The sequence below is a fragment of the Streptomyces sp. JN8 genome (assembly GCF_055808075.1).
Genome location: NZ_CM147852.1, coordinates 6,188,428 through 6,245,569, shown reverse-complemented (window position 1 = coordinate 6,245,569; position 57,142 = coordinate 6,188,428). Strand labels below are relative to the sequence as shown.

Sequence of the window (57,142 nt, the reverse complement as noted above, 5' to 3'; positions counted from 1 at the left end):
CGAGGAAGACGCCGGCGCGGGCGCGCTCGTCGACCGACATCTCCAGGACGTCCTCACCGTCGAGGGTGACGGTGCCGCCGGTGACCGTGTACTTCGGGTGGCCGGCGAGGGAGTAGGCCAGGGTCGACTTGCCGGAGCCGTTGGGGCCCATGACGGCGTGGGTCTCGCCCTGCTTGATGGTCAGGTCGACACCCTTGAGGATCTCGCGGGGGCCGTTCTCCGCGTCGACGGAGACGTGCAGGTCGTGGATTTCAAGCGTTGCCATGGGTGACTCAGGACTCCTGGGTGACGGAGACGAGCACATCGTCCCCTTCGATCTTTACGGGGTATACGGGGACGGGGCGCGTCGCGGGAAGGCCGGAGGGCTTGCCGGTGCGGAGGTCGAAGCTGGAGCCGTGCAGCCAGCACTCGATGGCACAGTCCTCGACCTCGCCCTCCGAGAGGGAGACGTTCGCGTGCGAGCAGATGTCGTTGATCGCGAACACCTCGCCCTCGGTGTGCACGACCGACACCGGCGTGCCGTCGACCTCGACCCGCTTGGGGGTGTCGGTCTCCAGCTCGCTCAGCGCGCAGACTCGGACGAAGGCCATCAGACGGAGGCCTCCAGCTCGGCCTCGATCTTGGCCAGGAGGCGCTCCTCGACGTCCGGCAGACCGATCTGCTGGACGAGCTCCGCGAAGAAGCCGCGGACGACGAGGCGACGGGCCTCGGCCTGCGGGATGCCGCGGGACATCAGGTAGAAGAGCTGCTCGTCGTCGAAGCGACCGGTGGCCGAGGCGTGACCGGCGCCGGCGATCTCGCCGGTCTCGATCTCCAGGTTCGGCACGGAGTCGACCCGGGCGCCGTCCGTGAGGACCAGGTTCCGGTTGAGCTCGTAGGTGTCCGTGCCCTCGGCGGCGGCCTGGATGAGGACGTCGCCGATCCAGACGGCGTGCGCGTCCTGGCCCTGCAGCGCGCCCTTGTAGGCCACGTTGGACTTGCAGTGCGGGGTGTTGTGGTCGACCAGGAGGCGGTGCTCCTGGTGCTGGCCGGCGTCGGTGAAGTACAGGCCGAACAGCTCCGCCTCGCCGCCGGGCGCCGCGTACCGGACGCGCGGGTGGATGCGGACGACGTCTCCGCCGAAGGTGACGACGACGGACTTGAAGGAGGCGTCGCGGCCGACCAGGGCGTTGTGCTGGGCGACGTGGACGGCCTTGTCGTCCCAGTCCTGGACGGAGACCACGGTCAGCTTGGCGCCGTCGCCGAGGACGTAGTCGACGTTGGCGGCGAGCACCGCGTCGCCGGAGTGGTCGAGGACCACGACGGCCTCGGCGAAGGCGCCGAGCTCGATGACCTGGTGGCCGAAGGCGACGCCGCCCTCACCGTGCACGGTGATGCGGATCGGCTCGGTGAGGACCTGCTCCTTGGCGACGGTGACGACCGAGGCCTTCTCGAAGGAGGAGTAGGCCTGGGCCGCGACGCGGTCGACGGGGGTGCCGGCCTTGCCGAGGCGCTGGTCCTCGCGTCCGACGGTCTCCACGGTGACGCCCTCGGGGGCCTCGATCTCGACCTTGACGCCCTCGCCGGAGGCGACGGCGGTGCCGTCGTGCAGGCCGCGGAGGCGGGCGAGCGGGGTGAACCGCCACTCCTCCTCGCGTCCGTGCGGGACGGGGAAGTCCGCGACGTCGAAGGACGGGGGCGCGCTCATGCGCGTGGCGACGGTGGACTCGGCGGCCACCGCGATCGAGCCCGCGGTGGTGGAGCCCGCGGGGATGTTCTGAGCCTCAGCCATGGCTGTTGGGGTGCTCTCTTCCTGCGTACGTAAAGAAAATCGGTCGCTGCGGGGCGGGTGGGCGTCAGCCCACCGAGCCCTCCATCTGCAGCTCGATCAGCCGGTTGAGCTCCAGGGCGTACTCCATCGGGAGTTCCTTGGCGATGGGCTCGACGAAGCCGCGGACGATCATCGCCATGGCCTCGAACTCGGTGAGGCCGCGGCTCATCAGGTAGAAGAGCTGGTCCTCGGAGACCTTGGAGACGGTGGCCTCGTGGCCCATGGAGACGTCGTCCTCGCGGACGTCCACGTAGGGGTACGTGTCCGAGCGGGAGATCGTGTCGACGAGCAGCGCGTCGCAGAGCACGTTGGACTTGGCGCCCGGGGCACCCTCGCCGATCTCGATGAGACCGCGGTAGGAGGTGCGGCCGCCGCCTCGCGCCACCGACTTGGAGACGATGTTGGAGGAGGTGTTCGGGGCCATGTGGACCATCTTGGCGCCGGCGTCCTGGTGCTGGCCCTCGCCCGCGAAGGCGATGGAGAGGGTCTCGCCCTTGGCGTGCTCGCCCATCAGGTAGACGGCCGGGTACTTCATGGTGACCTTGGAGCCGATGTTGCCGTCGACCCACTCCATGGTGGCGCCCTCGTAGGCGACGGCGCGCTTGGTCACCAGGTTGTAGACGTTGTTCGACCAGTTCTGGATGGTCGTGTAGCGGCAGCGGCCGCCCTTCTTCACGATGATCTCGACGACGGCGCTGTGCAGCGAGTCCGAGGAGTAGATCGGGGCGGTGCAGCCCTCGACGTAGTGGACGTAGGCGTCCTCGTCGACGATGATCAGCGTCCGCTCGAACTGGCCCATGTTCTCCGTGTTGATGCGGAAGTAGGCCTGGAGCGGGATCTCGACGTGCACGCCCTTCGGCACGTAGATGAACGATCCGCCGGACCAGACGGCGGTGTTCAGGGAGGCGAACTTGTTGTCGCCGACCGGGATGACGGTGCCGAAGTACTCGCGGAAGAGCTCCTCGTGCTCCTTCAGCGCCGTGTCGGTGTCGACGAAGATGACGCCCTGCTCCTCCAGGTCCTCGCGGATCTGGTGGTAGACGACCTCGGACTCGTACTGGGCGGCGACGCCGGCGACGAGGCGCTGCTTCTCCGCCTCGGGGATGCCGAGCTTGTCGTACGTGTTCTTGATGTCCTCCGGCAGGTCCTCCCAGGACTCGGCCTGCTTCTCGGTGGACCGCACGAAGTACTTGATGTTGTCGAAGTCGATGCCGGAGAGGTCCGAGCCCCAGGTCGGCATGGGCTTCTTGCCGAAGAGGCGCAGACCCTTGAGACGCAGCTTCAGCATCCACTCGGGCTCGTTCTTCTTCGAGGAGATGTCGCGGACGACGGCCTCGTTCAGACCGCGCGTGGCGGCGGCACCGGCGACGTCGGAGTCGGCCCAGCCGTACTCGTACCGACCCAGGCCCTCGAGCTCGGGGTGGCTGATCTCGGTGGTCATGCGGGGTTCCTCCCGGCCGTGCTTGCGGATGCTGATTCGGTGGTCTGTGGGGCGCTGTGCGGGATGAACGTGGTGCAGACGCCGTCACCATGCGCGATGGTGGCCAGACGCTGGACGTGCGTTCCCAGGAGGCGGGAGAAGAACTCCGTCTCCGCCTCGCACAGCTGTGGGTACTGCTCGGCGACGTGGGCTACCGGGCAGTGGTGCTGGCAGAGCTGCTCGCCGACCGGCGCGTTCCGCGCAGTGGCAGCGTACCCGTCCGCGGTCAGGGCCTTGGCAAGCGCCTCGGTGCGCTGGTCGGGATCGGCCGCCTCGACGGCCTCCCGGTAGGCACCGGCCTGGGCCTCGATCCGGTCGCGGGCGAAGGCGGCCACGGCCGCCTCGCCGCCGGCGTTGCGCTCGATCCACTGGAGCGCCTCGACCGCGAGCGAGTCGTACGACTGGTCGAAGGCGTCCCGGCCGCAGTCGGTGAGCGCGAAGACCTTCGCGGGGCGGCCGCGGGCGCGGGCGCCGTAGACGCGCTGCTCGCGGGCCTCCACGACGTTGTCGGCGACGAGCGAGTCGAGGTGGCGGCGGACGGCGGCCTGCGTGAGGCGGAGCCGCCCGGCCAGATCGGCGACGGTCGACGGTCCGTGGTCCAGGATCGACCGCGCGACCCGGTTGCGCGTCGAGCGCTCTCGGGTCGCGAGTTCCTCCACGGGAGCCGCGCCAACGTTTTTCACAACGCCATTGTTGCGTAATTAATCTCGGACTGACAAGCGGCGCCGGACCCGGCGACGGTGCGGTGCGTCACTCAGGTAAGGCTTACCTGACCTGCGGAAACGATCATTCGTAGGATGAATGAACGGCCTGGTCCGACCGCCCTCCGGCCGCGTCCGCGCAGGCCACGAGGGGGTCGCGGGCACCGGCACCCGGCCGCGGGCCGCCCGCCCGGGGACCGGGACCCGCGCCGGGAGGACCTCCGGACCCTCTCTAGACTTCCCGTCATGCGAAACGAGTCCGTCGGGTCCGTCGTCCAGGTCCGTGGCCTGGTCAAGCGGTACGGCAACAAGACCGCCGTCGACGGCCTCGACCTCGACGTGCGGTCCGGCACCGTGACCGCCGTCCTCGGGCCCAACGGGGCGGGGAAGACCACCACCATCGAGACCTGCGAGGGCTACCGCAGGGCCGACGCCGGCACCGTACGCGTCCTCGGCCTCGACCCGGTCGCCGACGCCGCCGCCCTGCGTCCCCGGATCGGCGTCATGCTCCAGTCCGGCGGCGTCTACTCCGGCGCCCGCGCCGACGAGATGCTCCGCCACATGGCGAAGCTGCACGCCCACCCCCTGGACGTGGACGCGCTCATCGAGCGGCTCGGCCTCGGCTCCTGCGGCCGGACCGCCTACCGGCGCCTCTCCGGCGGCCAGCAGCAGCGCCTCGCGCTCGCCATGGCCGTCGTCGGCCGCCCCGAGCTCGTCTTCCTGGACGAGCCGACCGCCGGACTCGACCCGCAGGCCCGCCGCGCCACCTGGGACCTGGTGCGCGAGCTGCGCGCCGACGGGGTGACCGTCGTCCTCACCACGCACTTCATGCAGGAGGCCGAGGAGCTCGCCGACGACGTCGCCATCGTCGACGCCGGCCGGGTCGCCGCCCAGGGCAGCCCCGAGCAGCTCTGCCGCGGCGGGGCCGAGAACACCCTGCGCTTCACCGGGCGCCCCGGGCTCGACCTGGGCTCCCTGCTCAAGGCGCTGCCCGACGGCACGTCCGCGGCGGAGCCGCTCCCGGGCACGTACCGGATCACCGGCGACGTGGACCCGCAGCTGCTGGCCACGGTCACCAGCTGGTGCGCCCAGCACGGCGTCATGCCCGACGGCATCTCCGTCGAGCGCCACACCCTCGAGGACGTCTTCCTCGAACTGACGGGCAAGGAACTACGGTCGTGAGCACTGGTTCGGTCGTGAACAGCGGTACGTACGCCCCCCGGCCGGGCGCCGCCCCCGTCGGCCGGATGATCGCGGCGCAGACGGCCCTGGAGACCCGGATGCTGCTGCGCAACGGCGAGCAGCTGCTGCTCACCGTGATCATCCCGTCGCTGCTCCTGGTCCTCTTCTCCACCGTCGACATCGTGGACACCGGCGCGGACAAGGCGGTCGACTTCCTCGCCCCGGGCGTGCTCGCCCTCGCCGTCCTGTCGACCGCCTTCACCGGCCAGGCCATCGCGACCGGGTTCGAGCGGCGCTACGGGGTGCTCAAGCGCCTCGGCGCCTCGCCGCTCCCCCGCTGGGCGCTGATGACCGCCAAGACGCTGGCCGTGCTGGTCACCGAGGTCCTCCAGGTCGTCCTCCTGACGGCGATCGCCCTGGGGCTCGGCTGGTCCCCGCACGGCGACCCGTTCTCCGTGCTGCTCCTGCTGGTGCTCGGCACGGCCGCGTTCTCCGGCCTCGGCCTGCTGATGGCGGGCACCCTGCGGGCGGAGGCCACCCTGGCCGCCGCCAACCTGGTCTTCCTGCTGCTCCTGGTGGGCGGCGGCGTCGTCGTCCCGCTGGCGAAGTTCCCGGAGGCCGCCCGCTCGGTCCTGGAGCTGCTGCCGATCTCCGCCCTCTCCGACGGCCTGCGCGCCGTCCTCCAGGACGGCGCGTCCCTGCCCTGGGGCGACGCGCTGACCCTCGCCGTCTGGGCCGTCCTCGGCCTCGGCGCGGCGGCCAGGTTCTTCCGCTGGGAGTAGCGGAGAGGTCCCAGAGGGTGACGTTTCCCGACAAGGCACCCCTCGTGAAAGCGTGCACAAGCCCCCGCCTACGATAGGGCCCGTGTTGACCCCCCTCGCCCTCATCGCCAGGCGCTGGACCCCGTCCCCCCGGACCCTCCGGCGCGCCGCGCTCTCCGCCGTCGTGATGAGCGTGCTCATCGTCGTCACCGGCGGCGCGGTCCGGCTGACCGGTTCCGGTCTCGGCTGCGACACCTGGCCGAAGTGCACCGACGACAGCCTGATCGTGACGCCCGAGCAGGGCTACCGCGGCGTGATCGAGTTCGGCAACCGGATGCTGACCTACGTCCTGTCGGCCGCGGTCGGCTGGGCGATCATCGCCGCCCGGTCCACCAAGCCGTGGCGCCGCGGACTCACCCGCCTCGGCTGGGCCCAGTTCTGGATCGTGATGAGCAACGCCGTCATCGGCGGCATCACGGTGTGGCTGGGCCTCAACCCGTGGTCGGTCGCCGGCCACTTCCTCGCCGCCAACGCGCTGCTCACCGTCGCGGTCGTCACCTGGCACCGCACCGGCGAGGGCGACACCGCCCCCCGCCCGCGCGTGCCGCGTCCGGTGCGCAGGCTCTCCTGGGCGATCACCCTCACCTCGGGCCTGCTGATCGCGCTCGGCACGACGGTGACCGGCGCCGGGAAGCACGCCGGCGACAGCAGCGACGTGCCGCGGATGCCCTGGGACTGGACGGACGCGGCGCACCTGCACGCCATCGCCGCCTGGGTGGTCTGCGCGCTGGCCCTCGCGATGTGGCTGGTCCTGCGCGTGGTGGACGCCCCCCTGGACACCCGGGCCCGCGCCCGCGACCTGCTGATCGTGCTGCTCGCCCAGGGCGCCATCGGCTACGTGCAGTACTTCACCGGGGTCCCCGAGCTCCTGGTGGCCGTCCACATGCTCGGCTCGTCCCTGATGTGGATCGCGGTCCTGCGGCTGGCCCTGAGCATGCGCGAGCGCCCGGTCCCCGCCCCGGAGATCCCGGCCCAGGCCGACCCCGAGCTCGCGACCGCCTGAGCGTTCGCGGACCGCGTCCCGACCGGCCCGGACCCCCGCCGCACCGGCGGGGGTCCGGGCCGGTCCGCTTCTCCGGGCCGGGCGCGGCGCCGTCCGGCCCGGCCCCGACGGACGGCTCCGTCGGGGCGGGGGCGTCCCGGGGCGCCCGCCCGGTCCTCGCCGCGCCGGCCCCGGGCTCACGCCAGCCGGTAGACGCGTCGCGCGTTCCCCGCCGCGATCATCGTGGCGACGCGCTGGGCGTCCGTACGGGACCAGGCGCCGTCCATCACCCATTCGCCGAGCACCCGGCCGAGGGCGGCGCGGAACACGCTGGCGGCGACCACGTGGAGTTCGGGCAGGCCGTGGGCACCGCTGGAGAACAGCAGTTTGCCGAACGGGGCCCGCTCCAGGACCTCGGCGAGGACGGCCGCGGCCCGGGCGCCGGTGTGCGCGAGGACGGGTCCCAGGTCGGCGTGGACGTGCGGGTGCACGGCGGTCAGGTGCGCGGCGGCGCGGTGGTACGGGTAGGAGTGGAGCAGCACCAGGTCGGTGCCGAGCCCCGCGGTGGCGGCGGCGAACCCGGCGACGCCGGCCGGGTCCCGGTCCCCGGTGTGCAGCTGGAGGGGGCGGCCGGAGGTCACCGCGATCCAGAGCAGGTGGCGCAGGAGGACGGGGTCGGCGAGCCGGCCGCCGGCCGGGCGTCCCGCGAGCCAGCGCCCGGCGGCTCCGCGCACCTCTCCGGGCCCCGGCGGCTCGGGCGCGTGCGCGAGTCCCCGGCGGACCCCCGCCGCGGAGGCGAAGGCCACCGCGTGCACGGCGGCCCCGTGGACGGCCTCGGCGAGGTTGGCGAGGAAGGCCTCGACCGTCCCCGAGGTGTCGGCGACCTGTTCGGCGAGGGGTTCGAGGCGGACGATCTCGTGGGCCTCGGCGGCCCCGGCGGCGCCGAGTTCGGCCGGTCCCGTGAGGTCCTCCGGGACCCCGGTGTCGACGAGGTAGGTGGCGATCCCGGAGGCGCGCAGCAGCCGTCGGCCCGCCTCGGCCGCTCCCAGCTCGCGGCGGCGCGCCAGGTAGCGGGCGGGCGGGCAGTGCGCGTCGAGGCCGAGCAGCGGCGGGCACCAGCGGCGCACGGCGAAGCCGGTCTGGGTGTCGAAGAAGGTGGTGCCCGCGGCGGGCAGCGCACCGCTCCCGCCGAGCTGGGCGCCGAGGTGGGCCTCGAAGGTGCCGAGGCCGAGCTCCGTCCGGATCACCCCGTGGCAGTACTGGTCCACCAGGCTCGGCGTGTCGATCATCTCGGGGGGCTCCCTGCGTGGCCGTGTCGCTTCTCCACACGTCCTAACGGGTGAGCCCCGCGCGAGGTTGTTGCCTCAGCCGTTGGAGGGGCCGCCGATCTGGATACCGGCCATCCGGGTCCACTCGTAGGGGCCGGTGACGACCTTGGCGGCGAAGTCGCCGTCGAACTCCTCGTGGAGGGTGAGGTCGGCCTTCTCGGCGGCCTGCCGGGCGATCTCGTACGTAGGTGCGACGAGGTCGCCCCAGCCGCCGTCGGCGCCGACGAGGACGATCCGGGTGCCGGCCTGGCCGATGTGCGCGAGGTGGCCCTCGGAGCCGCCGTGCTCCTCGGCGAAGGCCCTGATCTCCTTGGCGAGCTTGGCCGCCTTGCGCTCTGCCTGCTTCGTTTCTGCCATGGAGGCGATGCTACCGAGGGGTAGATCCACGGGCGACGGCCGGGCCACGTGGCCTATCCCACGTGATCCGGCCGCCGGCCGAGCAGATCATCTGAGCGGGGGACTTCGGGGCAGACGTCGCGAAAGTCCCCCTGCGGGGTTTCCCCTAGCGGAGGAAGGGGTCCACCGCGACCGCCACGAAGAGCAGCGACACGTAGGTGATGGACCAGTGGAAGAGGCGCATCTCCTTGAGCTTCGCGCCCGTGGCGCCCGCCTTGGCGCGGGCGAGGAGGCCGTGCGCCTCCCAGAGCCACCAGCCGCCGGTGACCAGCGCGACCGCCAGGTAGAACCAGCCGGTGTAGCCGAGCGGCGTGAGCAGCAGCGAGACGGCGACCATCACCCAGCTGTAGGCGACGATCTGCTTGGCGACGACCTTGTTGGAGGCGAGGACCGGGAGCATCGGCACGCCGGCGCGCGCGTAGTCGTCCTTCACCTTCATCGACAGCGGCCAGTAGTGCGGCGGCGTCCAGAAGAAGATGACGGCGAAGAGGATGACGGCCGCCCAGGACATCGAGTTCGTGACGGCCGACCAGCCGATCAGCACCGGAAGGCAGCCGGCGATGCCGCCCCAGACGATGTTCTGCGTCGTGCGGCGCTTCAGGATCATCGTGTAGACCACGACGTAGAAGAGGAGCGCGCCGAGCGAGAGGGCGGCGGACAGCCAGTTGACGAGCAGCCCGAACCAGAGCGTGGAGACCACGGCGAGGGTGAGGCCGAAGACCAGGCCCTCGCGCGGCGTCAGGACGCCGGTGACCAGCGGGCGCTGGGAGGTCCGGTCCATCAGCGCGTCGATGTCGCGGTCGATGTACATGTTCAGCGCGTTGGCGCCGCCCGCGGACAGGTAGCCGCCGAAGCAGGTGGCGAGCACCAGCCACAGGTCCGGCACGCCCTGCTCGGCGAGGAACATCACCGGAACCGTGGTGATGAGGAGCAGTTCGATGATCCGCGGCTTGGTCAGCGCCACGTATGCCTTGACGCGGGCCCCGAACGGCCGATGGCCCCCCGGGCTGGGAGTCAAGACGACCCCTGCGGGTCGGGACTCGACGGCCGTCACGCACACCCCTGACAGAGAAATTCCCAGCAAGCCCCCCGGATGAAGGCGGGGTGAAGCTTGCGCGTACCACGCCACTGTAGACGTTGCCCAGACGCCGATCTTCGCGGGGGTGGGGTCGTGTTGGGGCGGTGTGTCCCAAGGCGTGGACGCGCTTCGGGAGGCGAAGTCACACGGGCGGCGGCAGTCTTGCTCTGTCCGCTCATTTGAGGGGCATGCACACGAAAAGAGGGACGTTCCGGCGGGGGTAGGCTCGACAACGCCGGTACACCCTCAGTCACCGGCTTCAGACATGTGGAGAGGAGCCCTGACCCAGGGTGAGCACTAAGCCGACCACCACAGACCTCGAGTGGACCGAGTTGGACCAGCGGGCCGTCGACACCGCCCGCCTCCTGGCGGCGGACGCCGTACAGAAGGTCGGCAACGGCCATCCCGGTACGGCGATGAGCCTGGCGCCCGCCGCGTACACCCTCTTCCAGAAGGTGATGCGGCACGACCCGGCCGACCCCGAGTGGGTCGGGCGCGACCGGTTCGTCCTCTCCGCCGGCCACTCGTCCCTGACCCTCTACACCCAGCTGTACCTGGGTGGCTTCGGTCTCGAGCTGGACGACCTGAAGGCCTTCCGCACCTGGGGTTCGAAGACCCCCGGCCACCCGGAGTACGGCCACACCGCCGCGGTCGAGACCACCACCGGCCCGCTGGGCCAGGGCGTGGCCAACGCCGTGGGCATGGCGATGGCCGCCCGCTACGAGCGCGGCCTGTTCGACCCGGAGGCCGCCCCCGGCACCTCCCCGTTCGACCACCGCGTCTACGCGATCGCGGGTGACGGCTGCCTCCAGGAGGGCATCTCCGCGGAGGCGTCCTCGCTGGCCGGCCACCAGAAGCTCGGCAACCTGATCCTGCTGTGGGACGACAACCACATCTCGATCGAGGGCGACACCGAGACGGCCGTGTCCGAGGACACGATGAAGCGGTACGAGGCCTACGGCTGGCACGTCCAGCGCGTCGAGCCGAAGGCCGACGGCGACCTGGACCCGGCCGCGCTGTACGCGGCGATCCGTGCCGCCGAGGCCGAGACCGAGCGTCCGTCGTTCATCGCGATGCGCTCGATCATCGCCTGGCCCGCCCCGAACGCGCAGAACACCGAGGCCGCGCACGGCTCGGCGCTCGGCGACGACGAGATCGCGGCCACCAAGCGCGTGCTGGGCTTCGACCCGGAGCAGACCTTCGAGGTCACCGACGAGGTCATCGCGCACACCCGCGCGCTGGGCGACCGGGGCCGCGAGGTCCGCGGCGAGTGGGAGAAGTCGCTCGCCGAATGGCGTACGGCCAACCCGGAGCGCGCCGCCGAGTTCGACCGCATCCAGGCCAACGAGCTGCCGGCCGGCTGGGCCGAGAAGCTCCCGGTCTTCGAGCCGGGCAAGGGTGTCGCCACCCGCGCCGCCTCGGGCCAGGTCCTCAAGGCGCTCGGCGCGGTCATCCCGGAGCTGTGGGGCGGCTCGGCCGACCTCGCCGGCTCCAACAACACGACGATCGACAAGGACTCGTCGTTCCTGCCCGAGGGCAACCCGCTGCCGGAGGCCGACCCGTACGGCCGCACGATCCACTTCGGCATCCGCGAGCACTCCATGGCCGCGGAGATGAACGGCATCGCCCTGCACGGCAACACGCGCGTCTACGGCGGCACCTTCCTGGTGTTCTCCGACTACATGCGCAACGCGGTGCGGCTGTCCGCGCTGATGCACCTCCCCGTCACGTACGTCTGGACCCATGACTCGATCGGTCTGGGCGAGGACGGCCCGACGCACCAGCCCGTGGAGCACCTGGCCTCGCTGCGCGCGATCCCGGGTCTCAACGTGGTCCGCCCGGCCGACGCCAACGAGACGGCGATCGCGTGGCGCGAGATCATGCAGCGCCACACCAAGGTCTTCGGGAAGGGCGCCCCGCACGGTCTGGCGCTGACCCGCCAGGGCGTGCCGACGTACGCGCCGAACGAGGACACCGTCAAGGGCGGCTACGTGCTGTTCGACGCGGAGGGCGGCGACGCCCAGGTCGTGCTGATCGCCACGGGCTCCGAGGTGCACCTGGCCGTCGAGGCCCGCGAGCAGCTCCAGGCCGCCGGCGTCCCGACCCGGGTGGTCTCGATGCCGTCCGTGGAGTGGTTCGAGGAGCAGGACCAGGCCTACAAGGACTCCGTCCTGCCGCCGTCGGTCCGGGCCCGGGTCGCGGTCGAGGCCGGCATCGGCCTCACCTGGCACCGCTACGTCGGGGACGCCGGCCGGATCGTCTCCCTGGAGCACTTCGGTGCCTCGGCGGACGCGAAGGTCCTGTTCCGCGAGTTCGGTTTCACGCCGGAGGCGATCGTCGCCGCCGCGCGGGAATCGATCGACGCCGCCGCGCGCTGACGCGCATACGTACGACTCAATGGAGATGGAACTCTCATGACAGACGCTCTCAAGCGCCTCTCCGACGAAGGCGTCGCGATCTGGCTGGACGACCTTTCGCGCAAGCGGATCACGTCCGGCAACCTGGCCGAGCTCATCGACCAGAGCCATGTGGTCGGTGTGACCACCAACCCGTCGATCTTCCAGAAGGCCATCTCCTCGGGAGACGGCTACGAGCAGCAGCTCGCGGACCTCGCCGCCCGCAAGGTGACCGTCGACGAGGCCATCCGCATGATCACGACGGCGGACGTCCGTGACGCCGCCGACATCCTGCGGCCGGTGTTCGACGCGACGGACGGCCAGGACGGCCGGGTCTCGATCGAGGTCGACCCCCGTCTCGCCCACGAGACGGCCCCCACCATCGCCGAGGCCAAGCAGCTGGCCTGGCTGGTGGACCGCCCCAACACCCTCATCAAGATCCCGGCCACCCGGGCGGGTCTTCCGGCGATTACCGAGGTCATCGGCCTCGGCATCAGCGTGAACGTGACGCTGATCTTCTCGCTGGAGCGCTACCGCGCGGTGATGGACGCCTACCTGGCGGGTCTGGAGAAGGCCCGCGAGCGCGGCCTCGACCTCTCCAAGATCCACTCGGTGGCCTCCTTCTTCGTGTCCCGCGTGGACACGGAGATCGACAAGCGCCTGGACGGCATCGGCACCGACGAGGCCGAGGCGCTCAAGGGCAAGGCCGCGCTGGCCAACGCCCGCCTGGCCTACGAGGCGTACGAGGAGGTCTTCTCCTCGGACCGCTGGGCCGCCCTCGACAAGGCGCAGGCCAACAAGCAGCGTCCGCTGTGGGCCTCGACCGGCGTCAAGGACCCGGCGTACAAGGACACCCTGTACGTCGTGGACCTGGTCGCCCCGGGCACGGTCAACACCATGCCCGAGGCCACCCTGGAGGCCACCGCCGACCACGGCGTCGTCTCCGGTGACACGGTGCGCGGCACCTACGACCAGGCGCGTGCGGAGCTCGCGGCCGTCGAGAAGCTGGGCATCGCCTACGACGACGTCGTCCAGCTCCTGGAGGACGAGGGCGTCGAGAAGTTCGAGGCGTCCTGGAACGACCTTCTCCAGTCCACCGAGGCGGAGCTCCGGCGCCTCGCACCTTCGGAGGCGTAAGCACCTTGAGCGCAGTCCACGGAGCCAACCCGCTCCGTGACGCCGCAGACCGACGGCTCCCGCGCATCGCGGGGCCGTCGGGTCTGGTGATCTTCGGCGTCACGGGCGATTTGTCCCGTAAGAAGCTGATGCCTGCCGTCTACGACCTGGCCAACCGCGGCCTGCTGCCGCCGGGCTTCTCGCTCATCGGCTTCGCCCGCCGCGAGTGGCAGGACGAGGACTTCGCGCAGGAGGTCCACGACGCCGTCGAGCAGCACGCGCGCACCCCGTTCCGCGAGGAGGTGTGGCAGCAGCTGATCCAGGGGATGCGTTTCGTCCAGGGCGACTTCGACGACGACGACGCCTTCGAGCAGCTGAAGGACACCATCGAGGAGCTGGACAAGGCGCAGGGCACGGGCGGCAACTTCGCCTTCTACCTGTCGGTCCCGCCGAAGTTCTTCCCCAAGGTCGTCCAGCAGCTCAAGAAGCACGGGCTCGCCGACCAGAAGGACGGCTCCTGGCGCCGCGCGGTCATCGAGAAGCCCTTCGGCCACGACCTGGTCTCCGCCAAGGAGCTCAACGAGGTCGTGCACGAGGTCTTCCCGCCGAACGAGGTCTTCCGGATCGACCACTACCTCGGCAAGGAGACCGTCCAGAACATCCTGGCGCTCCGCTTCGCCAACACCCTCTTCGAGCCGATCTGGAACCGGTCGTACGTCGACCACGTGCAGATCACCATGGCCGAGGACATCGGCATCGGCGGCCGCGCCGGCTACTACGACGGCATCGGCGCCGCCCGTGACGTCATCCAGAACCACCTGCTCCAGCTGCTCGCGCTGACCGCGATGGAGGAGCCCGCCTCCTTCGACGCCGACGCGCTGGCCGCCGAGAAGACCAAGGTCCTCGGCGCGGTGAAGCTGCCCAAGGACCTGGGCGAGTCCACGGTCCGCGGTCAGTACGCGGCCGGCTGGCAGGGCGGCGCGAAGGCCGTCGGCTACCTCCAGGAAGACGGCATCGACCCGAAGTCGAAGACCGACACCTACGCGGCCATCAAGCTGGAGATCGACAACCGCCGCTGGGCGGGCGTCCCCTTCTACCTGCGCACCGGCAAGCGGCTCGGCCGCCGCGTCACCGAGATCGCGGTCGTCTTCCAGCGCGCCCCGCACTCCCCCTTCGACCACACCGCGACCGAGGAGCTCGGCCGCAACGCCATCGTCATCCGGGTCCAGCCCGACGAGGGCGTGACGATGCGGTTCGGCTCCAAGGTGCCCGGCACCCAGATGGAGATCCGGGACGTGTCCATGGACTTCGCCTACGGCGAGTCCTTCACGGAGTCCAGCCCCGAGGCGTACGAGCGGCTCATCCTCGACGTCCTGCTCGGCGACTCCAACCTCTTCCCGCGCGTCGAGGAGGTCGAGCTGTCCTGGAAGATCCTCGACCCGATCGAGCAGTTCTGGGACAAGCACGGCAAGCCCGCGCAGTACCAGTCCGGGACCTGGGGTCCGGTCGAGGCGGACGAGATGCTCGCACGAGACGGACGGAGCTGGCGCCGGCCATGAAGACCGACCTGACGGACACCACGTCCTCCAAGATCAACAAGGCGCTGGTGCTCGGGCGGCGGGCGATCGGCACGCCGGCCGTCGGCATGGTGCTCACCCTCGTCATCGTCACCGACGAGGAGAACGCCTACGACGCGCTGAAGGCTGCGAACGACGCGTCCCGCGAGCACCCCTCGCGGACCCTCGTCGTCATCAAGCGGGTCTCGCGCTCCCCGCGGGACCGTTCCAAGGCACGGCTCGACGCCGAGGTCCGCCTCGGCGCCGACGCCAGCACCGGTGAGACGGTGGTCCTCCGGCTGTACGGCGAGGTCGGCGACCACGCCCAGTCGGTGGTCCTGCCGCTGCTCCTGCCGGACGCCCCCGTCGTCGTCTGGTGGCCGGTGAACGCGCCGACCGACCCGGCGAAGGACCCGCTGGGCGCCCTCGCCCAGCGCCGGGTGACCGACACCTACGCCGCCGAGCAGCCCATCCAGGAGCTGACGGCGCGCGCGGACGCGTACACCCCGGGCGACACGGACCTCTCGTGGACCCGGATCACCCCGTGGCGCTCGATGCTCGCCGCGGCGCTCGACCAGGTCGTGTGCGAGGTGACCTCCGCGGAGGTCGAGGGCGAGGAGTTCAACCCGAGCGTCGAACTGCTCGCCATGTGGCTGGCGGAGCGGCTGAAGATCCCGGTGCGCCGCTCGAAGTCGGCGGGTCCCGGTCTCACCTCCGTACGGATGGAGACCAGCTCCGGCCCGATCGTCCTCGACCGCCCGGACGGGTCGCTCGCCACGCTCTCCATCCAGGGGCAGCCCGACCGCGCGGTGGCGCTCAAGCGCCGCGACACGGCCGAGCTGATCGCGGAGGAGCTGCGCCGGCTGGACCCGGACGACACCTACGCGACGGCACTGCGGTTCGGCCTCGAACGGCTCGACGAGGAGGCGGCCGTCACGGCCCCCGAGATCGTCGCCGATTCGGTCGGGACGCCCGCCGAGGAGCCCGCCGCACCGGCCGCCAAGCCGGCGAAGAAGGCTCCGGCCAAGAAGGCGGCCGCCAAGTGAGCACCCCGCAGCTGGTCGTCCACCGCGACAAGGAGCTGATGGCCGAGGCCGCGGCGGCCCGGCTGATCACGAGGATCGTGGACGCCCAGGCCGCCCGCGGCTCCGCCTCGGTGGTCCTCACCGGCGGACGCAACGGCAACGGCCTGCTGGCGGCGCTCGGTTCGGCGCCCGCGCGGGACGCGATCGACTGGTCGCGGCTCGACCTGTGGTGGGGCGACGAGCGCTTCCTGCCCGAGGGCGACCCCGAGCGGAACGTCACCCAGGCCCGGGAGGCGCTGCTCGACCGGGTGCCGCTCGACCCGGCGCGGGTGCACGCCATGCCCGCCTCGGACGGACCGTACGGTTCCGACGTCGACGCGGCCGCGGCCGCCTACGCGGAGGAGCTGGCGGCCGCCGCGGGTCCCGGCGACCACGGCGGGGTGCCGGCCTTCGACGTCCTGATGCTGGGCGTCGGCCCGGACACCCATGTCGCCTCGCTCTTCCCCGAGCTGCCCGCGGTCCGCGAGACCGAGCGGACGGTGGTCGGCGTGCACGGCGCGCCCAAGCCGCCGCCGGTCCGTGTCTCGCTGACCCTTCCGGCGATCCGGGCGGCCAGGGAGGTCTGGCTGCTCGCCGCGGGTGCGGACAAGGCCAAGGCCGCGGCGATCGCGCTGTCCGGCGCGGGCGAGGTGCAGGCCCCGGCGGCCGGCGCCTACGGCAGCGCGCGCACGCTGTGGCTGCTGGACGCGGCCGCGGCCGCGGAGCTGCCGCGGGACATGTACCCGCCGGCGTCCGCCTGACCCGACGCCCCGGAGGCCCGGTTCACCCCTCGGTGGACCGGGCCTCCGGCGTCGGTACGGGTTCCAGGAAGGGCCCGAGCAGGTCCGGTACGGCGTCGGCGGCGAAGACCAGCCCGCGGCTGCGGTCCGCGTCGAGGATGTCGTACGCCCCCGCTCCGGCCGCCGTGGTGGCGGTGAGGGTCAGGACGCCGGCCCGCCGCTGGAAGTAGGACTGCTTGACGGTCCACCCGATGACGCCGGACCGCTGGAGGGCCACCGTGACCCGCCGGACCGTACCCGAACGGGTGACCAGGTACGCCCCGCTGACGCCGTGTCCGAGCGCGCGGTAGGCGTCGAGGGCGAACAGCACGGCGACCGGGCCGAGGACGACCGCGCAGCCGGCCGCCACGTACAGCAGGACCGGGGCGAGGAGGAGTCCGAGGAGGACGAGCACCGCCACGGGCGCCAGGACGCCGCCCAGCGCCCAGCGCACCCTCCGGGTGCGGGCGGCCCGGGGATGGGCGGTGAGCGGGGCCCCGGTGGGCGGCTCCGGCTCGCGCAGGACCTGGGCGGCGACCCGGTCGGCCACCGCCCGCTCCGCGGCCGGAAGCAGGGTCTTGAGGTCGGCGTGCCGGTCGTCGTCGTCCTCGACGAGCCCGGTGGCGACCGCGTCGACGCGGGCCGCCCCGACCAGGCGGACGCCGAGCGGCTCGACCAGCTCGATGCCGCGCAGCCGCCGCTCCTCTATGGAGACGGAGCGGGCCGTGAAGAGGCCACGGGAGACCCGCAGGGTGCCGCCCGGCTCGCGCTCCAGGCGGTAGTTCCACCACATCTCGACCCAGAGGCCGAGGGCGCCGACGGCCCCGGCGACGGTGGCGAGGAGGACGAGGGCGAGGATCGTCCAGGGGACGGAGACGTCCTGGAAGCGGTCCCCTATCCAGTCGATGACCTTCCCCTGCGCGCCGAACCACTCGCTGACCTGCATGACGGCACCGGCCGCCGCGCCGCCGAGGGCGGGCGCGACGAAGGAGACGGGTGCGTAGCGGATCCAGCGCGGGTCGAGCGTCGCGAGGGCGTGCTCGCGGTCCGGCTGCTCGGGGGCGGCGCGGCGGGCGAGCAGCTCGTGGCGCAGCCGCTCCCCCTCGGCCCGGGTGACCAGGTCGAGTTCGAGCGTGGACTCGCCGCCGCCGGTGTGTTCGCCGGTGCCGATGCGGACCTTGACGAGGCCGAGGACGCGCTGGAGGGGGTTGGCGGTGAGGTCGGCGCTGCGGATGCGCTCGCGGGCCAGCGAGCGGCGCTGGACGACGAGGAGGCCGGTGTGCAGCTCCACCCGTTCGGCGCCGATCCGGTAGCGGGTGCGGCGGAGGCGGACGGTCTCCGCGAGGATGTCGGCGACCAGGGCGAGGGCGACGCCCGAGGCGACCCAGACGACGGCCTGCCACAGCGGGCGAGGTCCGGCGAGCGCGAAGGTGACGGGCAGCGCGGCGCCGGCGAGGACGCCGGCGAAGAGGACGACCCGGACGAGGACGGTCCGGGGATCGAGGCGGAGCCAGTCCGCGTCCCCTGTCCCTTCGGCCGCCGGGGTCCGGCTCTCCCCGGGGCCCGGCGCGCGGGCGCCGTCGGGGCCCGGACGCCGGTCGCCGCCGGGGGCCGGGTCCGGCACCCGCGCGGCGGCCGGGTCCGTCGCCTCGCTCATGTGGCGTCCCCGGGGGTGGCCTGGGTGATCACGGTCAGCCGCTCGGCGAGCCCGGCGGCCAGTTCGTGGTCGAGGCCCCCGATCCGGAGGGCTCCCTTGGAGGAGGCGGTGGTCACCGTGACGGTGGCGAGCCGGAAGGCCTGTTCCAGCGGGCCCCGCGAGGTGTCGACGGTCTGGATCCGGGACATCGGCGCGATGCGCCACTCCTGCCAGAAGGCCCCCGTGCGGACGTAGACGGCGTCCTCGGTGACCTCCCAGCGGTGCACCCGGTACCACCAGGCGGGGAGGAACGCGGTGCAGGCGAGGCCCAGGACCGCCACGGCCCCGGCGGCGACCAGCAGCCAGAACCGGGCGGGCCCGATGAGGGCGCCGAGGACGCCGAGGACCGCCACCGGCACGGCGGTGGTCGCCAGGACTCTGCTGCGCCACCAGGCGACGGCCCGCTCGTCCACGGCGTTCCTCGGCGGCCGCAGCCGCACCGCGTTCTCCCCCGTCACGGCTCTACCGTCCGCGCAGCGTGCGGTAGGCGGAGACCAGTCCGGCGGTGGAGCTGTCGAGGTGCTCGCCGCCCTGGGCCCCGTCGGCAGCGGTCAGGACCGGCTCGATCCGCTTGGCGAGGACCTTGCCGAGTTCCACGCCCCACTGGTCGAACGAGTCGATGTTCCAGACGGCGCCCTGGACGAAGACCTTGTGCTCGTACAGCGCGATGAGCTGGCCGAGGACGGAGGGGGTCAGCGCGTCGGCGAGGATCGTGGTGGTGGGGTGGTTCCCCTGGAAGGTCTTGTGCGGGACGAGCTCCTCGGGGACGCCCTCCGCCCGTACCTCGTCGGGGGTCTTGCCGAAGGCCAGCGCCTGCGTCTGGGCGAAGAAGTTGGCCATGAGCAGGTCGTGCTGGGCGACGAGGCCCGGCGGCAGGTCGTCGACCGGTCGCGCGAAGCCGATGAAGTCGGCCGGGATGACCTTGGTGCCCTGGTGGATCAACTGGTAGTAGGCGTGCTGCCCGTTGGTGCCGGGGGTGCCCCAGACGACGGGTCCGGTCTGCCAGTCGACCCGGTCGCCCTGGCGGTCCACCGACTTGCCGTTGGACTCCATGTCGAGCTGCTGGAGGTAGGCGGTGAACCTGGACAGGTAGTGCGAGTACGGCAGGACGGCGTGCGACTGCGCGTCGAAGAAGGCGCCGTACCAGACCCCGAGGAGGCCGAGGAGCAGCGGTGCGTTCTCCTCGGGCGGGGCGGTGCGGAAGTGCTCGTCGACGAGGTGGAAGCCGTCGAGCATCTCGCGGAAGCGCTCCGGGCCGATGGCGATCATCAGGGAGAGGCCGATGGCGGAGTCGTACGAGTAGCGGCCGCCGACCCAGTCCCAGAACTCGAACATGTTCGCGGTGTCGATGCCGAACTCCTCGACCTTCTCGGCGTTGGTCGAGAGGGCGACGAAGTGCCGGGCGACGGCTTCCTGGCCGGCTCCGAGGCCGTCGAGGAGCCAGGTCCGCGCGGAGGTGGCGTTGGTGATCGTCTCGATGGTGGTGAAGGTCTTCGAGGCGACGATGAACAGCGTCTCGGCCGGGTCGAGGTCGCGGACGGCCTCGTGGAGGTCGGCTCCGTCGACGTTGGAGACGAAACGGAGCGTCAGGTCCCGCCGAGTGAAGGAGCGCAGGACCTCGTAGGCCATGGCGGGGCCGAGGTCGGAGCCGCCGATGCCGATGTTGACGATGTTCTTGATCGGCTTGCCGGTGTGCCCGGTCCACTCCCCCGCCCGGACCCGGTCGGAGAACGCGGCCATCTTGTCGAGGACGGCGTGGACGCCGGGGACGACGTTCTCCCCGTCGACCTCGACCACGGCCCCGCGGGGGGCGCGGAGCGCGGTGTGGAGCACCGCGCGGTCCTCGGTGGTGTTGATCTTCTCGCCGCGGAACATGGCGTCGCGGAGCTCGGCGACGCCGGTGGCGGCGGCCAGTTCGCGCAGCAGGGTCAGCGTCTCGTCGGTGACGAGGTGCTTGGAGTAGTCCAGGTAGAGGTCGCCGACGCGCAGGGCGTAGCCGGTGCCACGCTCCTCGTCGGCGGCGAACAGGTCCCGCAGCCGGGTGTCGCCCAGCTGCTCACGGTGCTTGCCGAGGGCCGCCCACTCGGGCAGCCGGTTGAGCCTGGTGCGGCCTTCGTTGTTCATCTCGGACATCGCCCACTTCTTCTCGTACTGCTTGTCTGCCCCGCTGCCTCTCCAACCTAATTGATCAGAGGGGCCGAAGCGGCGACGGCGAGCGCGAACGGCGGCGCCGCGAGCAGTGCCGGGGTGAGCGGTCCCCGGCCGGCGGCCGGCGCGCCGCCGGGGGCCGCCCCGAGCGGGGCGCCCGACAGGACCGGGCAGCCGGTCCGGACGGTCCGGAGACAGCAGACGCCGAGACGCCGAACGGGCCTTGCCCGCGAACCGAGTTCGCGGGCAAGGCCCGTTCGTCACATCGTCACACCACGCTCAGATCTCGCCGCGCAGCTTGGCCAGCGCCTCGGCGAGGATCGCCTCGCCGTCCGCGTCGCTGCGCCGCTCACGCACATAGGCGAGGTGGGTCTTGTACGGCTCCGTGCGCGGCGGGTCCGGCGGGTTGTCCCGGTCCTGACCGGCCGGGAAGCCGCATCGCGGGCAGTCCCAGGTCTCGGGGATCGCCGCGTCGCTGGCGAAGCTCGGCTGCGTCTCGTGCCCGTTCGAGCACCAGAAGGAGATGCGGGCGCGCGGCGCGGACTCGCCCCGCTCGGCCTCGCCCATCGGCCCCGCCCCGACCCGGCTTCCCCGAATCGCGTTGCCACTTGCCACGGTCGTAACTCCCTGCGTGATGGTGCTCGAAGATGCCCCAGTCTACGTAAGGCCCAACGCGCGTCCAGTGTTCGGAGTTACCCGTCCAACTTCATCAGCAGACCGAGCACCACAATGCAGGCGAACCAGAGCAGACCGACCACGACGGTGATGCGGTCCAGGTTGCGCTCGGCGACCGAGGAGCCACCGACCGAGGACTGCATTCCGCCTCCGAACATGTCGGAGAGGCCGCCACCCTTGCCCTTGTGCATCAGCACGAGCAGCATCAGCAGCCCGCTGAAGACGATGAGGGCGATCGAGAACCCCATAACCACGGCTGGACCAACTTCCTCGGACTTGTACGGACGGGGGCCGGGCACCTGCCCGACCCCCGCAAGGGTACGACGTAACTCCGCTACCGCATACTCACTGGTCGCGGAAGCGGACGATCTTGACGAACTCGTCGGCGTCCAGGGCCGCGCCGCCCACCAGGGCGCCGTCGACGTCCGGCTGGGCCATGATCGCGCCGACGTTCCCGGACTTCACCGAGCCGCCGTACTGGATGCGGACCTTGTCGGCCAGCTCCTGCGAGTACAGCTCGGCGAGGCGGCCGCGGATCGCGCCGCAGACCTCCTGGGCGTCCTCGGGGGTGGCGACCTCGCCGGTGCCGATGGCCCACACCGGCTCGTACGCGATCACGATCGTCTCGGCCTGCTCGGCCGGGACGTCCTTGAGGCCGCCGTCGAGCTGGGCCAGGGTGTACGCGACCTGGTCGCCGGCCTTGCGGATGTCCAGGCCCTCGCCGACGCAGAGGATCGGGGTCACGCCGTGCTTGAAGGCGGCCTTCACCTTGGCGTTGCAGATCTCGTCGTTCTCGGCGTGGTACTGGCGGCGCTCGGAGTGGCCGACGGCCACGTAGGCGGCCTTCAGCTTGGAGAGCATCAGGCCCGAGATCTCGCCGGTGTAGGCACCGGAGTCGTGGGCCGAGATGTCCTGGGCGCCGTACTTGATCTTCAGCTTGTCGCCGTCGATCAGGGTCTGCACGGACCGCAGGTCGGTGAAGGGGACCAGGACGGCGACCTCGCAGGCGTCGTAGTCCTTGTCGGTCAGGGCGAAGGCGAGCTTCTGGACGTGGGCGATGGCCTCGAGGTGGTTGAGGTTCATCTTCCAGTTGCCCGCCATCAGCGGGGTGCGGGTGCTGCTCATCAGGGGGTCAGTCCTCCAGTGCGACGAGGCCGGGGAGCTGCTTGCCCTCGAGGTATTCGAGGGAGGCGCCGCCGCCGGTCGAGATGTGTCCGAACGCCTGCTCGTCGAAGCCCAGGATGCGGACGGCCGCGGCGGAGTCTCCGCCGCCGACGACCGTGAAGGCCGGGGAGTCGACGAGCGCCTGGGCGACGGCCCTGGTGCCCTCGGCGTAGTCGGGGTGCTCGAAGACGCCCATCGGACCGTTCCAGAAGACGGTGCCGGCGTCGGCGAGCTTCGAGGCGTAGAGCTTACGGGTCTCCGGACCGATGTCCAGGCCCTCCTCGTCCGCCGGGATGGCGTCCGCGGCGACCGTGGTCGGGTTGGCCGGAGCCTTGGTCTTCAGGTCCGGGAACTCGGACGAGACCAGGACGTCGACGGGGAGGACGAACTCCACCCCGCGCTCCTTGGCGCGCTTCAGGTAGTCCAGGACCGCCGGGACCTGGTCCTCCTGGAGCAGCGAGATGCCGACCTCGTGGCCCTGGGCCTTGAGGAAGGTGTACGCCATGCCGCCGCCGATGAGGATGCGGTCGGCCTTCTCCAGGAGGTGGTCGATCACACCGAGCTTGTCGGAGACCTTGGCGCCGCCGAGCGCGACCACGTAGGGGCGCCGGACGTCCTCGGTGAGCTTCTTCAGGACGCCGACCTCGGTGGCGATGAGGTAGCCCGCGGCGTGCGGGAGGCGCGCCGGGAGGTCGAAGACCGAGGCGTGCTTGCGGTGCACGGCGCCGAAGCCGTCGCCGACGTACACGTCGGCGAGGGCGGCCAGCCGGTCCGCGAACGCGCCGCGCTCGGCGTCGTCCTTGGAGGTCTCGCCGGCGTTGAACCGCAGGTTCTCGATGACGGCGACCCGGCCGTCGGAGAGGCCGGCGACGGTGGCGGTGGCGGACTCGCCCACCGTGTCGGTCGCGAAGGCCACCTCGGCGCCGAGGAGCTCGCCGAGCCGCGCGGCGGCCGGGGCGAGCGAGAACGCCGGGTCCGGGGCGCCCTTCGGGCGGCCCAGGTGCGAGGCGACCACGACGCGGGCACCCGCGTCGGCGAGCGCCTTGACCGTGGGGACGACGGCGCGGATGCGGCCGTCGTCGGTGATGGTCGTGCCCTCCAGGGGCACGTTGAGGTCGGCGCGGACGAACACCCGCTTGCCGGAGACGCCTTCGGCGAGAAGCTCGTCGATCGTCTTCATCTGTCACAGACTCCTTGGTACGCGGTGGAGCACACAAACAGGGCTCGCACAGCGCGGCGTTGCGCTGCCCGAGCCCTGCTCACATCGAAGGCCTGCCCTGAACCCTAGAGCTTAGAGCTGGCCGCCGACGAAGACGGTGAGGTCGACGAGACGGTTGGAGTAGCCCCACTCGTTGTCGTACCAGCCGAGGATCTTGACCGTGTTGCCTTCCTGGACCATGGTCAGGGAGGCGTCGAACGTGCAGGACGCCGGGTCGCTGACGATGTCCGAGGAGACGATGGGGTCCTCGGTGTAGAACAGGATGCCCTTGAGGTCGCCGTCGTCGGCGGCCTTCTTGAACGCGGCGTTGACCTCGTCCTTGGTGACCTCGCGGTCGAGGGTGACGACCAGGTCGGTGGCGGAGCCGGTCGGGACCGGGACGCGCATGGCGATGCCGTCCAGCTTGCCCTTGAGCTGCGGGAGGACCAGGGCGGTGGCCTTGGCGGCGCCCGTCGTGGTCGGGATGATGTTCTCCGCGGCGGCGCGGGCGCGGCGCAGGTCCTTGTGCGGGAAGTCCAGGATGCGCTGGTCGTTCGTGTACGCGTGGACCGTGGTCATCAGGCCCTTGACGATGCCGAAGTTCTCGTCGAGGACCTTCGCCATCGGCGCCACGCAGTTCGTGGTGCAGGACGCGTTCGAGATGACGTTGTGCTGCGCGGGGTCGTACTTGTCCTGGTTGACACCCATGACGATGGTGATGTCCTCGTCGCTGGCCGGAGCCGAGATGAGGACCTTCTTCGCACCGCCGGCGATGTGCTTCTCGGCGTCGGCCTTCTTGGTGAAGATGCCGGTCGACTCGATGACGATGTCGACGCCCAGCTCGCCCCAGGGGATGTCGGCCGGGTTGCGCTCGGAGAGCACCTTGATGGTGTGCCCGTCGACGGTGATGGTGTCGGCGGTGTGGGTCACCTCGGCCTTGAGGCGGCCCAGGATGGTGTCGTACTTCAGCAGGTGGGCCGTGGTCTTGGTGTCACCCAGGTCGTTGACAGCCACGATCTCGATGTCCGCACCCTGCTCAAGGAGCGCGCGGAAGTAGTTCCGGCCGATGCGGCCAAAGCCGTTGATGCCTACGCGGATCGTCACGAACCGATCTCCTCGTTAGCTACGCCGGTGTGCTCGACGCCGGCGAGATTTTTGTTTTCTGGGATGTCCCCGACCGCTTACGACCCTACCCCTACAGGGCCCCCGCAGTGACATCCTGCGCATCCGTACGAGCCCGGAAAGTGAGGGAGAAAGGCCGACGGCCCATACCTGGCAACGGGTACGGGCCGCCGGAGGACCTTCGTCCCGACTACTCTCCGTCAGCGCCGGAGCACCTGCAGGGCGCGGCCCAGGAGGCGTGCCCGGTCGGTCGCGCGGGGCACCTGCTCCAGGCCGTAGCCGAGGAGGACGGTGTCACGCGTGGTGACCGCGGCCTGGGAGTGGAAGAGCGCGGCGGAGCGCGTCCAGTCGGAGCCGTTGCCGGGGCTGCCGGCGGGCGGCCCCGGTACGGTCCAGGCGCCGAGGCCGGTCTCGAATCCCTCGGCCTCGGTGGCGGCCCCGGTGACGAGCCGGGTGTCGTCGACGAAGGCGCCCATCTCGCCGGTGCCGGGGTCGGAGACGTAGGAGATCGACAGCTCGACCTTCTTCCCGGCCCAGGCGCTCAGGTCGACGGAGGCCTGCCGCCAGCCGTTGGAGGGGCCGGTGAAGGCGTTCCAGGAGCCGGTGGTGCCGGTGGTGGCGCAGCCGTCCTCGCCGACGGTGAGGTAGTGGGCGAGGAAGGGGTGGCCGCGGACGTAGTAGCCCTCGCCGCAGTCGGCGGGCGCCTCGGTGGAGGTGCCGCCGTTGCGGTCGGGCAGGGTCGTCCAGTCGTCCTGGCCGACGGTGTGGGCCTCGACCACGAGGTTGTCGTAGCCGGGCTCGGTGTCGTAGCTGACCTGGAAGTCCAGGCGCGGGGCGAGCGCGGCGGGGACCGCGGTGAGGTCGACGGTCCTGCTGAGCCGGGCCCAGGTGTCGTCGGCGTGCTTGACCGCGGCGAAGGTCGCGCCCTCGGCGGGCTCGAAGGGCATCCGGACGCCCGGGTAGGAGCCGGCGGAGGCGCTGCTCGCGAACTGCGGGAACTCCTTCGGCTTCAGGGTGTCGGAGGTGACGGTGTACGCGCCCGCGTTGTCCAGGGGGTTTCCGGCGGAGGCGCCGAGGCCCGCGCCGACGCCCCTGAAGGCCCCGGCGCCGGCGAAGGCGGTCGGGTCCTTGAGGCCGGCCCGGTGGTAGGCGCCGAGGTAGTACTGGGCGAAGTCGTTGGTCTCGGCCAGGCCGACCTGGGTGAGTCCGCCGGACTTCTCGCCGGTGTTGATCAGCTTGCCGCCCTCGTTGAGGTAGGCGCGGACGGCGAGCTGGGTGGCCCCGGAGGGCCGCTCGGCGCCGGTGTACCAGACCACCGTGCGGAAGTGGGAGAGCACGCCGAGGGCGTCCGGGGCGCCCTGGGTGGCGACGTCCCAGACGGCGGCCCTCCGGCCGTTGGCGGCGAGCGCCGCGACGTACGCGCCGGTGTGGGCCGAGGCGGTGGTGCCGCCCTCGTCGGCGAGGACGAGCACGTCCCCGCGGGGACGCTCGGCGACCCGGTAGGTGAAGGGGGCGGAGGAGGTGGACCGGCCCTCACGGGTGCGGGCGGTGAACCAGACCTCGACGGAGTCGCCGGGCCGGGCGTCCTCGACCTCGCCGCGGTACTCGTCGAAGTAGAGGTTGTCCTCGCCGCCGTAGGTCTCGCCGCCCTTCCACGCGTCGAGTCCCCCGGTGCGGGTGCGGCCGCCGTTGATCCGGTACTTCAGGGTCTTGCCGCGCAGGGACGCGCGTGCGGTGACCGCGATCTCCTGGTCGCCGCCGCGGGCGTAGGAGGTGGTGAAGGCCTTCGGCGTGAAGTCGGGGGCGTCGATGCCGACCGGGGAGACGGGCCGGTCCGGGTGGGCGGCGGTCTCGGCGACGGCGAGCGCGAAGGGGATGTTCTTGGCGAACTCGGCCTGGATCAGCTTCTCGTCGTCCGGGAAGGTGAAGACGGAGGCGCAGTCGGCCGGGTTCCAGGCGTCGTTCGGGTCGACCCGGGAGGCGGTGGCGCAGGTCGACATCTCGGGGGTGAACATCTGCATCCCGTTGACGTTGGCGGCGTGTCCGTCCGCCTCGCCGTTGGTGATGTAGAGCTCCGAGGACACCTGCGGCCGGTAGCCGGGGACGGCCGAGTTCTGCGGGGTGCCGGCGAGGGCCTTGAGGGCCACGTCGTCGGGGGTGTCGGTGGCGACCTGCCAGCCGACGCCGTACAGCAGGAGCTGCGCGGCCGAGTGGTAGTTGATGCCGTAGGCGAAGCCGATGCGCTTCTGGAAGGCGTCGACGGCCCGGGTCTCGGGCTCCGACATGGGGCCCTTGCCGCGGAAGGTCTCGTCGGCCGGGTCGGGCGAGGAGCCCTCGTTGTCGTAGCCCCACTTGTAGGCGAAGTTGCGGTTCAGGTCGACGCCGTCGCCGGAGGTGACGCGGCCGTCGCCGTCGTTGTCGCGGAGGTTCTTGCGCCACTGCCGGTTGGCGGGGTCGGCGTGCGTGAAGTCGTAGCCGTCCGGGTTGGCGGAGAGCACGAACCACAGCTCGGTGGAGTCGACGATCCGGGTGATCCGCTCGTCCTTGCCGTAGCCGTCGAGGTAGTGGTGCATCAGCCGCCGGGTCATCTCGGGGGTGATCCACTCGCGCGCGTGCTGGTTGGACATGTAGAGCGTGGCGGGCTTGGAGCCGTCCTCGACCCGCGGGGCGCCCTTGCTGATCTTGAGGGCGAGGATGTCCTGCCCCTTCACGGTCCTGCCGAGGGAGACGACCTTGGTGATCCCGGGGTTGGCCCGGGCGGTGTCGATGATCTCCTGCTTGAGGCCGTTCGGGCCGCCGTACGGGCGGAAGACGCCGTCGCCGGCGGCCGCCACCCGCTTCTCGGCGGAGGCGGTCAGGTCGTGCTCGGCGATCTCGACGCCCTGGCCGCGCAGCCGGTCCGCCTGGCGGCCGGTGAGGAAGAGCTCGACCGTCGCGGAGCCCTTCGCGGGCACCCGCTCGGTCAGTTCGTGGGCGTCGGCACCCGCGTCGAGGAGCAGCGGAACCTGCTCCTTGGTGACCTCGGCACGCCATACGGAGAGGGCGTCACCGCCGTCCCGGTCGTTCGGCTGCGCTCCGGCGACGGGTGTCGCCGCCATACCCGCGATCAGCAGTGAAGCCGCGGCGAGGATCGATCTCGCTCTGCGTCTCATGAGCCCCCCTTGCTGTGGTCCGTCACGAAGGTGAACAGACGCCAGGCTCATGGGCGCCCATGGACCTGTCAAGGGTGCCTCGCGGGGGGTACGGAAAAGCTGCCGGTGCCTCAGAAAGGCACCGGCAGCCCGGAGTTCGGAATTCCGTACGAAGGGTGATCCGGTCAGCCGACCAGGCTGTCGTCCAGCTCCTCGGTGAGGTTGGACTCGGTCCCGGGGATGCCCAGGTCCTGCGCCCGCTTGTCGGCCATGGCCAGCAGTCGGCGGATCCGGCCGGCCACCGCGTCCTTCGTCAGCGGCGGGTCGGCGAGCGCGCCCAGCTCCTCCAGGGAGGCCTGCTTGTGCTCCATCCGGAGCCGGCCGGCCGCCGCGAGGTGCTCGGGCACCTCCTCGCCGAGGATCTCCAGGGCGCGCTGCACCCGGGCCCCGGCGGCGACCGCGGCTCGCGCCGAACGGCGCAGGTTGGCGTCGTCGAAGTTGGCCAGGCGGTTGGCGGTGGCGCGGACCTCGCGCCGCATCCGCCGCTCCTCCCAGGCGAGCACCGACTCGTGCGCGCCGAGCCGGGTCAGCAGGGCGCCGATCGCGTCGCCGTCGCGGACGACGACCCGGTCCACCCCCCGCACCTCACGGGCCTTCGCCGCGATGGAGAGCCGGCGCGCCGCGCCGACCAGGGCGAGCGCCGCCTCGGGGCCGGGGCAGGTCACCTCCAGGGAGGAGGACCGGCCCGGCTCGGTCAGCGAGCCGTGCGCGAGGAACGCGCCCCGCCAGGCCGCCTCGGCGTCGCAGGTCGCGCCGGAGACCACCTGCGGGGGGAGGCCCCGGATGGGCCGGCCCCGGCCGTCGACCAGACCCGTCTGGCGGGCCAGCTGGTCGCCGCCGGCGACCACCCGCACCACGAAGCGCGAGCCGCGCCGCAGCCCGCCGGGGGCCATGACGATGAGCTCCGAGCTGTGCCCGAAGATCTCCAGGATGTCCCGCTTGAGCCGGCGCGCCGCCATCGCGGTGTCCAGCTCCGCCTCGATCACGATGCGGCCGCTCACCAGGTGCAGCCCGCCCGCGAACCGCAGGATCGACGAGACCTCTGCCTTCCTGCAGCAGGTCCGGGTGACGGGAAGCCGGGAGATCTCGTCCTTCACCGCTGCCGTCATCGCCATGGGCCGATCCTTCCATGCATCCGAAAAATACGGTCGTACGCGGCGGCCAGCAGCTCCGGGTCATGCTTCGCGGAGCCGTCGGGCCCGGCCACCGGTGCCAGCTCGACCGCGGCGCCGAGCCGCTTGGCGGCATCGACGAGGGGCTCCCTCGCTGACACGTCGGGCACGGCGGCCTCGTCGGCCAGCACCACGTCCAGGGCGAGTTTAGGGGCGTGTCGTCCCAAAACCTCCAAATGACGCTGCGGGGAGAAGCCCTCGGTTTCTCCGGGCTGCGGCGCGAGGTTCAGCGAGAGCACCTTCCGGGCCTTCGTCTCGGCCAGCGCGTCGAGCAGTTCGGGCACGAGGAGGTGCGGGATCACCGAGGAGAACCAGGACCCCGGGCCGAGGACCACCCAGTCCGCGTCCAGAACCGCCTCGACCGCCTCCGGCACCGCCGGCGGGTCGTTCGGCACGAGGTGCACGGACTGCACCTCGCCCGGGGTGAGCGCCACGGTCGCCTGACCGCACACGGTGTCCACGTCGTCCGGGCGCTCCGGGTCGTGGCCCCTGACCAGGGCCTGGAGCTCCAGGGGTACGGCGGACATGGGCAGCACCCGGCCCTGGGCGCCGAGCAGCCGGCCCACCAGGTCGAGGGCCTGCACGGGGTCGCCGAGCTGCTCCCAGAGGGCGACGATCAGCAGGTTGCCGACGGCGTGGCCGTTGATCTCGCCCTTGGACTGGAAGCGGTGCTGGATGACCCGGGCCCAGGTCTGGCCCCAGTCGTCGTCGCCGCAGAGGGCCGCGAGCGCCTTGCGGAGGTCGCCCGGGGGCAGCACGCCCAGCTCCTCCCGGAGCCGGCCGCTGGAACCCCCGTCGTCGGCGACGGTGACGACGGCGGTGAGGTCGCCGGTGATCCGGCGGAGGGCGGCGAGGGAGGCGGAGAGGCCCATCCCGCCGCCGAGCGCGACCACCTTCGGCTGGGCGCCGCGCCTGCGGAGCGTACGCCGCACCGAGAGGGTGGAGGCACGTCGACGGTAGGGCTTCACTCGCGCCCCATGTCCCGGTGCACGACGACGGTCTCGACCCCTTCGGCGGCGATCCGGGCGGCGAGCCGCTCGGCGGTGGCGACGGAGCGGTGCTTGCCGCCCGTGCAGCCGACCGCGATGGTCACGTACCGCTTGCCCTCGCGTCGGTAGCCCGCGGCGATCAGCTGGAGCAGCTCCGTGTAGCGGTCCAGGAACTCCTTGGCGCCGGGCTGGTTGTAGACGTAGTTCGACACCTCCTCGTTGAGGCCGGTGAAGGGGCGCAGCTCGGGGACCCAGTGCGGGTTCGGCAGGAAGCGCATGTCCACCACGAGGTCGGCGTCGACCGGCAGGCCGTACTTGAACCCGAAGGACATGACGGTGGCCCGCAGCTCGGGCTCCTCGTCCCCGGCGAACTGGGCGTCCATCTTGGCGCGCAGCTCGTGCACGTTCAGGCTGGAGGTGTCGATCACCAGGTCGGCGTCCCCGCGCAGCTCGCGCAGCAGGTCGCGCTCGGCGGCGATGCCGTCGGTGATGCGGCCGTCGCCCTGGAGCGGGTGCGGGCGGCGGACCGACTCGAAGCGCCGGACGAGGGCGTCGTCGGACGACTCCAGGAAGACGATCCGGCGGGTGACCTGCTTGGCGTCCAGGTCGGCGAGGGACTCCCGCAGGTTGTCGAAGAACTGCCGGCCGCGGACGTCCACGACGACGGCGATCCGGGCGACGTTGCCCTGGGAGCGGGCGCCGAGCTCCACCATGGTGGGGATCAGCGCGGGCGGCAGGTTGTCCACGACGAACCAGCCGAGGTCCTCCAGACACTTCGCCGCGGTGGACCGGCCGGCTCCGGACATGCCGGAGATGATCACCAGCTCCGGAATGGCCGCCTCGGCGCCGTTGTCGCCGGGGATCTCCTTCGTGCCCGTACTCACGTGTCCTGCTCCGTCTTCTCGGTCGTGCTGGTCTTGCGGTTCGTTCCGGTCCTGCTCGTGCGCGGTCATGCCGTGCCGCCCCCGTCGTCATCCATGATCTCTCCTGTCGCCGTGTTCACGGCGGGTCCGGCCGGGGCCGTCTGCGCGAGGGCCACGACGACCGCCTCCGCGGTCTTGCGGCCCATGCCGGGGATCTCGCAGATCTGCTCGATTGTCGCCTGCCGGAGCCGCTTCACCGAGCCGAAATGCTTGATCAACGCCTGTTTCCGCGTGTCACCGAGGCCGGGCACCGCGTCGAGGGGGCTGGTCCTGATGCGTTTGGCCCGCTTGGACCGCTGGTAGCGGATGGCGAAGTCGTGAGCCGTGTCACGTACCCGCTGGAGGAGGTACAGGCCCTCGCTGGAGCGGGGCAGGACCACCGGGTCGTCGTCACCGGGCAGCCACACCTCCTCCAGGCGCTTGGCCAGGCCGCACACCGCGATGTCGGTGATCCCGAGCTCGTCGAGGGCCCGCCGGGCCGCCGCCACCTGCGGCTGCCCGCCGTCCACCACGACGAGCTGGGGCGGGTACGCGAAGCGCTTGGGCCGGCCGCTCTCCTCCTCGTCCTCGACGACGCCCTCGGGGTCCCACTCCCCCGTCTTCTCCTTCTCCAGGAGGTAGCGGCGGAAGCGGCGGCTGATCACCTCGTGCATGGACCGCACGTCGTCCTGGCCCTCGCCGTGCCAGACCTGGGTGTCGCCGACGCGCCCCTTGATCTGGAAGCGGCGGTACTCGCTCTTGCGGGGCAGTCCGTCCTCGAAGACCACCATCGAGGCCACCACGTCGTCGCCCTGGAGGTGCGAGATGTCGAAGCACTCGATCCGCAGCGGCGCCGAGTCCAGGTCCAGCGCCTCGGCGATCTCCTCCAGGGCGCGGGAGCGGGTGGTCAGGTCGCTGGCGCGCTTCGTCTTGTGCAGGACGAGCGCCTGCTGGGCGTTGCGCGCGACGGTCTCCATCAGGTCCTTCTTGTCGCCGCGCTGCGGGATCCGCAGGGAGACGTTGGACCCGCGGCGGCCGGAGAGCCAGGCGGTGACGGCCTCGACGTCCTCGGGCAGCGCCGGGACCAGGACCTCCTTGGGCACCGTGTCCCCGCTCTCCTCGCCGTACAGCTGCTGGATCGCGTGCTCGACGAGTCCGGCCGTGTCCACCGCCTCGACCTTGTCGGTGACCCAGCCGCGCTGGCCGCGGACGCGGCCGCCGCGCACGTGGAAGATCTGCACCGCCGCCTCCAGCTCGTCCTCCGCGAGCGCGATCAGGTCGGCGTCCGTGGCGTCGGCGAGCACGACCGCGCTCTTCTCCATGGCCCGGCGCAGCGCCTCTATGTCGTCGCGGAGCCGCGCCGCCCTCTCGTACTCCATGTCCTCGGCCGCGAGCATCATCTGCTTCTCCAGCCGGCGGATGTACGTACCGGTGCGGCCGGCCATGAAGTCGCTGAACTCCTCGGCCAGTTCCCGGTGCTCCTCGGGGGTGACGCGGCCGACGCAGGGCGCCGAGCACTTCCCGATGTAGCCCAGGAGGCAGGGCCTCCCGGCGGACGCCGCGTTCCGGAAGACACCCGCGGAGCAGGTGCGCACCGGGAAGACCCGCAGCATCAGGTCGACGGTCTCGCGGATCGCCCACGCGTGCGCGTACGGCCCGAAGTAGCGCACGCCCTTCTTCTTCTGGCCGCGCAGGACCTGGACGCGGGGGAACTCCTCGTTCATCGTCACCGCGAGGTACGGGTAGCTCTTGTCGTCCCGGTACTTCACGTTGAACCGGGGGTCGTACTCCTTGATCCAGGAGTACTCCAGCTGGAGCGCCTCGACCTCGGTCGACACGACGGTCCATTCCACGGAGGCCGCGGTGGTCACCATGGTGGCCGTCCGCGGGTGCAGGCCCGTCAGCGGCTGGAAGTAGTTGGCGAGCCGCTGGCGGAGGGACTTCGCCTTCCCCACGTAGATCACCCGGCGGTGCTCGTCGCGGAACTTGTAGACCCCCGGCGAGTCGGGGATCTGACCCGGCTTGGGGCGGTAGCTGGAGGGGTCGGCCATGCTCCCCACCCTACTGGCGGGCACCGACACTCCGGCCGCGCCCGCTCGTTGGCGGGGCATGGCGAATCGAGCGGTGGGACGGCTGGCGGACCGGGTCTGCGTGATCACGGGCGCGGCGAGCGGGATCGGCCGGGCGACGGCGGAGCGGTTCCTGCGGGAGGGCGCGCGCGTCGTCGCGGCCGACCTGGACGGCGACCGGCTGGCGACGCTGCCGGGGGTCGTCCCGGTGGTCGGCGACGTGTCCCGCGAGGAGGACGCCCGGCGCATGGTCGCCACGGCGGTGGACCGCTTCGGGCGGCTGGACGTCCTGGTGGCGAACGCGGGGGTGATCCCGCTCCTCTCCGTCACCGAGGCGGAGGCCGCCGACTTCGACCGGGTGATGGCGGTGGACGGCCGGGGCATGTTCCTGACCTGCAAGTACGCGATCGAGGCGATGCTCGTGTCGGGCGGCGGGGCGATCGTCTGCACGTCGTCGATCTCGGGCGTGGCCGGACAGGCCCGGCAGGCGGTCTACGGCCCGGCGAAGTTCGTGGCCACGGGGCTGACGAAGCACCTGGCGGTGGAGTGGGCGGAGCACGGGATCCGGGTGAACGCGGTGGCCCCGGGCACGATCGAGACGGAACGGGTGGCGGCGGCCCGCGACGAACCGGGCGGCCCGGAGTACCTGGCGGAGGTGGCCCGCGGCCACCCGATGGGCCGCTTCGGGACGCCGGAGGAGGTGGCGTCGGCGATCGTCTTCCTGGCGTCGGAGGAGGCGTCCTTCATCACGGGCGCGATCCTCCCGGTGGACGGCGGCTACCTGGCCCGCTGACCCAGCCGGAAGAACGTGGCCCGCGGGCCTGTGACTGCCTGGCGGTCTGGCCGTGGGGGTCTCGGGCAGCGGGTCGCCTGGAAGCGGTCGCACCGCACCGCGCCCTGCGGCGCCGCCCCGGTGGGGCGGCCGGCTGTGATCAGGGGGCGGCGCTCCAGCAGGGGCGCCTGCCCCCAGCGGAACGGGAGGCCGACGGGGCGGGCACCGTCCTGGGGACGAGTGCCCGCCCTGGGGGCGGAGCGGGTCAGAGCTCCCGGGTGGTGGCCCGGCGCCGCCGGACCGCCGCCACCGACACCAGCAGCAGGGCCAACCCGGCACCCGCCCCCGCCGTCGCCGACGCCACCGTCGCCCCAGCCCCAGCCCACGGCTCAGCCGCAGCCGCAGCCGCAGGCCCGGTCATGGGACCCGCCGCCGACGCGTCTGTCCCCGGCACGCCGTACCCCCCGGCCGTGCCCTTCTTCGCGTAGGCCGAGCCGGGGAGCTTGTCCCCGTACGTCCGGGCCACCCGCTCCCGGTAGCCGGCCAGACTCGTCCCGTTCCGGCCGACGGCCCGTACCGCGTCCTCGTCCAGCGGCAGCACCTTCGCCCCCTTCTGGACGTACCACGCGTCGATCTGCGGCTCGCGGAACACCAGTCCGCCGCCGCCCATCTCCGCGTACCGGACCTCGTCGTCGCCGGTGGCGATGTTGACGACCTGCCAGCCGCCGCCCGGCTGCTCGGCGGTCCACAGGGAGGCCTTCTGCCCGTCGGAGGAGACCGCCCTGCTGGCCCGGAACTCGACCCGGGCGACCGGCGCCCCCGGCTTCCCGGCGACGAAGTCCGGCGAGAGGATCCGCACCGGCACGGACCCGGCCTCGACCCGCGGCGCGGCCGCCGAGCGGGCGACGGCGCCGTCCCGGGCGAAGAACCGGGACAGGGTGGCGAGGGTGCCGGGCGCCGAGGCCGCCTGCTCGGCCGTGGGCGCCGTCGTCGCGGGCGGCAGCCCGTCGGCGCGGGCCGGCAGCGCGCCGAGCAGGACGAGGGCGGAGGCGGCGAGGAGCCCGGCTCCCGCGGCACGTGCGTTCATCGTCGTCACGCCCCTATCCGGTAGAGCGAGTGGGTCCAGGAGAAGGTGCTGTTGTTGACGTACCAGGCGTGCGAGGCCCAGTTGTAGCGGTTGCTGGACGGCCAGGGATCGCCCCAGTAGACCCAGCTGTCGGCGTCGTCGTAGCCGTAGATCACGTGCATGTGGCCACCGCCTCCGGCCCACTGGATGCGGGTCTCGACCGGCCGGTCGGCGTTGATCTCGGTCTGGACGGTGGAGTAGCGCAGCCACCCGGTGACGTAGGAGCCGGGGTTGACGCCGGCCCAGCTCAGGCCGGTCTGGACGTTGCCGAGGGTGGCCTGGTTGTTGGGGCAGTCGTAGCCCTGCTGGCGGTTGAAGGCGGCGTTGCAGAACTGGTTCTGGCTGTAGGCGCGGCCGAACCAGGTGGCGATGGTGTTGCCGCCGGCCGCCCAGCACCAGTTGGTCTTCTGCTGGGCCTGCATGGTGATGTTCAGCCGCTTGGAGCCGAGGGCGGCGGCGTCCTCGCCGGCGGGTGCCGCGGACGCCGAGGTGGTGGGGACGAGGAAGAGGGCTGCCGCGGCGAGTGCCGCGAGGTTCAGCTTCCTTCTGCGCATCGCGTTCCTCCCTGGAGCGGGGGGTGGGGATGTGGGGGTCGTGTGGGGGGTGGGGGTGGGGGGTGGGGGGTGGAGGAGCGCGTCCGGACGCTGGTCTGGAGCATCTGCCGTTGTCCGGATCCGGTCAACCCGCTTCAATGCGGAGTGACATCGGACTGTGAACGGTGTGACCCGGGTGTGAACGGACGCCCTCGGCCCACCTGCCCGCCCACCCCGCGCGGCGCGTCGGTCCGCTCCCCCGTCGTGAACGTTCACCGAGGAGTCCTCGTGAGCCACACCGAGGCCGATCTGGTGCAGCTCCTGCACACAGGCCCCTTCCATCTGGCCCTGCGCACCGCGCTGGCCGTGCGCGGACTGCCGCTCCAGCGGGTCCAGCACCATCTCGCGCACCGGGGCGTCAAGGTCGGGGTGACGAGCCTGAGCTACTGGCAGCAGGGGGCCCGGCGCCCCCAGCGGCCGGAGTCGCTGAAGGCGGTCCGCGCTCTGGAGGAGGTGCTCCAGCTGCCGGGGAACTCGCTGCTCCGGCTGCTCACGGAGGACGCGGCCGCGCGGGCCGAGGTGGAGCGCCCGGCGGCCCGGTCGTACCGGTCGCTGGTGGAGGCGTCCGGGTCGGTCGAGGGGCTCCTCGCCGGTCTGGAGTCGCCGACGGACGGCGGGCTGCACACGGTGGGGCACCACGAACGGGTCCGGATCGGGGCCGGACGGGAGCTGGTCGGGCGGGAGTCGCAGCAGGTGGTCCGGGCGCACCGGGACGGTGTGGACCGCTATCTGGCCATCCACCACGGGGACGCGGGCTGCGACCCGTCGCGGGTCGCGGTGCGGGCGGCGGAGAACTGCCGGACCGGGCGGGTGCGCTGGGACGCGGGCACGGGGGTGGTCGTCGCGGAGCTGCTCTTCGACACGCGGCTGCGCGCCGGGGACACGTACCTCTTCTCGTACGGGTTCGAGGACGGTACGGGCGGGCCGAGCCGGGAGTACGTGCGGGGGTTCAGCTTCGCGGGCGGCCAGTACGTGCTGCAGGTGCGCTTCGACGAGGCGGCGCTGCCGGTGCGGTGCCGGCGGTTCGCGCAGGCGTCGGCGGGCGCGCCGCGCGGCGGCCGCGCGGAACTGACGGTGAGCGGCCGCCACCGCACGGTGCACGTCGTGGAGCAGGGGGTGCGCCCGGGGATCCTGGGCATCGACTGGGACTGGGCCTGACCGGGCTCCATTCCGGGTGGGGCGGGTGTCGCGCGGGGCGGGCGCCGGGCCGGGGCGGGCCGTAGGCGCAGCGCGGGCCGGTGCGAGCGCAGGGCCGGGGCGAGCGCAGGGCCGGGCGGGCGCCGAGCCGGGGCGAGCGCGGGGCGGAGCGGGCGCCGGGCCGGGGCGAGCGCGGGGCAGGGCGGGCGCCGGGCCGGTGACGTGTGAGGCGGGTGCCGGGCCGGTGTCGGCCTGGTGACGCGCGCGGCGGACGCCGGCCGTCCGGTGCCGGGTCGGGGCGGGCGGGTGTCGCGCCCGGCAGCTCCCGGGCGGGTGTGCCGCCCGGTGTCCGGGGCCGGTCAGGCCTTGGGCGTGGCCTCCGGGCCCGCGATCAGCTCGCCGTTCTCGACGCGGATCGGGACGGCGGGGAGCGGGACGGTGGCCGGGCCCTTGAGCGCCTTGCCCGTGGTCACGTCGAAGCGGCTGCCGTGGCAGGGGCAGTTGCCCTCGTTGTCCTCGATCTTGTCGAGGACGCAGCCGGCGTGGGTGCACTGGGCGCTGAACGCCTTGTACTGCCCCTCGGCCGGGCAGCTCACCACGACCTTCTGCTCGCGGTAGAGCTTGGCGCCGCCGACGGGGACCTCGTCCGGGGCACCCAGGGCGACCGGGGCCGTCGGGGTCGGGACCCCGGCGTGGCCGACCTTGGACTCGGTGGAGCAGGCGGCGACTCCCAGCCCGGCGGCACCGGCGAGAGCGGCGCCCTTCAGGACGGTGCGGCGGCTGGACTGGCCGGACATGGGTGCTCCACGGGGGGGATCGGGGCAATGCGTGCCGAACCGACGATACCGGCGTGGTGTCCGCCGCCGGCGGCCGGGCCCGGGGTCCGCACCGGTGCGGGGCGGCTCGGTGCGGACCGGGCCCGGGACGGGGCAGGGCCCCCGCGGAGGGGGGCCCTGCCGGGGACGTCAGGCCTTGCGGGCCCGGGTCGTCGCCTTCTTCGCGGCGGCCTTGGTGGCGGTCGCCTTGGTGGCCGTCTTCTTGGCGGCCGTCCTGCTCGCGGCGGTCGTCTTCGCGCCCGCGGTCGCCTTGGTCGCGGCGGCCTTGGTGGCGGTCGCCTTGGCCGGGGCCTTCTTCGCCGCGGTCTTCCTGGTCCCGCGGGCCGCGGGGACGGTCGCCCCGGAGTCGCTGACCCGGTCCGCGCCGAGGATCTCGCGGAGGAACTTGCCGGTGTGGCTCGCCGGGACCGAGGCGACCTCCTCGGGCGTGCCCTCGGCGACGACCAGGCCGCCGCCGCTGCCGCCCTCGGGGCCCATGTCGATGAGCCAGTCGGCGGTCTTGATCACATCGAGGTTGTGCTCGATGACGATCACCGAGTTGCCCTTGTCGACCAGTCCGGAGAGGACCTTGATCAGCTTGGAGATGTCCTCGAAGTGCAGACCGGTGGTCGGCTCGTCCAGGACGTAGACCGTGCGGCCGGTGGAGCGCTTCTGGAGCTCGGAGGCGAGCTTCACGCGCTGCGCCTCGCCGCCCGAGAGGGTCGGCGCGGACTGGCCGAGCCGGACGTACCCGAGGCCGACCTCGTTGAGCGTGCGCAGGTGGCGCGCGATGGTCGGGACGGCCTCGAAGAAGTCCAGGGCCTCCTCGATCGGCATGTTCAGGACCTCGGCGATGGACTTGCCCTTGTAGTGGACCTCCAGGGTCTCCCGGTTGTACCGGTCGCCGTGGCAGACCTCGCACGGGACGTAGACGTCCGGGAGGAAGTTCATCTCGATCTTGATCGTGCCGTCGCCGGAGCAGTTCTCGCAGCGGCCGCCCTTGACGTTGAAGGAGAACCGGCCGGGCAGGTAGCCCCGGACCTTGGCCTCCATCGTCTCGGCGAAGAGCTTGCGGACGTGGTCGAAGACGCCGGTGTACGTCGCCGGGTTCGACCGCGGGGTGCGGCCGATCGGGGACTGGTCGACGTGCACGACCTTGTCCACGAGGTCGTCGCCGTCCACCCGGGTGTGCCGTCCGGGCACCGACTTGGCGCCGTTCAGCTCGCGCGCCAGGTGGGTGTAGAGGATGTCGTTGACCAGGGTGGACTTGCCGGATCCGGAGACGCCGGTGACGGCGGTGAGGACGCCGAGCGGGAAGGAGACGTCGATGTCCTGCAGGTTGTTCTCGCGGGCGCCGTGCACGGTGAGCCGGCGGCCGGGGTCGACCGGGCGGCGGACGTCGGGCGTCGGGATCTCCCGGCGGCCCGAGAGGTACTGCCCGGTCATCGACTCCTCGTTGCCGAGGAGCTCCTTCAAGGTGCCGGAGTGGACGACCTTGCCGCCGTGCTCACCGGCGCCGGGGCCGATGTCGACGATCCAGTCGGCGACCTTGATCGTGTCCTCGTCGTGCTCGACGACGATCAGCGTGTTGCCCATGTCCCGGAGGCGCACGAGGGTCTCGATGAGCCGGTGGTTGTCGCGCTGGTGGAGACCGATGGACGGCTCGTCGAGCACGTACAGCACGCCGACCAGGCCGGAGCCGATCTGGGTGGCGAGCCGGATGCGCTGGGCCTCGCCGCCGGAGAGGGTGCCCGCGGCGCGGTTGAGCGAGAGGTAGTCGAGGCCGACGTCGACGAGGAAGCGGAGCCGCTCGTTGACCTCCTTGAGGACCCGCTCGGCGATCTTCTTGTCCCGGGCGTTCAGCCGGAGGCGGGAGAGGAACTCGGCGCAGTCGCTGATCGACATCGCGGAGACCTCGGCGATGGACTTCTCCATGACCGTGACGGCGAGGACGATCGGCTTGAGGCGGGTGCCCTCGCAGGTGGGGCACGGCACCTCGCGCATGTAGCCCTCGAAGCGCTCGCGGCTGGAGTCGCTCTCGGCCTCGGTGTGCCGCCGCTTGACGAAGGAGACGGCGCCCTCGAAGGCCGGCGTCGTGTACGCCCGCTCGCGGCCGTACCGGTTGCGGTAGCGCACCTCTACCTGGGTCTTGTGGCCGTACATCAGGGCCTTCTTGGCGCGCTGCGGCAGTGCCGCGTACGGCAGGTCCGTGCGGAAGCCGAGGGCCTGCGACAGGCCGCCGATGAGCCGGCCGAAGTACTCCTTGGTGTGGCCGTGCGACCAGGGGTGGATCGCTCCGTCGTCGAGGGACTTGTCCTCGTCGGGGACGATCAGCTCCGGGTCGACCTCCATGCGGGTGCCGATGCCGGTGCAGTCGGGGCAGGCGCCGAACGGCGAGTTGAAGGAGAAGGAGCGCGGCTCCAGCTCCTCGAAGGACAGGTCGTCGTACGGGCAGTAGAGGTGCTCCGAGTACATCCGCTCGCGCTCGGGGTCGTCCTCGGCGAGGTCGACGAAGTCGAGCACGACCATGCCGCCGGAGAGCCCGAGGGCGGTCTCGACGGAGTCGGTGAGGCGGCGCTTGGCGCTGTCCTTCACGGTGAGGCGGTCGACGACCACCTCGATCGTGTGCTTCTCCTGCTTCTTCAGCGTCGGCGGTTCGCTCAGCTGTACGGTCACGCCGTCCACGCGGGCGCGGCTGTAGCCCTTGGTCTGGAGGTCGGCGAAGAGGTCGACGAACTCGCCCTTGCGCTCGCGCACGAGCGGGGAGAGCACCTGGAAGCGGCTGCCCTCGGGGAGCTCCAGGACCTTGTCGACGATGGCCTGGGGCGACTGGCGGGAGATCGGCCGGTGACACTCGGGACAGTGCGGCTTGCCGATGCGGGCGAAGAGCAGGCGGAGGTAGTCGTAGACCTCCGTGATGGTGCCGACCGTCGAGCGCGGGTTGCGCGAGGTCGACTTCTGGTCGATGGAGACCGCGGGCGACAGGCCTTCGATGAAGTCGACGTCCGGCTTGTCCATCTGGCCGAGGAACTGCCGGGCGTAGGAGGAGAGCGACTCGACGTAGCGGCGCTGCCCCTCGGCGAAGATCGTGTCGAACGCGAGGGAGGACTTGCCCGACCCCGAGAGTCCGGTGAAGACGATCAGGGAGTCGCGCGGGAGGTCGAGCGAGACGTTCTTGAGGTTGTGCTCACGAGCGCCACGGACGATGAGACGGTCGGCCACGCCGGTCCGCACCTTTCTTCAGAGAGCGGATGCTGCAGAGAGCGGGTGCCGCAGGACGAGTGCTGCGGCGAGCTGATGTGCCTGTCACACCCAACGCTTCAAGGATGCCGGATGCTTCCTTCGAGCCTATAGCACGCACATTCGATTTCCGGACGCGCGGAGACCTGTTCACCCGATCGAGTGGCGGTACCCGGCTGCCACTAAGGTCGGCGCCATGATCGACCACGAACGCGACCTCGCTCACGTCCGCGCAGCGACCGAAAGGCTGCTGGCGGCGGCCGCCTCCCTGGACAACGCCGCCGGGGCCGAGCCGTCACGGCTGCCCGGGTGGACCCGCGGCCACGTGCTCGCCCACGTCGCCCGGAACGCCGACGCCCTGGTGAACGTCCTCCGGGGCCTCCCGATGTACCCGGACGCCGCGACCCGGGACGCGGACATCGAGCGCGACTCCGGCCGCCCGCTCGACGTCCAGCTCGCCGACCTGCGCGCGACCGCGGACCGCTTCCAGGCCCTGGGCGCCGAGCCCGCCGACTGGAGCCGGACCGTCGAGCTCCGCAACGGGGTCCTCGACAGCGCCTCCCGGATCCCCTTCCGCCGCTGGGCCGAGGTCGACCTCCACCACGTCGACCTGGGCGTCGGCTACGAGCTGGAGGACCTGCCGGAGGAGTTCACCGACCGCGAGACCGCCTTCCTCGCCGACCGCTTCGCCGGACTGGAGAGCGTCCCGGCGACGTCCCTCCGGGCCGACGACGGCCGGGAGTGGAAGACCGGCGGCACCTCCGGCGGGGTGGCCGTCACGGGCCCCGCCCCCGAGATCCTCGGCTGGCTGGCCGGACGGCGCGACGGCGCGGCACTGCGGACCACGGGCGGCCCGCTGCCGAAGCTCCCCCCGCTCTAGCGTCCACGGCCTCCCGCCGTCGGTGGGCGGGACTAGTCTGAGCGCATGACGTACAGCGGAGCGGTGAAGGTCGGCGGGGCGGCGGACGTGCACGAGCTGACGGACCTGATGATCTCGAAGGTCGCGGTCGGCCCGATGGACAACAACGCGTACCTGCTGCGCTGCCGGGCCACCGGCGAGCAGCTGCTGATCGACGCGGCCAACGACACGGACACCCTCCTGACCCTGATCGGTGACGACGGCATCGCGTCCGTCGTCACCACCCACCGGCACGGGGACCACTGGCAGGCGCTCGCCGACGTGGTCGCCGCGACCGGCGCGGTGACGTACGCCGGCGCGTACGACGCCGACGGCATCCCAGTCGCGACCGACGTGCCCGTCGAGGACGGGGACGTGATCCGGGTGGGCCGGGTCGAGCTGACCGCGCGCCGCCTGGTCGGGCACACCCCGGGGTCGATCGCCCTCGTCTACGACGACCCGCACGGCCACCCGCACGTCTTCACCGGCGACTGCCTCTTCCCCGGCGGGGTGGGCAACACCTGGAAGGACCCCGAGGCCTTCGCGAGCCTGATCCACGACGTGGAGACCAAGCTCTTCGCCGTTCTGCCCGACGAGTCCTGGATCTACCCGGGGCACGGCAAGGACACCACGCTCGGTGACGAGCGGCCCTCGCTCCCCGTGTGGCGCGAGCGCGGCTGGTAGCCGCCGCGGAGGCGCCCGGAGGCCGAGAGCGCGCGGCTGAGCAGCACCATGCTTCCGCGCGCCCCCGTAACGCGGACGGCGGCGGGGTAGTTGGCGCGGCATGAGCCCCCGTAACGCTCCGTCGCCACCGACGTCCCCGCCCTCCCCGGTTCCGCCCGTCCCGCCCCCGGCGCCCGCCCCTCCCCCGATGGGCCGGCTCGCCGCCGCCTCGCTCGTGGGCACCGCGATCGAGTTCTTCGACTTCTTCGTCTACGGGACGGCCGCCGCCCTCGTCCTGGGGCCGCTCTTCTTCCCGACCTTCTCGCCGCTCGCCGGCACCCTGGCCGCCTTCGGCACCTTCGCCGTCGGCTTCCTCTCCCGGCCGCTCGGCTCGGTCCTCTTCGGGCACGTCGGCGACCGGTACGGACGGCGCCCGGTGCTCTTCGCCTCGCTGCTCCTGACCGGCGTCGCCACGGTCGCGGTCGGCTGCGTGCCCACGTACGGGACGATCGGCATCGCCGCCCCGGTGCTGCTGCTCGTGCTCCGCTTCCTCCAGGGCCTGGGCCTCGGCGGCGAGTGGGGCGGAGCCGTGCTGCTCACCGCGGAGCACGCCCCCGAGCACCGGCGCGCGCTCTGGTCGAGCTTCCCGCAGATCGGTCCGTCGATCGGCTTCCTGCTGGCGAACGGGGTGATGCTGGCCCTCTCGGCCGGGCTGAGCGATGCCGAGTTCCGCTCCTGGGGCTGGCGGGTGCCGTTCTGGGCGGCCGGTCTGCTCGCCGCGGCCGGCCTGCTGCTGCGCTCCTCGCTCACGGAGACCCCGCAGTTCGAGAAGCTGTCCGCGGCCGGGCGGACCGCGGGCGCGCCGCTGGCCGAGATCGCCCGCCACCACTGGCGGCTCGTGCTGCTGACGGCCGGGGCGCTGGCGGTCGGCTACGCCACCTTCTACACGGTCTCCACCTGGGCGCTGGCCTACGGGACCGAGCGGCTCGGGGTGAGCAGCACGGTGATGCTGGGCTGCGTCATGGCGGCGGTCGCGATCAAGGGGGCGGTGACGCCGTTCGTCGCGGTCCTCGCCGACCGCTGGGGCCGTCGGCCGCTGTGCCTTGCGGGGTGCACGGCCTCCGCGCTGTGGATGTTCCCGATGGTGGGCCTGCTGCACACGGCGCGGCCGTGGCTGATGTTCCTGGGCTTCCTGGGTGCGCTGCTGGCCTTCATCACGATGTTCGCGGTGGTGGCGGCGTACCTCCCGGAGCTGTACGAGCCCCGCGTCCGCTGTACGGGCGCCGCCGTCGGCTACAACCTCGCCGGGGTGCTGGGCGGCGCCCTGACGCCGATCGTGGCCACGGCCCTCTCCGGCGGCGGCTCGGGCCCGCCGTGGGGCGTCGCGGCCTATCTGACCGTGGTCGCCCTGGTCAGTCTCGGCTGTTTCGCGCTCCTCCCGGAGACCCTGCCGGCCGGGGCGGCGCGGAGGGCGGAGCCGGAGGCCGCCTCGGCCTGAGCGGGGAACGGCGACGGCCGGCCCGGGGGTCCCGGGCCGGCCGTCGCCGTGTGCGTGTCGCGTGTCGCGCGGGTCAGGCGCCGATGCTGTCCTTCTTGGCGTCGTCGACGCCCTCGCCACCGGCGGCCGCCTCGGCGGCCTCCCGCTCCGACTGCCTCTTCGAAGCGATCAGGCTGGTGATCGTGGTGATCACCAGGACGCCGCCGATGAAGGCGAGCGAGAACGGGATGCTGATCTCGGGGACGTGGACCCCGGACTCGTGCAGGGCGTGCAGCACGAGCTTCACGCCGATGAAGCCGAGGATCACCGACAGGCCGTAGCTGAGGTGGACCAGCTTCTTCAGCAGGCCGCCGATCAGGAAGTACAGCTGCCGCAGACCCATCAGGGCGAAGGCGTTGGCGGTGAAGACGATGTACGGGTCCTGGGTGAGGCCGAAGATCGCCGGGATGGAGTCGAGGGCGAAGAGGATGTCGGTGGTGCCGATCGCGAGCATGACGACCATCAGCGGGGTCATGATCCGCTTGCCGTTGTTCACGATGAACAGCTTGGTGCCGTGGTAGCGGTCGGCGACGCCGAACCTCTTCTCCACGCTCTTGAGGAGGCGGTTCTCCTCCCAGTCGTCCTCGTCCTCGTCGGCGCGGGCCTCCTGGATGAGCTTCCAGGCGGTGTAGATCAGGAACGCGCCGAAGATGTAGAAGACCCAGGAGAAGCTCGCGATGATCGCGGCGCCCGCGGCGATGAAGATGGTGCGGAGCACCAGGGCGATGACCACACCGACGAGCAGCACGCGCTGCTGGAGGTGTGAGGGCACCGCGAACTTCGCCATGATCAGGACGAAGACGAAGAGGTTGTCGACACTGAGCGACTTCTCGGTGATGTATCCGGCGAAGAACTCGCCGGACGCCTGGGCGTTGCCGAAGAAGAGCAGGCCGAGCCCGAAGATGACGGCCAGGACGATCCAGACGACGGTCCAGATCCCGGCTTCCTTGATCGACACGTCATGGGGCTTGCGCCCGATGAAGAAGTCGGCACCGATCAGGGCGGCGAGACCGAGAATGGTCACCACCCAGAGGGTCATTGAAACGTCCACTGCGCCTCCGGCGTCGTACGGCTACTGATCAGCGTCGTCGCTGCCGGAGGTCTCTTCCACCCGGGCGACGGACGATCGCCGCCGGGCCGACGCCCCGGGATCGGATCAGGATGATCCGTCCGTATTGACGGGTACGCCGCGCAATGGGGAGTACTCCCCTCCGCAGGAAGAAGAGTACCCGAAAGACCAAGAGAAGGTAAAGAGAAGGGTAAAGAGCCCCCAAGAGGCCAGGTCAGAAGGACCGGAACCGGCCCTGCCCGATGGGCCGTTCGGGCCTCCCGGGCCCTGGGGAAACGGTCAGGACCGGCCTCCGTCACGGGCGGCCGCCACCTGCCCGAGGACCTGCCGGAGCACCCCGCTGCCCCGCGGGGGCATCGGCGGCTCGTACGACCAGGCGTGGCCGACCCACGGATCGGCCAGGTGGTCGTCGGCGACGGGGGTGAGCCGGAGCAGCGAGCGCCACAGCGGGTCGAGGAGCGGCCCGTACGCGGACGCGTCCGCCCGGTCCGCCACCATCAGCAGATGGACGCCGACCGAGGGCCCCTCGTCCGCGAGGTACCGCAGGCGGGTGACCGCCCGGTCGTCGAAGCCGTGCGGGAAGTCGTGCACCACCAGCAGCTGCCGGGCGCCGTCCAGTCCCGGCGGCAGGGCGTCGGACGCACCCGCACGCACCGCCATCTGCAGCAGGTCGACGCGCTCGGTCAGCTGCTCCAGAACGGCCGAGACCCCTGCCGCGCCCCGGGCCGGCGGGGCCGCGAGGACCCCCGACTCCACGAGCGGCGCGAGGGCCGCGGCACCCGCGCCGGCGGGGTCGACCACGTGCACGGTGAACGCGCCCGCGGGGTGCGCCGCGAGCAGCCGGGCCGCGTGCGCGACCGCGCAGTCCAGGGCGAGCCGGCGCAGTTCGGTCTCGTCGAGGAGGGCGGCGGCCTCGGAGTGGCCCCGGCCGCTGTCCACCCAGAGCCCCCGCTCCAGGGGCAGCCGGACGAGCATCGGGATCCGGAGGTCGGTCCGCTCGGGGAGGTGCAGGTCGCCGAGGCGGACGGCCATCGGCTCCTCGGCCGGGACGCGGTAGGCCTGCCAGACGGGGTTCTCCCAGCGGGCGAAGGCGACCGGCAGGGCCGGCTCGACGACCTCCGACTCGGCCACGAGCTGGGCGAGGTCCCGGTCCAGGACCTCGCGCGCCCGCCCGACCAGCTCGTCGTGCCGGGCCCGGGCGGCGGCCCGCGCGGCGTCGTTGGCGCCGTCGGCGCGGGCACGGTAGTCGGAGAGCGTCTGGTCGAGCTCCCGGTCGAGCCGGTTCTCGGCGAACTCGCAGGCGCTGCGGTACGCGGCGGCGGTCCTGGCCAGGTCCTCGAACATGCCCCACACCTGGTTGTACAGGCGCTCGTCCATGGACCAACCCGACGCGTCCCCGGCGACCGGCGCGGGCGGCCCCGGCCGGGACTCCCGCTCCGGCTCGGGGGCGGCCGAGGGGCCGGGCGCCGGAGCGGTCCGGCGGCGCGGATGGGAGTAGTCGACGGGACCGCCGCCCGTCGTCGGCGCGGGCGCGTCCGGGACCGGCGGCGGGCTCACCGGGACGGTCGGAGCGGGGTCCGCGGCGGTCGGCGGCGCGGTGCTGCGCACCCGCTCCGCCCCGGGCGCGTGCTGCGCCGGAGCGGTCACCGGGGCCGGCGCGGGCACGACGGCCTCCAGGATCCGCGCGGCCAGGTCGGCGGGGTGCGGCACGCCCTGGTCGCCGAGGAGGGCGGCGAGCCCGCCCTCGTATCCCTGGCCCATGGCGCGGACCTTCCAGGCGCCCTGCCGGCGGTACAGCTCCAGGGCGACGACGGCGCACTCGCTGTCGAGCCCGGTGATCGTGTAGGTGGCGATCTCGGTGCCGCCGGGGACGGCGACGGAGACGAAGGGGGCGGCGACCGATCCGAAGCGGGCGGCTCCGCCGGCGCGCGGGCCGGGCAGTGCGAGGAGCACCGAGACGCGGTGGACGGCGCCGGGCACGGCGTCCAGGTCGACGGTGAGGCGGTGGTCGGCGGCGGCCTGTCCCGGCACGTCGACGCCCGGCAGGGAGGGTGCTCCGGGGTGGGCGATCCACTCCGCGCCGGGGACCCGGCCCTGCTCGTCGCCGAGGGTGGCTCCGGCGAGGACCGGGTGACCGGCCGACACCCGGATCTCCAGTCGGGTGTCGGGCAGGGGGTGGTTCTGCCCCCGGACCAGCTCGGCCGTCATCGGCTCTGTCCCCTCAGCGTTCGGCAGGTGCGGTTCATGCGGGACAGCTCCCGGGGGCCTGCTGCCTCCGGGAGCTGTGGACGGGTGTGCGGTGCGGTGCTGCCTACAGGTGCGGCAGGATCGCCGGCATCAGGTCCTGGAAGGTGCGGCCGTTGGCCGGGTTGCCCAGGGCGGTCATCTGCCAGCCGGAGCCGACCCGGTGCACCTTGGCCATGATCTGCGCGGTGTAGTTGCCGCCGCCGTCGAGGGTGTAGCGCGCGAGCTCCTGGCCGTTCGTCTCGTCGACGATGCGGCAGAAGGCGTTCTGCACCTCCTGGAACGTCTGGCCGGTGAAGGAGTTCACCGTGAAGACGATCTGGTCGATGTGGACCGGGACGCGCTGGAGGTCGACGAGGATCGCCTCGTCGTCCCCGCCCTGGCCCGCGCCGCCGACCAGGTTGTCACCGGTGTGCTTGACCGAGCCGTCGTCGCTGACCAGGTGACGGAAGAAGACCACGTCGACCGGCTGCTTGTCCGCGAAGAGGACGGCCGAGGCGTCCAGGTCGATCTCCTGGGTGCGCTTGCCGAAGAGACCGCGGCGCGGCGCGGCCTGCCAGCCGAGCCCCATCCGCACCTGGCTGAGGCTGCCCCCGTCCCGCTTCTCCAGGCTGATGGCCTGACCCTTGGTCATGTTGACCGACACGCGTCTGCCCCTCTCGTTGGCGTTCCCCGCGTCCGCTGTTCCGGTGCGTGCGGTTGCCGAGCACCTTACGCAGCACCACTGACAGCGCGGGGGCGAGGTCCGGTTTTGTGTCGGTCTTGCAACACACCGGAGCGCCTGCCGGACGGACCGCCCCCGCCCCCGCCGGGCCCCGCGGGTCAGGCGAGGCCGGCCTCCTTCATCTGGCGCAACTCCTTCTTCAGCTCGCCCACTTCGTCGCGGAGCCGGGCGGCCACCTCGAACTGCAGCTCGGCCGCCGCGGCGCGCATCCGCTCGGTCATCTCCTCGATGATGGCGGCCAGTTCGGAGGCGGGCCGGTCGCCGAGCTCGACCGTCGAGCCGGTCTTGCCGCGGCCCTTCGTGCCGTGCGCGGCGAGCGAGGGGACGGGGGCCTTGGCGGCCTTGCCCTCCTTGCCCTGCCGGTAGCCGGTGCCGAGGAGTTCCTCGGTGTCGACCTCCTCGCGCGCGATGGTCGCGACGATGTCGTTGATCTTCTTGCGGAGCGGCTGCGGGTCGATGCCGTGCTCGGTGTTGTACGCGATCTGCTTCTCGCGGCGCCGGTTGGTCTCGTCGATGGCCTGCTCCATCGCCGGGGTGATCCGGTCCGCGTACATGTGGACCTGGCCCGAGACGTTCCGCGCGGCGCGGCCGATCGTCTGGATCAGGGAGGTGCCGGAGCGCAGGAAGCCCTGCTTGTCGGCGTCGAGGATGGCGACGAGGGAGACCTCGGGGAGGTCGAGGCCCTCGCGGAGGAGGTTGATGCCGACCAGGACGTCGTACTCGCCGGCGCGCAGTTCGCGCAGCAGCTCGATCCGGCGCAGGGTGTCGACGTCGCTGTGCAGGTAGCGCACCTGGATGCCGAGCTCCAGGAAGTAGTCGGTGAGGTCCTCGGCCATCTTCTTGGTGAGGGTGGTGACGAGCACCCGCTCGTCGCGCTCGGTGCGCAGCCGGATCTCGTGGACCAGGTCGTCGATCTGGCCCTCGGTGGGCTTGACGACGACCTCGGGGTCGACGAGGCCGGTCGGGCGGATGATCTGCTCGACGAAGCCGTCGCCGCGGGAGAGCTCGTACGTCCCGGGGGTCGCGGAGAGGTAGACGGTCTGGCCGATGCGCTCCTGGAACTCCTCCCACTTCAGCGGGCGGTTGTCGAGGGCGGACGGGAGCCGGAAGCCGTGGTCGACCAGGGTGCGCTTGCGGGAGGCGTCGCCCTCGTACATGGCGCCGATCTGCGGCACGGTGACGTGCGACTCGTCGATGACGAGCAGGAAGTCCTCGGGGAAGTAGTCGATGAGGGTGTTGGGCGCGGAGCCCGGCTCGCGGCCGTCGAAGTGCATCGAGTAGTTCTCGATGCCGGAGCAGGAGCCGATCTGCCGCATCATCTCGATGTCGTAGGTGGTCCGCATGCGCAGGCGCTGGGACTCCAGGTGCTTGCCCTGCTTGTCGAGCTCGGCGAGGCGGCTCTCCAGCTCGCGCTCGATGTCGTTGACCGCGCGCTCCATGCGCTCGGGGCCGGCCACGTAGTGGCTGGCGGGGAACACGTACAGCTCGCGGTCCTCGCTGATGACCTCGCCGGTGAGCGGATGGAGGGTGGAGAGGGCCTCGATCTCGTCGCCGAACATCTCGATCCGGACGGCGAGCTCCTCGTAGACCGGGAAGATCTCGATGGTGTCGCCGCGGACCCGGAAGGTGCCGCGGGTGAACGCCAGGTCGTTGCGCGTGTACTGGATGTCGACGAAGCGGCGGAGCAGCTGGTCCCGGTCGAGCTCCTCGCCGACCTTGAGCGGGACCATCCGGTCCACGTACTCCTGGGGTGTGCCGAGGCCGTAGATGCAGGAGACGGAGGCGACCACGACGACGTCCCTGCGGGTGAGCAGGGAGTTCGTCGCGGAGTGCCGGAGGCGCTCCACCTCCTCGTTGATCGAGGAGTCCTTCTCGATGTACGTGTCCGACTGCGGCACGTACGCCTCGGGCTGGTAGTAGTCGTAGTACGAGACGAAGTACTCGACCGCGTTGTTCGGCAGGAGCTCGCGGAACTCGTTCGCCAGCTGGGCGGCCAGCGTCTTGTTCGGCGCCATCACCAGGGTGGGGCGCTGGAGCTTCTCGATCATCCACGCGGTGGTGGCGGACTTTCCGGTGCCAGTGGCACCGAGGAGGACGACGTCCTTCTCGCCCGCGCGGACACGCCGCTCCAGGTCGGCGATGGCCGTCGGCTGGTCGCCGCTGGGCTGGTAGGAGCTGACGACCTCGAAGGGCGCCACCGAACGTTCGATCTTGGAAACGGGCCGCATGCCACCACCGTACGACCCGGCACCGACAGTCGGGCGGTGATCGGCCCGGCGGCGGCCCTCCGTCACCAGTCCTGGGAGCGGTGGCCGCCCCGCGGGACGGTCCTGCGGGCGCCCCGCCCGGCGGGCCGGGCGGTCCAGTTGGCGGGCTCGCCGTAGGACGGGACGTGGCGCGGGGCGGGCACGCCGGGGCGGTGCGGGGCGCGGGCGGGGCCCTGCCAGTCCGGATCGCCCATCACGAGCAGCGGGTCGAACATGACGACGACGGCGGCGAGGATGAGGAAGACCGCCGGGCCGATCAGCATCGGCAGCAGCGAGGTGGCGGTGTCGCCGGTGCCCTCGACGGGGTCGGCGCCGTGCAGGTGCACGCTGACCGCCGCCATGGCGGTGTAGTGCATACCACTGACGGCGACTCCCATCACGAGGCTCGCACCGAGACTGGCCAGAAATCCATGGACGGAAACGGCCGCCCAGAGGGCCGTCGTGGCCGCGACGACGGCGATGACCACGGACGTCGCGACGGTGAGCGTGTCGTACTCGACGCGCCCCTGCAGACGCATCCCGGCCATGCCCAGGTAGTGCATGGTGGCCACGCCGAGGCCGGTGATGGTGCCGCCGGTGACGAGGGTGAGGGCCGTCGCCCCCCGGTACCCGACGATGAAGATCCCGATGCCGACCATCAGGACGGCCACGCCCAGGCTGGCGAAGGTGATGGGCAGGTCGTAGCGGATGGGCGCCTCCTGGACCGAGAAGCCCATCATCGCGATGAAGTGCATGGTCCAGATGCCGCTGCCGATCGCGGTGGCGCCGAGGGCCAGCCAGCCCGCCTTGAAGCTGTCGCGGTGGCGGAGGGATCTCGTGGTGCAGCGCAGGCCCAGGGCGCCGCCCAGGCACGCCATGAGGAAGGCCGCCACCGGAGTGACGATCCCGTAGCTGAATCCGTCGACCGTGCCCTGCATGAGCGTCTGTCCTCCACCCCTGGTGCCACGTCGTCCGAAAACAGTCGGTACCGCTGGGTAGTACTACCGGGGCGAGATTATGGCGCGCCGCGCGCGTCACGACCATGTGACCGGTGAATTTCCGCTCGTGAGACCTGAGCGAGACCTCTTCGTGATCTTGCGGCCGGTTTCCGGGCCGGCTGTCGGTGCCGGGTCGTACCGTGGGCGGCATGGACATCGAAGCGTGGCCGGAGGGCGACGGGCGGGCCGTCCCCGTGGAGTGGACGGTCATGGAGTGCGCCATCGGTCCGCTCTTCCTCGCCGCGACCGGGCGGGGGCTCGTCCGCGTGGAGTTCCACGCCGAGGCGGCGCGGCGGGACCGGATGCTCGACCGGCTGGCCACGCGGCTCGGCGCCGAGCCGGTGGAGCGGGCCTCGGGGCTGCTCGCGGGTGCGGTCCGCGGGCTCGACCGCTACTTCGCGGGCGAGCCGGGCGATGTCGACCTGCCCCTGGACTGGAGCCTGACGGCCGGCTTCAACCGGGAGGTGCTGCGCGAGCTGGCGTCGTCCGTGCCGTACGGCACGGTCGTCGGCTACGGCGACCTGGCCGCGCGCGTGGGCCGGCCCGGGGCGGCGCAGGCGGTCGGCGCGGCGATGGGCTCCAATCCGCTGCCGGTCGTGGTGCCGTGCCACCGGGTGGTGGAGAGCGACGGCGGTCTCGGCGGCTTCGGGGGCGGCCTGGAGACCAAGCGGCAGCTGCTCGCGCTCGAAGGAGTGCTGCCGGCGACGCTGTTCTGAGCGGCTCCCCCGTCCGCAGTGGCTCGTCGCCCTCGGAGCGGCTCTTCCTCGCGATCCGTCCGGCGCGCGGCGCCCGGCCCGGCCTCGGCCCCGGCCCCGGCCCCGGCCCCGGGAAGCCTCGCCGAGAGCCCTGCCGTGAGCCCCGCCAGGAGGCGTTCCCATCAGGTGGGACGGCTGGCACACTCACGTAAGTGACCCGCACCCCCGGCGCCCCTGACGCCACCCTGCCCGCCCCCATACCCGGCCCCGTCACCGACGCCGAGCTCCCCGCGCTGCGCCGCCGCGTCCAGGCCGTGCTCATCGCCACCCAGATCCTCGGGGGCCTCGGCATCGCCACCGGCGTCGCGCTCGCCGCCGTACTCGCCAGGGACGTCAGCGGCTCCGAGGCGCTCTCCGGTCTCGCGTCGACGGCCACCGTCGCGGGACCCGCGCTGCTCGCCATGCCGCTGGCCGCCCTGATGGCCTCGCGGGGCCGCCGGGCCGGCCTCGTCCTCGCGTACCTCATCGGCGCGGTCGGCGCCGGGGTCGCCGTGCTCGGGGCGGTCGCCGGGAGCTTCCCCCTGCTGCTCCTCGGCCTCGTGGGCTTCGGCGCGGGGTCCTCGGCCAACCTGGCGGCCCGCTTCGCCGCCGCCGACCTCGCCGAGCCGGACCGCAGGGCGCGGGCCATCTCCACCGTGGTGTGGGCGACCACCGTCGGGGCCGTCCTCGGTCCGAACATCGCCGCACCGGCCGGCCGGAGCGTCGCGGGCCTCGGCATCCCCGCCACCGCGGGTCCCTTCGTCTGGGCCGCCGGGGTCTTCGTCGTCGCGGCGGTCGTGGTGGCCGTGCTGCTGCGCCCCGACCCCCTCCTCACCGCCCGCGCGATCGACGCGTCCGGCGCGGGCGACGCCCCGGAGGAACGCTCCCTGCGGGCCGGGCTGCGGGCCGTGCGGGAGTCGCCCAAGGCCCGCCTGGCGGTGGTCACCGTCGCCGGCTCGCACACGGCGATGGTGTCGATCATGTCGATGACACCGGTGGCGCTCACCCACCACGGGGCCGACATCCAGCTGATCGGGCTGGTGATCAGCGGCCACATCGCCGGCATGTACGCCTTCTCCCCCCTGATGGGCTGGCTGTCCGACCGGCTGGGCAGGCTGTCGGTCATCGGGATCGCGATCGGGCTCATCGGCACGGCGGCGCTCGTCGCGGGCACGGCGGGACCGAGCCACGGCCGGACCGCCGTCGGCCTGTTCGTCCTCGGCCTGGGCTGGTCGGCGGGTCTGGTGGCCGGTTCGGCGCTGCTCACGGACGCGGTGCCGCAGGCCGCGCGGGCCGCGGTCCAGGGGCTCTCCGACTTCGTCATGAACACCGCCGCCGGCGTCGGCGGCCTCGTCGCGGGCCTGGTCGTGGCGCAGGCGGGCTACGGACCCCTGAACGCGATCGCCGCCTGTCTGCTGCTGCCGGTGGCGGCGCTCGCGATCCGCGGCTCGCTCCGTACGGCGTGAGCCCCCCTCGGCCGGTCAGCGGGGCACCGCGGGCGAGGACGCGCCGTCCGCCAGCCGGCGCGGCGCTCCCGTGCCGTCTGCCGGGACGGACCAGACCGCTCCCCCGTACCCGTACGCGAGCGTCCTCGGGTCGGTCCACAGGGCCTGGTCGTCGATGCCGCGCCGCTCGGCGACCGGGTGCTCGCGGCCGGTGCGCAGGTCGTACACGTACAGCCGCCACGGCTCCCGGGGACCGTCGGAGACCCGCTTCTTGAACGCAAGCCGCGTGCCGTCCGGGGAGAGCGAGGGGCACTCGACGTTCTCCCGCAGGGTCCTGGCGGACCAGTTCCGCAGGTCGCCCTCGACGAGACGGGTGCGGCCCCCGCTGGAGACGGTGGCGTAGAAGCGGTTGTCGTCGGCGGCGAAGCTGACGCCCCAGTAGTTGACGTCGGGGGCGTGGTGGCGGCGGTCGCCGACGGTCAGGGGGATCTGCTCGATGTTCTTGACCAGGTAGCCCGTCCGCAGGTCGAGGATCGAGGTCCGGGTGGAGAAGGACGATCGGGCGTAGGAGTCGCCGGTGGCGAACATCGTCCAGGCGAGCACGTTCCCCGAGGCCGACACCCGGGCCCGGCTCGGGATGCCCGGCAGCCCGATCCTGCGCACTTCGCGCAGGCGCCGGTCGAGCACGATCGCGTACGAGCGGGCCGGGACGCCCGGCCTGCGCCGGAGGCAGAGGGCGGTGGACCCGGCCGCGTGGAAGCGGTCGCAGGTGGGGCCGCCCACCACCCGGCCGCCGGGCGCGGCCGGGTCCAGGCGCGCGACGCGGCCGCTCGCGGTGTCGCGTGCGAAGAGCGCGCCGGTGTCGCGGTCGAGGGTGAAGCCGGGGTCGGCGGTCCCGGCGACCGCGGTCGCGCGGCCCGAGGCCGCGCGGAGCGTGTAGGCGGTGGCCCCGCCGCCGAGCAGCAGCAGGGCCAGGACGAGGATCCACACGCGCGTGCGGGTGGACGGGTGGGCGCCGGTCGGTCCGGGCACGGTCAGTCGCTCCTCTCGGAGGGCGGGGAGGGAGTGCTGGGCAGGAGCCGCGCGGCGCCGCACAGGGCGGCCGTGAGGGCGAGGAGCGCGGTGACGAGCGCGGTCTCCGGACCCCTCGCGGTCCAGAGGGCGCCGAACGCGACGGCGGCGCCGAGTCGGGCCAGTGCCTGCGCGGTCTGGACGACGGCGAGCCCGCCGGCCTGTCGGCCCTCCGTCAGGAAGGGGCCCGCCAGGGCCATCAGGACGCCGTCGGTCGCGGCGTAGAACACCCCCAGCAGGAGCAGGACGCCGACGAGCACCGTGGGACCGGGCAGGGGGGGGAGGAGCAGTCCGTAGGCGAGGAGCAGGGCCGCGTGCCCGTACAGGAGGGGTGCCCGCCGCCCGATCCGGTCGGCGAGGCGGCCGGCGGGGACCGCGAGCAGCAGGTAGACGCCGGCGGCGCCGAGCGGGAGGAACGGGAACCAGGTCGGGTCGAACGCGAGGCGGCGCTGGAGCAGCAGGTACAGGAAGGCGTCGCCGACGGTGGCGGCGCCCAGGATGCCGGCGCAGAGCACGATCCGCCGGTAGCCGGGCACCCGCAGCCCGTCGAGCGGCCCGCCGAAGCGGCGGAGGGGGCCGCCACGCGCGCGTGGCTCGGCCGCGACGGCACGCGTCCGCGGGGCGGGTCCCCGGTGCCGGCCGGGGACGAGGAGCATCCACAGCAGGACGCCGAACACCCCGACGCAGAGGCTGACGGCGAAGACGGCGTCGTACGCGTCGGCCGTCGCCCACAGCAGGGCGAAGGCGGCCAACGGGCCGAGGAGGGCGCCGGTGGTGTCCATGGCCCGGTGGGTGCCGAACGCCCGGCCCAGGTCCTCGGGCGGGCTGTGCAGGGTGATGAGGGCGTCGCGCGGCGCGGTGCGGACGCCCTTGCCGAGCCGGTCGGCGGCGAGCGAGGCGGCGATCCAGCCGGTGGCGCCGCCGGCCAGCAGGAGACCGAGCCGGGAGCAGGCGGACAGGGCGTAACCGAGGCCGCCGACCTCCTTGTGGCGGCCTCCGCGGTCGGCGGTGGCGCCGCCGAGGAGCCGTACGAGCGCGGTCGCGCCGGTGGAGAGGCCGTCGAGCAGCCCGAACTGGAGGGGTGAGAGGCCGAGTCCGAGGACGAGGTAGAGCGGCAGGACCGCGGTCACCATCTCGGAGGAGACGTCGGTGACCAGGCTGACCGCGCCGAGGGCGAGGACGGTGCCGGGGACGCGCCGCCGGACCCCCGAGGGGGCGGGCGGCGCGTCGGGGCGACCGGTGGTCGCGAGGTACATCAGTGGCAGGTGTAGGTCGGGCCGGAGTCCTTCACCTGGTTGTCGGTGCCGACGTACTGCCAGGTGTAGGTGGTGTCGGTGAGGTTCAGCTTGAGGACGCCGTACGGACCGCTGATCCGCTTCTGGCTGTGGGGCTGGACGGTCTCGATGTCGTAGGGCTCGGCGCCGCCCATGCCGCCGACGATCTCGACGATGCCGTCGGCGGTGGCCCGACCGTCGGGGTCCTGCGGGGCGAAGCGCTCGTAGTGGTGGTCGTGGCCGTTGAGGACGAGGTCGGCCTTGGCGTTGTAGAGGATCTTCCAGACGGGCTTGGAGACGGGGTCGTTGCCGTGGCCGCCGGAGGAGTAGAGCGGGTGGTGGAAGTAGGCGGCGACGCAGCCCCTGGTGTTCCGCGCGAGGTCGTCCTTGAGCCACTGGATCTGCGCGGCGTCGTCGAAGGAGTTGGAGTCGAGGGCGACGAAGTGCCAGTTGCCCTGGTCGTAGCTGTAGTACGGCTTGCCCTGCGGGTAGGCGATCGCGCCGAAGTAGGACTTGTAGCCGACGAGCGGGCCGGCCGGGTCGTAGGTCTCGTGGTTGCCGGGGACGGGGCGGGTCTTCGCCTTGAAGGCGCCCCAGGACGTGTCGTAGTAGGCGCGGAAGTCGGAGAGCAGGGCGTCGTCGTACTGGTTGTCGCCCATCGTCAGGTAGAAGGACGGCGCGATCCGCTGGGCCAGGGCCGCGGTCTTGGGGTGGGCGCAGGAGCTGCTGGAGGCCGTGCACTGGGCGGCGATGTCGCCGGCCGCGACGACCGTGAAGGCGCCGGTGGGCGGCTCCGTGGTGCCGGTGGTGCCGTAGACCTCCACCGAGAAGAGCGAGTAGCCGTACGAGGTGCCGCGGGCGGTCCCGTACACGCGGAGGTGGCGGCCGCGGCCGGTGAGGCCGGTCCAGTCGTCCGTCCCGCCGTTCCCCGCGGTCTCGGTGGCGAGGCGGGTCCAGGTGGTGCCGTCGGCGGAGATCTCGACGCGGTAGGCCTTGGCGTACGCGGCCTCCCAGACGAGCTTGACGCGGGAGACGGTGGCCGAGGGGCCGAGGTCGACCCGGATCCACTGAGGGTCGACGCCTTCGGCGCTGGCCCAGCGGGTGGTCGAGACGCCGTCGAAGGCCTTCTCCGGGCCGAAGGTGCCGTCCTCGATGGAGGAGGAGGTGGCGGGGCGTCCCTGCGAGATCAGGACGTCGGCGGCGGCGCCCGCCCGGTCCGGGAGGGCGAGCAGGAGTCCGCCGACGAGCAGCAGCACGGCGGCGAGGACGGAGGGGAGGGGGGTCGTGGTGCGGCGAGGTGGGGCGGAGGCGTTCAGGCGCATACCTGGGCTCCCTGGCCTGGGGGTCGGCGAGAGCTGGACACCGGTGCGGCGCACCTCGGGTCGCCGCACGGCGGCGGGCCGGGGCGCCCGTGCCGCGGGGGGTGCGGACACGGGCGACCGGCCGGGTGGCGATTCGGGCGCCACACGGCGGAGGGTGCTCGGCGGCCGGGTCAGAGCTCTCGCTGAGCGCGTCACGCCCCCCTGCGGGGGGCGCCGCGC

The 57,142-nt window shown here is 72.4% G+C and carries 48 protein-coding genes (1 of these 48 cut by a window edge); 15 read left to right on the top strand and 33 right to left on the bottom strand.

Annotation, left to right across the window (positions count from 1 at the left end):
* From sufC to ACY0MR_RS27470, 5 genes are all read right to left on the bottom strand, one after another.
* Positions 1-265, bottom strand: partial view of a Fe-S cluster assembly ATPase SufC gene (gene sufC / locus ACY0MR_RS27490; RefSeq protein WP_148004618.1) — the start only. The gene continues 500 nt to the left of window position 1, outside the view; the window shows 265 of its 765 coding nt (coding positions 1-265); the start codon lies at positions 263-265; its stop codon lies beyond the left edge, outside the window.
* Between the two features lie 7 nt (positions 266-272).
* On the bottom strand, positions 273-590 hold the full coding sequence (locus ACY0MR_RS27485; protein ID WP_030205123.1) for a bifunctional 3-phenylpropionate/cinnamic acid dioxygenase ferredoxin subunit: 318 nt from the start codon (positions 588-590) through the stop codon (positions 273-275).
* A complete protein-coding gene (sufD, locus tag ACY0MR_RS27480; RefSeq protein WP_388802584.1) occupies positions 590-1,771 on the bottom strand; it encodes a Fe-S cluster assembly protein SufD in 1,182 nt (393 codons plus the stop codon). Before sufD ends, ACY0MR_RS27485 begins: the two co-directional genes overlap by 1 nt.
* A gap of 64 nt (positions 1,772-1,835) precedes the next feature.
* On the bottom strand, positions 1,836-3,251 hold the full coding sequence (gene sufB / locus ACY0MR_RS27475) for a Fe-S cluster assembly protein SufB (RefSeq protein WP_388802581.1): 1,416 nt from the start codon (positions 3,249-3,251) through the stop codon (positions 1,836-1,838).
* Positions 3,248-3,973: a helix-turn-helix transcriptional regulator gene (locus ACY0MR_RS27470; protein ID WP_361859319.1), complete on the bottom strand. Its 726-nt coding sequence runs from the start codon at positions 3,971-3,973 to the stop codon at positions 3,248-3,250. The genes sufB and ACY0MR_RS27470 overlap by 4 nt, the downstream gene beginning before the upstream one ends.
* A 264-nt stretch (positions 3,974-4,237) precedes the next feature.
* Here ACY0MR_RS27470 and ACY0MR_RS27465 point away from each other — a divergent pair, with 264 nt between their 5' ends.
* The 3 genes from ACY0MR_RS27465 to ACY0MR_RS27455 all read left to right on the top strand — a co-directional run bounded on the left by ACY0MR_RS27465 (position 4,238) and on the right by ACY0MR_RS27455 (position 6,997).
* Entirely contained in the window at positions 4,238-5,173 is a 936-nt protein-coding gene (locus tag ACY0MR_RS27465; protein WP_388802578.1) for an ABC transporter ATP-binding protein, read from the top strand.
* A gap of 14 nt (positions 5,174-5,187) precedes the next feature.
* Positions 5,188-5,955 (top strand): ABC transporter permease, encoded by a 768-nt coding sequence (locus ACY0MR_RS27460; RefSeq protein WP_473561898.1) that lies wholly within the window; start codon positions 5,188-5,190, stop codon positions 5,953-5,955.
* 73 nt (positions 5,956-6,028) lie between these two features.
* Entirely contained in the window at positions 6,029-6,997 is a 969-nt protein-coding gene (locus tag ACY0MR_RS27455; protein ID WP_388802824.1) for a COX15/CtaA family protein, read from the top strand.
* Between the two features lie 176 nt (positions 6,998-7,173).
* Here the strand turns inward: ACY0MR_RS27455 and ACY0MR_RS27450 are convergent, their stop codons facing one another.
* The 3 genes from ACY0MR_RS27450 to ACY0MR_RS27440 form a co-directional block, all read right to left on the bottom strand.
* Positions 7,174-8,265: an amidohydrolase family protein gene (locus ACY0MR_RS27450; RefSeq protein WP_473555929.1), complete on the bottom strand. Its 1,092-nt coding sequence runs from the start codon at positions 8,263-8,265 to the stop codon at positions 7,174-7,176.
* A 75-nt stretch (positions 8,266-8,340) separates the two neighbouring features.
* Positions 8,341-8,661, bottom strand: coding sequence for a hypothetical protein (locus ACY0MR_RS27445; RefSeq protein WP_361850068.1), 321 nt, complete (start codon positions 8,659-8,661; stop codon positions 8,341-8,343).
* Between the two features lie 145 nt (positions 8,662-8,806).
* Entirely contained in the window at positions 8,807-9,754 is a 948-nt protein-coding gene (locus ACY0MR_RS27440) for a heme o synthase (RefSeq protein ID WP_361850066.1), read from the bottom strand.
* Positions 9,755-10,068: 314 nt separating this feature from the next.
* Here ACY0MR_RS27440 and tkt point away from each other — a divergent pair, with 314 nt between their 5' ends.
* The 5 genes from tkt to pgl are packed head-to-tail and all read left to right on the top strand — an operon-like array spanning position 10,069 to position 16,671.
* Entirely contained in the window at positions 10,069-12,156 is a 2,088-nt protein-coding gene (gene tkt, locus ACY0MR_RS27435; RefSeq protein WP_404079831.1) for a transketolase, read from the top strand.
* A 36-nt stretch (positions 12,157-12,192) separates the two neighbouring features.
* Positions 12,193-13,311 carry a transaldolase gene (gene tal / locus ACY0MR_RS27430; RefSeq protein ID WP_473555925.1) on the top strand — a complete coding sequence of 373 codons (1,119 nt, stop codon included), beginning with the start codon at positions 12,193-12,195 and terminating at the stop codon, positions 13,309-13,311.
* A gap of 5 nt (positions 13,312-13,316) precedes the next feature.
* Complete coding sequence (gene zwf / locus ACY0MR_RS27425; RefSeq protein WP_361850060.1) at positions 13,317-14,849, top strand: glucose-6-phosphate dehydrogenase; 1,533 nt, start codon at positions 13,317-13,319, stop codon at positions 14,847-14,849.
* Positions 14,846-15,892 carry a glucose-6-phosphate dehydrogenase assembly protein OpcA gene (opcA, locus tag ACY0MR_RS27420; RefSeq protein ID WP_361850058.1) on the top strand — a complete coding sequence of 349 codons (1,047 nt, stop codon included), beginning with the start codon at positions 14,846-14,848 and terminating at the stop codon, positions 15,890-15,892. The genes zwf and opcA overlap by 4 nt, the downstream gene beginning before the upstream one ends.
* Complete coding sequence (pgl, locus tag ACY0MR_RS27415) at positions 15,889-16,671, top strand: 6-phosphogluconolactonase (protein WP_404079834.1); 783 nt, start codon at positions 15,889-15,891, stop codon at positions 16,669-16,671. The genes opcA and pgl overlap by 4 nt, the downstream gene beginning before the upstream one ends.
* Positions 16,672-16,693: 22 nt before the next feature.
* On the opposite strand, the gene ACY0MR_RS27410 is transcribed toward pgl, so the two are convergent.
* The 13 genes from ACY0MR_RS27410 to uvrC all read right to left on the bottom strand — a co-directional run bounded on the left by ACY0MR_RS27410 (position 16,694) and on the right by uvrC (position 32,997).
* Complete coding sequence (locus ACY0MR_RS27410) at positions 16,694-18,346, bottom strand: PH domain-containing protein (protein WP_473555921.1); 1,653 nt, start codon at positions 18,344-18,346, stop codon at positions 16,694-16,696.
* The gene (locus ACY0MR_RS27405) at positions 18,343-18,843 is read right to left on the bottom strand and encodes a PH domain-containing protein (RefSeq protein WP_388802557.1); all 501 of its coding nucleotides are present in this window, start codon (positions 18,841-18,843) and stop codon (positions 18,343-18,345) included. The genes ACY0MR_RS27410 and ACY0MR_RS27405 overlap by 4 nt, the downstream gene beginning before the upstream one ends.
* Positions 18,844-18,847: 4 nt before the next feature.
* Positions 18,848-20,509: a glucose-6-phosphate isomerase gene (gene pgi / locus ACY0MR_RS27400; protein ID WP_392863693.1), complete on the bottom strand. Its 1,662-nt coding sequence runs from the start codon at positions 20,507-20,509 to the stop codon at positions 18,848-18,850.
* Positions 20,510-20,812: 303 nt separating this feature from the next.
* Positions 20,813-21,148, bottom strand: a complete 336-nt coding sequence (locus ACY0MR_RS27395; protein WP_071891222.1) for an RNA polymerase-binding protein RbpA — start codon at positions 21,146-21,148, stop codon at positions 20,813-20,815.
* Positions 21,149-21,225: 77 nt separating this feature from the next.
* Entirely contained in the window at positions 21,226-21,456 is a 231-nt protein-coding gene (secG, locus tag ACY0MR_RS27390) for a preprotein translocase subunit SecG (protein ID WP_017238647.1), read from the bottom strand.
* Positions 21,457-21,553: 97 nt separating this feature from the next.
* Positions 21,554-22,333, bottom strand: a complete 780-nt coding sequence (tpiA, locus tag ACY0MR_RS27385; RefSeq protein WP_388802554.1) for a triose-phosphate isomerase — start codon at positions 22,331-22,333, stop codon at positions 21,554-21,556.
* 7 nt (positions 22,334-22,340) lie between these two features.
* On the bottom strand, positions 22,341-23,552 hold the full coding sequence (locus ACY0MR_RS27380) for a phosphoglycerate kinase (protein WP_473555917.1): 1,212 nt from the start codon (positions 23,550-23,552) through the stop codon (positions 22,341-22,343).
* A gap of 111 nt (positions 23,553-23,663) precedes the next feature.
* Positions 23,664-24,674, bottom strand: coding sequence for a type I glyceraldehyde-3-phosphate dehydrogenase (gene gap, locus ACY0MR_RS27375; RefSeq protein WP_148004601.1), 1,011 nt, complete (start codon positions 24,672-24,674; stop codon positions 23,664-23,666).
* A 218-nt stretch (positions 24,675-24,892) separates the two neighbouring features.
* A complete protein-coding gene (locus ACY0MR_RS27370; protein WP_473555915.1) occupies positions 24,893-27,844 on the bottom strand; it encodes a M14 family metallopeptidase in 2,952 nt (983 codons plus the stop codon).
* A 164-nt stretch (positions 27,845-28,008) separates the two neighbouring features.
* Positions 28,009-28,998 (bottom strand): DNA-binding protein WhiA, encoded by a 990-nt coding sequence (gene whiA / locus ACY0MR_RS27365; protein ID WP_030205188.1) that lies wholly within the window; start codon positions 28,996-28,998, stop codon positions 28,009-28,011.
* Entirely contained in the window at positions 28,989-30,131 is a 1,143-nt protein-coding gene (locus ACY0MR_RS27360) for a gluconeogenesis factor YvcK family protein (protein WP_388802818.1), read from the bottom strand. The genes whiA and ACY0MR_RS27360 overlap by 10 nt, the downstream gene beginning before the upstream one ends.
* Entirely contained in the window at positions 30,020-30,997 is a 978-nt protein-coding gene (gene rapZ / locus ACY0MR_RS27355) for an RNase adapter RapZ (protein WP_361850040.1), read from the bottom strand. The genes ACY0MR_RS27360 and rapZ overlap by 112 nt, the downstream gene beginning before the upstream one ends.
* Positions 30,994-32,997 (bottom strand): excinuclease ABC subunit UvrC, encoded by a 2,004-nt coding sequence (gene uvrC / locus ACY0MR_RS27350; protein WP_361850038.1) that lies wholly within the window; start codon positions 32,995-32,997, stop codon positions 30,994-30,996. The genes rapZ and uvrC overlap by 4 nt, the downstream gene beginning before the upstream one ends.
* On the opposite strand from uvrC, the gene ACY0MR_RS27345 reads away from it, so the two are divergent.
* Positions 32,996-33,808, top strand: a complete 813-nt coding sequence (locus tag ACY0MR_RS27345; RefSeq protein ID WP_388802543.1) for an SDR family NAD(P)-dependent oxidoreductase — start codon at positions 32,996-32,998, stop codon at positions 33,806-33,808. The two genes, uvrC and ACY0MR_RS27345, sit on opposite strands and share 2 nt — an antisense overlap.
* Before the next feature lie 244 nt (positions 33,809-34,052).
* Here the strand turns inward: ACY0MR_RS27345 and ACY0MR_RS27340 are convergent, their stop codons facing one another.
* Positions 34,053-34,874, bottom strand: coding sequence for a hypothetical protein (locus ACY0MR_RS27340; RefSeq protein ID WP_473555911.1), 822 nt, complete (start codon positions 34,872-34,874; stop codon positions 34,053-34,055).
* Between the two features lie 5 nt (positions 34,875-34,879).
* Positions 34,880-35,467, bottom strand: a complete 588-nt coding sequence (locus tag ACY0MR_RS27335) for a papain-like cysteine protease family protein (RefSeq protein ID WP_388802536.1) — start codon at positions 35,465-35,467, stop codon at positions 34,880-34,882.
* A gap of 267 nt (positions 35,468-35,734) precedes the next feature.
* Between ACY0MR_RS27335 and ACY0MR_RS27330 the strand changes: the two genes are divergently transcribed.
* Positions 35,735-36,664: a hypothetical protein gene (locus ACY0MR_RS27330; RefSeq protein ID WP_388802533.1), complete on the top strand. Its 930-nt coding sequence runs from the start codon at positions 35,735-35,737 to the stop codon at positions 36,662-36,664.
* A gap of 338 nt (positions 36,665-37,002) precedes the next feature.
* Here the strand turns inward: ACY0MR_RS27330 and ACY0MR_RS27325 are convergent, their stop codons facing one another.
* Positions 37,003-37,440: a Rieske (2Fe-2S) protein gene (locus ACY0MR_RS27325; protein ID WP_388802530.1), complete on the bottom strand. Its 438-nt coding sequence runs from the start codon at positions 37,438-37,440 to the stop codon at positions 37,003-37,005.
* A 168-nt stretch (positions 37,441-37,608) separates the two neighbouring features.
* On the bottom strand, positions 37,609-40,680 hold the full coding sequence (gene uvrA / locus ACY0MR_RS27320) for an excinuclease ABC subunit UvrA (RefSeq protein WP_388802527.1): 3,072 nt from the start codon (positions 40,678-40,680) through the stop codon (positions 37,609-37,611).
* A 214-nt stretch (positions 40,681-40,894) separates the two neighbouring features.
* Here uvrA and ACY0MR_RS27315 point away from each other — a divergent pair, with 214 nt between their 5' ends.
* The 3 genes from ACY0MR_RS27315 to ACY0MR_RS27305 all read left to right on the top strand — a co-directional run bounded on the left by ACY0MR_RS27315 (position 40,895) and on the right by ACY0MR_RS27305 (position 43,757).
* Entirely contained in the window at positions 40,895-41,578 is a 684-nt protein-coding gene (locus ACY0MR_RS27315) for a maleylpyruvate isomerase family mycothiol-dependent enzyme (protein ID WP_388802524.1), read from the top strand.
* A gap of 45 nt (positions 41,579-41,623) precedes the next feature.
* Entirely contained in the window at positions 41,624-42,280 is a 657-nt protein-coding gene (locus ACY0MR_RS27310; protein ID WP_473555907.1) for an MBL fold metallo-hydrolase, read from the top strand.
* A gap of 187 nt (positions 42,281-42,467) precedes the next feature.
* Positions 42,468-43,757: an MFS transporter gene (locus tag ACY0MR_RS27305; RefSeq protein ID WP_473555905.1), complete on the top strand. Its 1,290-nt coding sequence runs from the start codon at positions 42,468-42,470 to the stop codon at positions 43,755-43,757.
* A gap of 73 nt (positions 43,758-43,830) precedes the next feature.
* On the opposite strand, the gene ACY0MR_RS27300 is transcribed toward ACY0MR_RS27305, so the two are convergent.
* The 5 genes from ACY0MR_RS27300 to ACY0MR_RS27280 all read right to left on the bottom strand — a co-directional run bounded on the left by ACY0MR_RS27300 (position 43,831) and on the right by ACY0MR_RS27280 (position 51,017).
* Positions 43,831-44,835: a TerC family protein gene (locus ACY0MR_RS27300; RefSeq protein WP_361863300.1), complete on the bottom strand. Its 1,005-nt coding sequence runs from the start codon at positions 44,833-44,835 to the stop codon at positions 43,831-43,833.
* A 309-nt stretch (positions 44,836-45,144) separates the two neighbouring features.
* Complete coding sequence (locus tag ACY0MR_RS27295) at positions 45,145-47,073, bottom strand: TerD family protein (RefSeq protein WP_473555902.1); 1,929 nt, start codon at positions 47,071-47,073, stop codon at positions 45,145-45,147.
* Positions 47,074-47,176: 103 nt separating this feature from the next.
* Positions 47,177-47,755, bottom strand: coding sequence for a TerD family protein (locus ACY0MR_RS27290; protein WP_361860594.1), 579 nt, complete (start codon positions 47,753-47,755; stop codon positions 47,177-47,179).
* 176 nt (positions 47,756-47,931) lie between these two features.
* The gene (uvrB, locus tag ACY0MR_RS27285) at positions 47,932-50,061 is read right to left on the bottom strand and encodes an excinuclease ABC subunit UvrB (protein WP_388802512.1); all 2,130 of its coding nucleotides are present in this window, start codon (positions 50,059-50,061) and stop codon (positions 47,932-47,934) included.
* Positions 50,062-50,123: 62 nt separating this feature from the next.
* Entirely contained in the window at positions 50,124-51,017 is an 894-nt protein-coding gene (locus tag ACY0MR_RS27280; RefSeq protein ID WP_388802508.1) for an MHYT domain-containing protein, read from the bottom strand.
* A gap of 209 nt (positions 51,018-51,226) precedes the next feature.
* On the opposite strand from ACY0MR_RS27280, the gene ACY0MR_RS27275 reads away from it, so the two are divergent.
* Positions 51,227-51,793: a methylated-DNA--[protein]-cysteine S-methyltransferase gene (locus tag ACY0MR_RS27275; protein ID WP_361860603.1), complete on the top strand. Its 567-nt coding sequence runs from the start codon at positions 51,227-51,229 to the stop codon at positions 51,791-51,793.
* 191 nt (positions 51,794-51,984) lie between these two features.
* Positions 51,985-53,277, top strand: coding sequence for an MFS transporter (locus ACY0MR_RS27270; RefSeq protein ID WP_473555898.1), 1,293 nt, complete (start codon positions 51,985-51,987; stop codon positions 53,275-53,277).
* A gap of 15 nt (positions 53,278-53,292) precedes the next feature.
* On the opposite strand, the gene ACY0MR_RS27265 is transcribed toward ACY0MR_RS27270, so the two are convergent.
* From ACY0MR_RS27265 to ACY0MR_RS27255, 3 genes are read right to left on the bottom strand one after another with little or no spacing between them, the layout of a single operon-like run.
* Entirely contained in the window at positions 53,293-54,288 is a 996-nt protein-coding gene (locus ACY0MR_RS27265; protein ID WP_388802499.1) for a TolB family protein, read from the bottom strand.
* A gap of 2 nt (positions 54,289-54,290) precedes the next feature.
* On the bottom strand, positions 54,291-55,583 hold the full coding sequence (locus tag ACY0MR_RS27260) for an MFS transporter (protein WP_473555896.1): 1,293 nt from the start codon (positions 55,581-55,583) through the stop codon (positions 54,291-54,293).
* Positions 55,583-56,923 carry a discoidin domain-containing protein gene (locus tag ACY0MR_RS27255; RefSeq protein ID WP_473555893.1) on the bottom strand — a complete coding sequence of 447 codons (1,341 nt, stop codon included), beginning with the start codon at positions 56,921-56,923 and terminating at the stop codon, positions 55,583-55,585. Before ACY0MR_RS27255 ends, ACY0MR_RS27260 begins: the two co-directional genes overlap by 1 nt.
* Positions 56,924-57,142: the final 219 nt, after the last annotated feature.

Excerpts from the sequence above, each read along its gene's own strand:
- ACY0MR_RS27485 (WP_030205123.1), bottom strand. The coding sequence starts at position 590 with ATGGCCTTCGTCCGAGTCTGCGCGCTGAGCGAGCTGGAGACCGACACC.
- sufD (WP_388802584.1), bottom strand. The coding sequence starts at position 1,771 with ATGGCTGAGGCTCAGAACATCCCCGCGGGCTCCACCACCGCGGGCTCG.
- sufB (WP_388802581.1), bottom strand. The coding sequence starts at position 3,251 with ATGACCACCGAGATCAGCCACCCCGAGCTCGAGGGCCTGGGTCGGTAC.
- ACY0MR_RS27465 (WP_388802578.1), top strand. The coding sequence starts at position 4,238 with ATGCGAAACGAGTCCGTCGGGTCCGTCGTCCAGGTCCGTGGCCTGGTC.
- ACY0MR_RS27450 (WP_473555929.1), bottom strand. The coding sequence starts at position 8,265 with ATGATCGACACGCCGAGCCTGGTGGACCAGTACTGCCACGGGGTGATC.
- ACY0MR_RS27445 (WP_361850068.1), bottom strand. The coding sequence starts at position 8,661 with ATGGCAGAAACGAAGCAGGCAGAGCGCAAGGCGGCCAAGCTCGCCAAG.
- tal (WP_473555925.1), top strand. The coding sequence starts at position 12,193 with ATGACAGACGCTCTCAAGCGCCTCTCCGACGAAGGCGTCGCGATCTGG.
- opcA (WP_361850058.1), top strand. The coding sequence starts at position 14,846 with ATGAAGACCGACCTGACGGACACCACGTCCTCCAAGATCAACAAGGCG.
- ACY0MR_RS27410 (WP_473555921.1), bottom strand. The coding sequence starts at position 18,346 with ATGAGCGAGGCGACGGACCCGGCCGCCGCGCGGGTGCCGGACCCGGCC.
- pgi (WP_392863693.1), bottom strand. The coding sequence starts at position 20,509 with ATGAACAACGAAGGCCGCACCAGGCTCAACCGGCTGCCCGAGTGGGCG.
- secG (WP_017238647.1), bottom strand. The coding sequence starts at position 21,456 with ATGGGGTTCTCGATCGCCCTCATCGTCTTCAGCGGGCTGCTGATGCTG.
- tpiA (WP_388802554.1), bottom strand. The coding sequence starts at position 22,333 with ATGAGCAGCACCCGCACCCCGCTGATGGCGGGCAACTGGAAGATGAAC.
- ACY0MR_RS27380 (WP_473555917.1), bottom strand. The coding sequence starts at position 23,552 with ATGAAGACGATCGACGAGCTTCTCGCCGAAGGCGTCTCCGGCAAGCGG.
- ACY0MR_RS27370 (WP_473555915.1), bottom strand. The coding sequence starts at position 27,844 with ATGAGACGCAGAGCGAGATCGATCCTCGCCGCGGCTTCACTGCTGATC.
- whiA (WP_030205188.1), bottom strand. The coding sequence starts at position 28,998 with ATGGCGATGACGGCAGCGGTGAAGGACGAGATCTCCCGGCTTCCCGTC.
- rapZ (WP_361850040.1), bottom strand. The coding sequence starts at position 30,997 with ATGACCGCGCACGAGCAGGACCGGAACGAACCGCAAGACCAGCACGAC.
- ACY0MR_RS27345 (WP_388802543.1), top strand. The coding sequence starts at position 32,996 with ATGCTCCCCACCCTACTGGCGGGCACCGACACTCCGGCCGCGCCCGCT.
- uvrC (WP_361850038.1), bottom strand. The coding sequence starts at position 32,997 with ATGGCCGACCCCTCCAGCTACCGCCCCAAGCCGGGTCAGATCCCCGAC.
- ACY0MR_RS27340 (WP_473555911.1), bottom strand. The coding sequence starts at position 34,874 with ATGAACGCACGTGCCGCGGGAGCCGGGCTCCTCGCCGCCTCCGCCCTC.
- ACY0MR_RS27335 (WP_388802536.1), bottom strand. The coding sequence starts at position 35,467 with ATGCGCAGAAGGAAGCTGAACCTCGCGGCACTCGCCGCGGCAGCCCTC.
- ACY0MR_RS27325 (WP_388802530.1), bottom strand. The coding sequence starts at position 37,440 with ATGTCCGGCCAGTCCAGCCGCCGCACCGTCCTGAAGGGCGCCGCTCTC.
- ACY0MR_RS27315 (WP_388802524.1), top strand. The coding sequence starts at position 40,895 with ATGATCGACCACGAACGCGACCTCGCTCACGTCCGCGCAGCGACCGAA.
- ACY0MR_RS27310 (WP_473555907.1), top strand. The coding sequence starts at position 41,624 with ATGACGTACAGCGGAGCGGTGAAGGTCGGCGGGGCGGCGGACGTGCAC.
- ACY0MR_RS27305 (WP_473555905.1), top strand. The coding sequence starts at position 42,468 with ATGGGCCGGCTCGCCGCCGCCTCGCTCGTGGGCACCGCGATCGAGTTC.
- ACY0MR_RS27300 (WP_361863300.1), bottom strand. The coding sequence starts at position 44,835 with ATGACCCTCTGGGTGGTGACCATTCTCGGTCTCGCCGCCCTGATCGGT.
- ACY0MR_RS27295 (WP_473555902.1), bottom strand. The coding sequence starts at position 47,073 with ATGACGGCCGAGCTGGTCCGGGGGCAGAACCACCCCCTGCCCGACACC.
- uvrB (WP_388802512.1), bottom strand. The coding sequence starts at position 50,061 with ATGCGGCCCGTTTCCAAGATCGAACGTTCGGTGGCGCCCTTCGAGGTC.
- ACY0MR_RS27280 (WP_388802508.1), bottom strand. The coding sequence starts at position 51,017 with ATGCAGGGCACGGTCGACGGATTCAGCTACGGGATCGTCACTCCGGTG.
- ACY0MR_RS27275 (WP_361860603.1), top strand. The coding sequence starts at position 51,227 with ATGGACATCGAAGCGTGGCCGGAGGGCGACGGGCGGGCCGTCCCCGTG.
- ACY0MR_RS27260 (WP_473555896.1), bottom strand. The coding sequence starts at position 55,583 with ATGTACCTCGCGACCACCGGTCGCCCCGACGCGCCGCCCGCCCCCTCG.
- ACY0MR_RS27255 (WP_473555893.1), bottom strand. The coding sequence starts at position 56,923 with ATGCGCCTGAACGCCTCCGCCCCACCTCGCCGCACCACGACCCCCCTC.